Annotated in this window: 63 protein-coding genes and 1 pseudogene (1 of these 64 cut by a window edge); 35 read left to right on the top strand and 29 right to left on the bottom strand. The window is 62.5% G+C overall.

What is annotated here, in order from left to right:
• Positions 1–1,297, top strand: partial view of an ATP-binding protein gene (locus tag ACZY1I_RS25140; RefSeq protein WP_463758764.1) — the 3' portion only. 2,066 nt of this gene lie to the left of the window's left edge; only the last 1,297 of its 3,363 coding nucleotides appear in the window; its start codon lies beyond the left edge, outside the window; its stop codon occupies positions 1,295–1,297.
• 3 nt (positions 1,298–1,300) lie between these two features.
• Positions 1,301–2,005, top strand: coding sequence for an SHOCT domain-containing protein (locus ACZY1I_RS25135; protein WP_463758760.1), 705 nt, complete (start codon positions 1,301–1,303; stop codon positions 2,003–2,005).
• Between the two features lie 12 nt (positions 2,006–2,017).
• Here ACZY1I_RS25135 and gjpA read toward each other — a convergent pair whose 3' ends face one another.
• The 4 genes from gjpA to ACZY1I_RS25115 form a co-directional block, all read right to left on the bottom strand.
• Positions 2,018–2,602 carry an outer membrane porin GjpA gene (gene gjpA / locus ACZY1I_RS25130; RefSeq protein WP_463758758.1) on the bottom strand — a complete coding sequence of 195 codons (585 nt, stop codon included), beginning with the start codon at positions 2,600–2,602 and terminating at the stop codon, positions 2,018–2,020.
• Between the two features lie 119 nt (positions 2,603–2,721).
• On the bottom strand, positions 2,722–3,729 hold the full coding sequence (locus ACZY1I_RS25125; protein ID WP_463758754.1) for a glycoside hydrolase family 6 protein: 1,008 nt from the start codon (positions 3,727–3,729) through the stop codon (positions 2,722–2,724).
• A 74-nt stretch (positions 3,730–3,803) separates the two neighbouring features.
• Complete coding sequence (locus ACZY1I_RS25120; protein ID WP_463758751.1) at positions 3,804–3,962, bottom strand: hypothetical protein; 159 nt, start codon at positions 3,960–3,962, stop codon at positions 3,804–3,806.
• On the bottom strand, positions 3,959–4,384 hold the full coding sequence (locus ACZY1I_RS25115; protein ID WP_463758749.1) for a hypothetical protein: 426 nt from the start codon (positions 4,382–4,384) through the stop codon (positions 3,959–3,961). Before ACZY1I_RS25115 ends, ACZY1I_RS25120 begins: the two co-directional genes overlap by 4 nt.
• A 224-nt stretch (positions 4,385–4,608) precedes the next feature.
• On the opposite strand from ACZY1I_RS25115, the gene ACZY1I_RS25110 reads away from it, so the two are divergent.
• Together ACZY1I_RS25110 and ACZY1I_RS25105 are read left to right on the top strand one after the other, a co-directional pair.
• The gene (locus ACZY1I_RS25110) at positions 4,609–5,214 is read left to right on the top strand and encodes a hypothetical protein (RefSeq protein WP_463758746.1); all 606 of its coding nucleotides are present in this window, start codon (positions 4,609–4,611) and stop codon (positions 5,212–5,214) included.
• A 39-nt stretch (positions 5,215–5,253) separates the two neighbouring features.
• Positions 5,254–5,520 carry a hypothetical protein gene (locus ACZY1I_RS25105; RefSeq protein WP_463758744.1) on the top strand — a complete coding sequence of 89 codons (267 nt, stop codon included), beginning with the start codon at positions 5,254–5,256 and terminating at the stop codon, positions 5,518–5,520.
• 15 nt (positions 5,521–5,535) lie between these two features.
• Here ACZY1I_RS25105 and ACZY1I_RS25100 read toward each other — a convergent pair whose 3' ends face one another.
• Together ACZY1I_RS25100 and ACZY1I_RS25095 are read right to left on the bottom strand one after the other, a co-directional pair.
• Positions 5,536–6,207: a TetR/AcrR family transcriptional regulator gene (locus tag ACZY1I_RS25100; protein ID WP_463758742.1), complete on the bottom strand. Its 672-nt coding sequence runs from the start codon at positions 6,205–6,207 to the stop codon at positions 5,536–5,538.
• A gap of 64 nt (positions 6,208–6,271) precedes the next feature.
• Complete coding sequence (locus ACZY1I_RS25095) at positions 6,272–6,502, bottom strand: hypothetical protein (protein WP_463758740.1); 231 nt, start codon at positions 6,500–6,502, stop codon at positions 6,272–6,274.
• A gap of 258 nt (positions 6,503–6,760) precedes the next feature.
• On the opposite strand from ACZY1I_RS25095, the gene ACZY1I_RS25090 reads away from it, so the two are divergent.
• Positions 6,761–7,318 carry an MPT63 family protein gene (locus tag ACZY1I_RS25090; RefSeq protein WP_463758738.1) on the top strand — a complete coding sequence of 186 codons (558 nt, stop codon included), beginning with the start codon at positions 6,761–6,763 and terminating at the stop codon, positions 7,316–7,318.
• Between the two features lie 56 nt (positions 7,319–7,374).
• On the opposite strand, the gene ACZY1I_RS25085 is transcribed toward ACZY1I_RS25090, so the two are convergent.
• Positions 7,375–7,728, bottom strand: a complete 354-nt coding sequence (locus ACZY1I_RS25085; protein WP_463758736.1) for a nuclear transport factor 2 family protein — start codon at positions 7,726–7,728, stop codon at positions 7,375–7,377.
• Between the two features lie 89 nt (positions 7,729–7,817).
• Here ACZY1I_RS25085 and ACZY1I_RS25080 point away from each other — a divergent pair, with 89 nt between their 5' ends.
• From ACZY1I_RS25080 to ACZY1I_RS25070, 3 genes are all read left to right on the top strand, one after another.
• Positions 7,818–8,636, top strand: a complete 819-nt coding sequence (locus tag ACZY1I_RS25080; protein WP_463758733.1) for a MerR family transcriptional regulator — start codon at positions 7,818–7,820, stop codon at positions 8,634–8,636.
• Positions 8,591–9,394 (top strand): SDR family oxidoreductase, encoded by an 804-nt coding sequence (locus tag ACZY1I_RS25075; RefSeq protein WP_463758728.1) that lies wholly within the window; start codon positions 8,591–8,593, stop codon positions 9,392–9,394. Before ACZY1I_RS25080 ends, ACZY1I_RS25075 begins: the two co-directional genes overlap by 46 nt.
• Before the next feature lie 129 nt (positions 9,395–9,523).
• On the top strand, positions 9,524–10,804 hold the full coding sequence (locus ACZY1I_RS25070) for a GAF domain-containing protein (protein ID WP_463758725.1): 1,281 nt from the start codon (positions 9,524–9,526) through the stop codon (positions 10,802–10,804).
• 19 nt (positions 10,805–10,823) lie between these two features.
• Here ACZY1I_RS25070 and ACZY1I_RS25065 read toward each other — a convergent pair whose 3' ends face one another.
• Complete coding sequence (locus tag ACZY1I_RS25065) at positions 10,824–11,243, bottom strand: helix-turn-helix transcriptional regulator (RefSeq protein WP_463758723.1); 420 nt, start codon at positions 11,241–11,243, stop codon at positions 10,824–10,826.
• A 192-nt stretch (positions 11,244–11,435) separates the two neighbouring features.
• Between ACZY1I_RS25065 and ACZY1I_RS25060 the strand changes: the two genes are divergently transcribed.
• Positions 11,436–11,810, top strand: a complete 375-nt coding sequence (locus ACZY1I_RS25060; protein WP_463758721.1) for an NADPH-dependent F420 reductase — start codon at positions 11,436–11,438, stop codon at positions 11,808–11,810.
• 35 nt (positions 11,811–11,845) lie between these two features.
• Here the strand turns inward: ACZY1I_RS25060 and ACZY1I_RS25055 are convergent, their stop codons facing one another.
• From ACZY1I_RS25055 to ACZY1I_RS25025, 7 genes are all read right to left on the bottom strand, one after another.
• Positions 11,846–12,424, bottom strand: a complete 579-nt coding sequence (locus tag ACZY1I_RS25055; protein ID WP_463758719.1) for a TetR/AcrR family transcriptional regulator — start codon at positions 12,422–12,424, stop codon at positions 11,846–11,848.
• 70 nt (positions 12,425–12,494) lie between these two features.
• On the bottom strand, positions 12,495–13,412 hold the full coding sequence (locus ACZY1I_RS25050; protein ID WP_463759286.1) for a dihydrodipicolinate reductase: 918 nt from the start codon (positions 13,410–13,412) through the stop codon (positions 12,495–12,497).
• Positions 13,413–13,917: 505 nt separating this feature from the next.
• Positions 13,918–14,040: a hypothetical protein gene (locus ACZY1I_RS25045; protein WP_463758717.1), complete on the bottom strand. Its 123-nt coding sequence runs from the start codon at positions 14,038–14,040 to the stop codon at positions 13,918–13,920.
• A gap of 100 nt (positions 14,041–14,140) precedes the next feature.
• Positions 14,141–14,695, bottom strand: a complete 555-nt coding sequence (locus ACZY1I_RS25040) for a histidine phosphatase family protein (protein WP_463758715.1) — start codon at positions 14,693–14,695, stop codon at positions 14,141–14,143.
• Positions 14,692–15,480, bottom strand: coding sequence for a CbtA family protein (locus tag ACZY1I_RS25035; protein ID WP_463758712.1), 789 nt, complete (start codon positions 15,478–15,480; stop codon positions 14,692–14,694). Before ACZY1I_RS25035 ends, ACZY1I_RS25040 begins: the two co-directional genes overlap by 4 nt.
• Positions 15,481–15,489: 9 nt before the next feature.
• Positions 15,490–15,699 carry a CbtB domain-containing protein gene (locus ACZY1I_RS25030; protein ID WP_463758708.1) on the bottom strand — a complete coding sequence of 70 codons (210 nt, stop codon included), beginning with the start codon at positions 15,697–15,699 and terminating at the stop codon, positions 15,490–15,492.
• Between the two features lie 102 nt (positions 15,700–15,801).
• The gene (locus ACZY1I_RS25025; protein WP_463758704.1) at positions 15,802–16,656 is read right to left on the bottom strand and encodes a helix-turn-helix transcriptional regulator; all 855 of its coding nucleotides are present in this window, start codon (positions 16,654–16,656) and stop codon (positions 15,802–15,804) included.
• Positions 16,657–17,184: 528 nt separating this feature from the next.
• On the opposite strand from ACZY1I_RS25025, the gene ACZY1I_RS25020 reads away from it, so the two are divergent.
• The 5 genes from ACZY1I_RS25020 to ACZY1I_RS25000 all read left to right on the top strand — a co-directional run bounded on the left by ACZY1I_RS25020 (position 17,185) and on the right by ACZY1I_RS25000 (position 21,345).
• Positions 17,185–18,327, top strand: coding sequence for an SGNH/GDSL hydrolase family protein (locus ACZY1I_RS25020; protein WP_463758700.1), 1,143 nt, complete (start codon positions 17,185–17,187; stop codon positions 18,325–18,327).
• Positions 18,328–18,524: 197 nt separating this feature from the next.
• Positions 18,525–18,935, top strand: a complete 411-nt coding sequence (locus ACZY1I_RS25015; RefSeq protein ID WP_463758698.1) for a VOC family protein — start codon at positions 18,525–18,527, stop codon at positions 18,933–18,935.
• Positions 18,936–19,029: 94 nt separating this feature from the next.
• Positions 19,030–19,929 carry a glyoxalase III HchA gene (gene hchA / locus ACZY1I_RS25010; RefSeq protein ID WP_463758695.1) on the top strand — a complete coding sequence of 300 codons (900 nt, stop codon included), beginning with the start codon at positions 19,030–19,032 and terminating at the stop codon, positions 19,927–19,929.
• Positions 19,930–20,077: 148 nt separating this feature from the next.
• On the top strand, positions 20,078–20,911 hold the full coding sequence (locus ACZY1I_RS25005; protein WP_463758693.1) for a lysophospholipid acyltransferase family protein: 834 nt from the start codon (positions 20,078–20,080) through the stop codon (positions 20,909–20,911).
• The gene (locus tag ACZY1I_RS25000) at positions 20,911–21,345 is read left to right on the top strand and encodes an SRPBCC family protein (RefSeq protein WP_463758691.1); all 435 of its coding nucleotides are present in this window, start codon (positions 20,911–20,913) and stop codon (positions 21,343–21,345) included. The genes ACZY1I_RS25005 and ACZY1I_RS25000 overlap by 1 nt, the downstream gene beginning before the upstream one ends.
• A 23-nt stretch (positions 21,346–21,368) precedes the next feature.
• Here ACZY1I_RS25000 and ACZY1I_RS24995 read toward each other — a convergent pair whose 3' ends face one another.
• Entirely contained in the window at positions 21,369–21,905 is a 537-nt protein-coding gene (locus tag ACZY1I_RS24995; protein WP_463758689.1) for a PE family protein, read from the bottom strand.
• A gap of 685 nt (positions 21,906–22,590) precedes the next feature.
• On the opposite strand from ACZY1I_RS24995, the gene ACZY1I_RS24990 reads away from it, so the two are divergent.
• Both ACZY1I_RS24990 and ACZY1I_RS24985 read left to right on the top strand, forming a co-directional pair.
• Positions 22,591–23,946, top strand: coding sequence for a cytochrome P450 (locus tag ACZY1I_RS24990; protein ID WP_463758687.1), 1,356 nt, complete (start codon positions 22,591–22,593; stop codon positions 23,944–23,946).
• A gap of 170 nt (positions 23,947–24,116) precedes the next feature.
• On the top strand, positions 24,117–24,374 hold the full coding sequence (locus ACZY1I_RS24985; RefSeq protein ID WP_463758683.1) for a DUF3297 family protein: 258 nt from the start codon (positions 24,117–24,119) through the stop codon (positions 24,372–24,374).
• Between the two features lie 219 nt (positions 24,375–24,593).
• On the opposite strand, the gene ACZY1I_RS24980 is transcribed toward ACZY1I_RS24985, so the two are convergent.
• A complete protein-coding gene (locus ACZY1I_RS24980; protein ID WP_463759283.1) occupies positions 24,594–24,701 on the bottom strand; it encodes a hypothetical protein in 108 nt (35 codons plus the stop codon).
• On the opposite strand from ACZY1I_RS24980, the pseudogene ACZY1I_RS24975 reads away from it, so the two are divergent.
• Positions 24,652–24,978: pseudogene (locus ACZY1I_RS24975) on the top strand (response regulator transcription factor); the annotation flags it as partial. The gene ACZY1I_RS24980 and the pseudogene ACZY1I_RS24975 overlap by 50 nt on opposite strands.
• A gap of 230 nt (positions 24,979–25,208) precedes the next feature.
• On the opposite strand, the gene ACZY1I_RS24970 reads toward ACZY1I_RS24975, so the two are convergent.
• From ACZY1I_RS24970 to ACZY1I_RS24960, 3 genes are all read right to left on the bottom strand, one after another.
• Entirely contained in the window at positions 25,209–26,606 is a 1,398-nt protein-coding gene (locus ACZY1I_RS24970) for an aromatic ring-hydroxylating oxygenase subunit alpha (RefSeq protein ID WP_463758679.1), read from the bottom strand.
• A gap of 19 nt (positions 26,607–26,625) precedes the next feature.
• Positions 26,626–27,531: an SDR family NAD(P)-dependent oxidoreductase gene (locus tag ACZY1I_RS24965; RefSeq protein WP_463758676.1), complete on the bottom strand. Its 906-nt coding sequence runs from the start codon at positions 27,529–27,531 to the stop codon at positions 26,626–26,628.
• Positions 27,532–27,622: 91 nt separating this feature from the next.
• Positions 27,623–28,519, bottom strand: a complete 897-nt coding sequence (locus ACZY1I_RS24960; protein WP_463758674.1) for an enoyl-CoA hydratase/isomerase family protein — start codon at positions 28,517–28,519, stop codon at positions 27,623–27,625.
• Between the two features lie 73 nt (positions 28,520–28,592).
• On the opposite strand from ACZY1I_RS24960, the gene ACZY1I_RS24955 reads away from it, so the two are divergent.
• Genes ACZY1I_RS24955 through ACZY1I_RS24925 form a run of 7 tightly spaced genes read left to right on the top strand, consistent with a single transcriptional unit; the run spans position 28,593 to position 36,039 of the window.
• On the top strand, positions 28,593–29,030 hold the full coding sequence (locus tag ACZY1I_RS24955; protein ID WP_463758672.1) for an SRPBCC family protein: 438 nt from the start codon (positions 28,593–28,595) through the stop codon (positions 29,028–29,030).
• Between the two features lie 41 nt (positions 29,031–29,071).
• Positions 29,072–30,382: an amidohydrolase family protein gene (locus tag ACZY1I_RS24950; RefSeq protein ID WP_463758669.1), complete on the top strand. Its 1,311-nt coding sequence runs from the start codon at positions 29,072–29,074 to the stop codon at positions 30,380–30,382.
• Positions 30,379–31,572, top strand: coding sequence for an acyl-CoA dehydrogenase family protein (locus ACZY1I_RS24945; protein ID WP_463758665.1), 1,194 nt, complete (start codon positions 30,379–30,381; stop codon positions 31,570–31,572). Before ACZY1I_RS24950 ends, ACZY1I_RS24945 begins: the two co-directional genes overlap by 4 nt.
• Positions 31,562–32,611: an acyl-CoA dehydrogenase family protein gene (locus ACZY1I_RS24940; protein WP_463758662.1), complete on the top strand. Its 1,050-nt coding sequence runs from the start codon at positions 31,562–31,564 to the stop codon at positions 32,609–32,611. The genes ACZY1I_RS24945 and ACZY1I_RS24940 overlap by 11 nt, the downstream gene beginning before the upstream one ends.
• The gene (locus tag ACZY1I_RS24935; protein ID WP_463758658.1) at positions 32,596–34,692 is read left to right on the top strand and encodes a CoA transferase; all 2,097 of its coding nucleotides are present in this window, start codon (positions 32,596–32,598) and stop codon (positions 34,690–34,692) included. The genes ACZY1I_RS24940 and ACZY1I_RS24935 overlap by 16 nt, the downstream gene beginning before the upstream one ends.
• A complete protein-coding gene (locus ACZY1I_RS24930) occupies positions 34,682–34,924 on the top strand; it encodes a hypothetical protein (RefSeq protein WP_463758654.1) in 243 nt (80 codons plus the stop codon). The genes ACZY1I_RS24935 and ACZY1I_RS24930 overlap by 11 nt, the downstream gene beginning before the upstream one ends.
• Positions 34,921–36,039: a thiolase family protein gene (locus ACZY1I_RS24925; RefSeq protein WP_463758651.1), complete on the top strand. Its 1,119-nt coding sequence runs from the start codon at positions 34,921–34,923 to the stop codon at positions 36,037–36,039. The genes ACZY1I_RS24930 and ACZY1I_RS24925 overlap by 4 nt, the downstream gene beginning before the upstream one ends.
• A 12-nt stretch (positions 36,040–36,051) precedes the next feature.
• Here ACZY1I_RS24925 and ACZY1I_RS24920 read toward each other — a convergent pair whose 3' ends face one another.
• The gene (locus ACZY1I_RS24920) at positions 36,052–36,603 is read right to left on the bottom strand and encodes a TetR/AcrR family transcriptional regulator (protein ID WP_463758649.1); all 552 of its coding nucleotides are present in this window, start codon (positions 36,601–36,603) and stop codon (positions 36,052–36,054) included.
• A gap of 194 nt (positions 36,604–36,797) precedes the next feature.
• Between ACZY1I_RS24920 and ACZY1I_RS24915 the strand changes: the two genes are divergently transcribed.
• Both ACZY1I_RS24915 and ACZY1I_RS24910 read left to right on the top strand, forming a co-directional pair.
• Positions 36,798–38,015: a cytochrome P450 gene (locus ACZY1I_RS24915; RefSeq protein ID WP_463759279.1), complete on the top strand. Its 1,218-nt coding sequence runs from the start codon at positions 36,798–36,800 to the stop codon at positions 38,013–38,015.
• On the top strand, positions 38,015–39,526 hold the full coding sequence (locus tag ACZY1I_RS24910; protein ID WP_463758647.1) for a GMC oxidoreductase: 1,512 nt from the start codon (positions 38,015–38,017) through the stop codon (positions 39,524–39,526). The genes ACZY1I_RS24915 and ACZY1I_RS24910 overlap by 1 nt, the downstream gene beginning before the upstream one ends.
• A 23-nt stretch (positions 39,527–39,549) precedes the next feature.
• On the opposite strand, the gene ACZY1I_RS24905 is transcribed toward ACZY1I_RS24910, so the two are convergent.
• Entirely contained in the window at positions 39,550–40,770 is a 1,221-nt protein-coding gene (locus tag ACZY1I_RS24905; RefSeq protein ID WP_463758645.1) for a CaiB/BaiF CoA transferase family protein, read from the bottom strand.
• Positions 40,771–40,893: 123 nt separating this feature from the next.
• Positions 40,894–41,205 (bottom strand): SDR family NAD(P)-dependent oxidoreductase, encoded by a 312-nt coding sequence (locus ACZY1I_RS24900; protein ID WP_463758642.1) that lies wholly within the window; start codon positions 41,203–41,205, stop codon positions 40,894–40,896.
• Between the two features lie 79 nt (positions 41,206–41,284).
• Between ACZY1I_RS24900 and ACZY1I_RS24895 the strand changes: the two genes are divergently transcribed.
• Both ACZY1I_RS24895 and ACZY1I_RS24890 read left to right on the top strand, forming a co-directional pair.
• Positions 41,285–42,043: an SDR family oxidoreductase gene (locus ACZY1I_RS24895; protein WP_463758638.1), complete on the top strand. Its 759-nt coding sequence runs from the start codon at positions 41,285–41,287 to the stop codon at positions 42,041–42,043.
• Positions 42,044–42,070: 27 nt separating this feature from the next.
• Positions 42,071–43,354 carry a DUF427 domain-containing protein gene (locus ACZY1I_RS24890; protein ID WP_463758634.1) on the top strand — a complete coding sequence of 428 codons (1,284 nt, stop codon included), beginning with the start codon at positions 42,071–42,073 and terminating at the stop codon, positions 43,352–43,354.
• Between the two features lie 18 nt (positions 43,355–43,372).
• Here the strand turns inward: ACZY1I_RS24890 and ACZY1I_RS24885 are convergent, their stop codons facing one another.
• The gene (locus tag ACZY1I_RS24885; RefSeq protein ID WP_463758629.1) at positions 43,373–43,984 is read right to left on the bottom strand and encodes a TetR/AcrR family transcriptional regulator; all 612 of its coding nucleotides are present in this window, start codon (positions 43,982–43,984) and stop codon (positions 43,373–43,375) included.
• Between the two features lie 89 nt (positions 43,985–44,073).
• Positions 44,074–45,564: an aldehyde dehydrogenase family protein gene (locus ACZY1I_RS24880; protein ID WP_463758627.1), complete on the bottom strand. Its 1,491-nt coding sequence runs from the start codon at positions 45,562–45,564 to the stop codon at positions 44,074–44,076.
• Positions 45,565–45,619: 55 nt separating this feature from the next.
• Between ACZY1I_RS24880 and ACZY1I_RS24875 the strand changes: the two genes are divergently transcribed.
• From ACZY1I_RS24875 to ACZY1I_RS24860, 4 genes are all read left to right on the top strand, one after another.
• A complete protein-coding gene (locus tag ACZY1I_RS24875; protein ID WP_463758624.1) occupies positions 45,620–46,408 on the top strand; it encodes an SDR family NAD(P)-dependent oxidoreductase in 789 nt (262 codons plus the stop codon).
• Between the two features lie 73 nt (positions 46,409–46,481).
• Positions 46,482–47,282 (top strand): SDR family NAD(P)-dependent oxidoreductase, encoded by an 801-nt coding sequence (locus tag ACZY1I_RS24870; protein WP_463758621.1) that lies wholly within the window; start codon positions 46,482–46,484, stop codon positions 47,280–47,282.
• Positions 47,283–47,314: 32 nt separating this feature from the next.
• Positions 47,315–47,731: a Zn-ribbon domain-containing OB-fold protein gene (locus ACZY1I_RS24865; RefSeq protein ID WP_463758619.1), complete on the top strand. Its 417-nt coding sequence runs from the start codon at positions 47,315–47,317 to the stop codon at positions 47,729–47,731.
• Positions 47,731–48,906, top strand: coding sequence for a thiolase family protein (locus tag ACZY1I_RS24860; RefSeq protein ID WP_463758617.1), 1,176 nt, complete (start codon positions 47,731–47,733; stop codon positions 48,904–48,906). Before ACZY1I_RS24865 ends, ACZY1I_RS24860 begins: the two co-directional genes overlap by 1 nt.
• A 140-nt stretch (positions 48,907–49,046) precedes the next feature.
• Here the strand turns inward: ACZY1I_RS24860 and ACZY1I_RS24855 are convergent, their stop codons facing one another.
• From ACZY1I_RS24855 to ACZY1I_RS24845, 3 genes are read right to left on the bottom strand one after another with little or no spacing between them, the layout of a single operon-like run.
• Positions 49,047–50,246, bottom strand: coding sequence for a dihydrolipoamide acetyltransferase family protein (locus tag ACZY1I_RS24855; protein ID WP_463758614.1), 1,200 nt, complete (start codon positions 50,244–50,246; stop codon positions 49,047–49,049).
• A 4-nt stretch (positions 50,247–50,250) separates the two neighbouring features.
• Complete coding sequence (locus ACZY1I_RS24850) at positions 50,251–51,219, bottom strand: alpha-ketoacid dehydrogenase subunit beta (protein ID WP_463758611.1); 969 nt, start codon at positions 51,217–51,219, stop codon at positions 50,251–50,253.
• A gap of 11 nt (positions 51,220–51,230) precedes the next feature.
• Positions 51,231–52,343: a thiamine pyrophosphate-dependent enzyme gene (locus tag ACZY1I_RS24845; protein WP_463758609.1), complete on the bottom strand. Its 1,113-nt coding sequence runs from the start codon at positions 52,341–52,343 to the stop codon at positions 51,231–51,233.
• Between the two features lie 177 nt (positions 52,344–52,520).
• Here ACZY1I_RS24845 and ACZY1I_RS24840 point away from each other — a divergent pair, with 177 nt between their 5' ends.
• Positions 52,521–52,658 carry a hypothetical protein gene (locus ACZY1I_RS24840; RefSeq protein ID WP_463758607.1) on the top strand — a complete coding sequence of 46 codons (138 nt, stop codon included), beginning with the start codon at positions 52,521–52,523 and terminating at the stop codon, positions 52,656–52,658.
• Positions 52,659–52,898: 240 nt separating this feature from the next.
• Here ACZY1I_RS24840 and ACZY1I_RS24835 read toward each other — a convergent pair whose 3' ends face one another.
• A complete protein-coding gene (locus ACZY1I_RS24835) occupies positions 52,899–53,549 on the bottom strand; it encodes an ATP-binding protein (RefSeq protein WP_463758605.1) in 651 nt (216 codons plus the stop codon).
• A 570-nt stretch (positions 53,550–54,119) separates the two neighbouring features.
• Here ACZY1I_RS24835 and ACZY1I_RS24830 point away from each other — a divergent pair.
• Together ACZY1I_RS24830 and ACZY1I_RS24825 are read left to right on the top strand one after the other, a co-directional pair.
• Positions 54,120–55,106, top strand: coding sequence for a hypothetical protein (locus ACZY1I_RS24830; RefSeq protein WP_463758602.1), 987 nt, complete (start codon positions 54,120–54,122; stop codon positions 55,104–55,106).
• A gap of 312 nt (positions 55,107–55,418) precedes the next feature.
• Positions 55,419–55,825 (top strand): helix-turn-helix domain-containing protein (locus tag ACZY1I_RS24825; RefSeq protein WP_463758598.1); only part of this gene is annotated, 407 nt, incomplete at its 3' end.

Genomic DNA, 55,825 nt, shown 5'->3' with positions numbered 1-55,825 from the left:
GCTGGTCGCCGACCACCCCGACCTCGAGGCGCTCAACGCGCGCGCCGATGAATGCTGGTCGCAGATACAAAGATTGATGACGCGCCGGGGCGCGGTCCAGACCCGCCGTGACAGTCTCGACCAACGCCGTACCCGACTACTTGACCTGCAGGATCGGCTCTCACCAACGTTCGTGTCCGAGCCGCTGACCGAGCTGCTACACCGTTACGCCGCGTCGTTGCCCGTGTCGCTGGAGTTGCTGGATCCGGAACCGCACCGCGATGCGCTGTTCAGCGCCATCAGAAAGGAGCGCGACCAACTACGAGACAGCAGGCGCCGCTCCTACGATGAATTGGCCCGCATTCTCAACACTTTCGATACGTCGTTCCCGGACGCGATTCCCAACGACAGCGACAACTTCGACGAGCGGGTCTACGACTACGTCGCTCTGTGCAAACACATCGACGAACGCGAACTGCCCGAAGCCTATGAGCGAATGCTGCGATTGGTCACCGAGCAGGCTCCGGACGCCATCCTGACGTTGCATCGTGTCGCTGAACAGGAGGCGCGACGTATCAGCGAGCAGATCGACCGCGTCAATACCGGTCTGGGTGCGGTGGAGTTCAACCGCGGCACCCGATTAACGCTGCGGGCCACGCCGCGGCATCTTCAGGCGGTCGCCGAACTGACCGAGGTCGTACGGGCCATCTCGCGCCGCATCGCCGAGGTCGGACTGGGGGACAAGCAGGCGATCCTCGATCAGTATGCCGACATCCTGCGGCTCCGCAACCGGCTGGCGTCGAGCGCGCCCGAGGACAAGGCGTGGACGCGAGACGCGTTGGATGTGCGCAACCGGTTCACCTTCGATTGTGCTGAATGGGACGTCAGCAGTGAGGAACTCATCCGGACGCACAGCAACGCCGGCGACAACTCTGGCGGCGAGCAGGAGAAGCTGATGGCGTTCTGCCTGGCCGGCGCGCTGAGCTTCAACCTGGCCAGTCTCGAAAGTGCAGACAACAGGCCCGTTTTCGCGCAGCTGATGCTCGACGAGGCGTTCTCCAAGTCCGACCCGCAATTCGCTCAGCAGGCATTACAGGCGTTCCGCAAGTTCGGCTTCCAACTGGTGATCGTCGCAACAGTGCAGAACGCCACCACCATTCAGCCCTACATCGACAGCGTGGTGATGGTGTCCAAAGCCGAAGCAACAGGCCGTAATACCCGACCGGTTGCCTCTGTGTCGACCAAGACGATCTCGGAGTTCACCACGCTGCGTAACGAAATGCGTGCGGCGGCAACGAGGGTGCCGGCGGGGGTATGAGTCATGGATGAGCAGCAGAACTTTTCCTTCGATGGCGAAACCACTGGCCATGGTCCGTTCGCGAGTCACCCGACGCTAGGCGCACTCCCGCGCGAGGTACGTCAGCAGATCGCGGACCTTTTGGCACAAAAGAAGAAAGTCGCAGCGATCAATCTGATCCTCGAGGCCGTCGGCGTCGAGAACATCGGACTCAAGGAAGCCAGAGATCTCGCCGAAGGACTGAAGCAGGCGGTGCGACAGGCGCAACCTTCGGAACAGGCATGGGCAACCGGAACGATCGATAAAGCGGGGACGATCCTCACGCTGTACCAGGACGGCACCTTCACCACCAAGGGGCCGATCTTCACCAGCAGGCGAGATCGCCTCATCGACTTCTCGCACGACAGTGATTCGACGGGCCGAAAGGCGTACGTGAAAATCACCGGGCAACGGTCAGGTGTGAAGACGTACACAGCGAAGAAACCCGACGACAGAATCCTGTCGTCGATCCGATCGCTGCAGACGGCAGCGCAGACCTTGCTGGCGTCGCCGTCCGCATTGGTCAGCGCATCGAATGACGGTGTCGCTGCGTCCGACGACGACCACAGGACGCCGCCGGCGCAGGATACGGACATCGCGACACAGCTAAAAATTCTCGCCGAATTGCACTCCACCGGTGCGCTGTCGGATGACGAGTTCGCCGCCGCGAAAGCTCGGATCCTGTATTGAGAGTCGCTAGCTTCAGGGTGCCAGAAGGGTGCCGCCCAATGCATTTCCGAGGATGCTGATCAGCCCCGCCGCGGCGGCGATCGGACCCACCGGTATCGAGGGAGCGCTGAGGGTCCCACCGGCAAAGTCGTCCGGCGGATAGAAACTGAGTTCCAGCCCCAAAGCGTTCAGGATCGAACCGCCGGTGCCGTAGTACGACGGCCCGTTGGCGCCGCTTACCACCTGTCCCGGGCTGAATAGCCCGCCGAACGCGAAGCCGAGGCCGTCGAGTCGTTCTCCACCGTCGGAGCCGGCAACGACGAAAGGCTGGAACGTCGGTGCCAGCGCATCGAGGTTGAGGGTAGCGCCGTTGAAGAACGCGTCGACGACATCTGCCGGCATGTCGACGAGATGACCAAGGGCGGCAGTCGCATTCGCATTGGTGAGGTCGGCGAAAACGTTTTCCGCGCTGTTCCACAACGCCACGCCAGGGCTGACGAAAGGCCCCAACGCGCCGAGGAGTACGCCGCTTGCCGGCGACGCTGCGAAATTGGTGAGACCCGTCACGAATGTGCTTTCCAGCTGGGACGAACCGGTCTGGAACGACCGGCTCGACACCGATATCGCCAGAGCGAACTCCCGGGCTCCTGAGCCTGTTGGTGCTGTCCGGTGTGAGTAGCGCCGCGGATGTGGTCCAGGCCAACATCTGCGAGTTGCGTGTAGCCCGGGTGGGCCCCTTAACGGCCCGCGGCGCTCGCCAGGTCGATGGCGTACTGATTGACGAACGTGCCCGCCGGCGGATCGCCCTTCCCGCACGTGCCGTCTGATTCACCGGGACGCTTGATCCACAGGTAGGCATCGGCATGCGCGCCACCGGTGGCCGAAGTGGGCGGACTGCCCAGCGCCCGGCCGCTGGGGTTGCACCAGCTGTGATCAGGGTCGGCGGCGGGTCCGACTCCGTTGCGCGAGGTGTCGACAACGTAGTGCGAACCGTTCGTCAGGCCCGAAATCGCTTCGCCGTAACCGATTTCGTCCTCGGTCGTGTAGAAGTTCGCCACGTTGACGCTGAAACCCCGCGCGTGTCCGATACCGGCGCTGTTGAGCCTGCCGGCCATGTCGTCAGGGCTGTGCCAGCGCAGGTGACCCGCATCGATGTATACGGCGGCGGCCGGATTGCGGCTCAGTGCGTCGACGGCGTAGCGAATCAAGTCGTAGCGTTCCTGGCGCTGGTCACCCGACAAGCAGTCGGCCATAGCGAGAGCATCCGGTTCGACGATGATCGCCGCCGGCGCACCGCCTATGTCGGCGGCGATGCCGTCGATCCAGCCTCGGTATTCGCCGGCCGACCCGAACCCGCCTGCGGCATAGCTGCCACAGTCACGGTGCGGGATTCCGTACAGCGTGAATACCGGCACTGCGCCGGCAGCCGCCGCGTCGCCGGCGTATTTCGCGACGGTGGCTGCCGAGCCGCCCGGGACTACCCAGTACGCCTGTGGTGTATTGGCGATACCGGTCAATTGCGGACTTGGCGGATTGGCCGCCTGCGCGGCCCGCATGGCCGCTGAGTTGGGATTGACGTAGAAGTTCCCGCCCCCCAGCGGGTTGGCGTCGCTGGCCAGTCGCACCGCCGGGGCGTGCGCGGGGTGCGTCGCAGGGTGGGCGACGAGACCTATGCTGGCAACGGCCGCAACCGTGACGGCGGGGGCGATCCATCGCCCGACTGCTCTAGCAGCTGAGAACATCACCCCAGGAAGCTATCGTCCCAGAGCCCTGGCCGCCAATCGCCCTGACTTCGGTTGGATGGTGTGCCACGTCGGGGTCACCGACGACGACGTTCAACCCGTCCGCCGCCCTTGACGAGAAACGCCGCTTGATCTGCCCGCGACGGGTTGTACACCAACCAGCCGGCCTCGAATGGATCTGCAACTAAATCAGTTGTCGGGTGATCAATTCCCATTACACGCAGATACTCGGTCACCGCGACGATCGCCTTGGCGGGGCTGTCCACGGTTCTGACTGCGAACTCGCGGCGGCGTGCCTCTTGGGGTCTTCGACAAAGGGTCCAGCTATGCGGGTGTGCTGCAACCACTCGGTGAGGCCAACCAGCGTGAAGTACCACGCTGCCAGACCGCAGGGCACCGCGACGAGCGGATAGAAAAAGGTCAGTCCGCTCGCTTGGCTGGCGAGCGCGATCGCCGCAATATAGGTGGCGAAAAGCAGCAGCGGAGGAAGGACGAATGCGGCGGTGCGTTGCAGGAAGTCGAGCCGGCCAGGTTGTGGCCGTTGCTGATTCATGGCCATGGCGGCGGTGAAGATCCCAAACGGAACGCAAAAGAATACGAACAGTGCGCTGAATACGAACTCGGCGATGGTGAGGGCGGTGTCGAGATTCGGGTTCATCGGGTCAGGCCGGCTGTGCGACAGGTGCCGTCCGCGGTCGTAAAACGGTAAACCTGTTGTGCATCAATATCGTTCGACAACTGAAAATGGCGCGTTAAGGACCGGATACGTCATCAATGCATGATACGTGCGGCGGCCCATCGTCGATTTGATCGGCGTCAAAATCGGGAATTGCGCAACCGACGAACTCATCGCGCGCGATGAGTCGGGATAGGCTATTCGTCGTGCGAGTGCAAGCTGCCCATATTCGATATGGCGCCCTTTTGGCTCCGCTGATGATCATCGCCTCGGTGAGCTGTAGCGGTGCCCCCCATTCGGCGCAGACCTCTCAATCGGTGGCATCCACCACCGGCGCGACCAGCACCCAATCGACGACGTCCACGACCGCCGCGACTGACCGATTGAAAGCCGTGCTTCCCCCCGGACTTCAGTGCGAGGTGGACGGCGGTGGGCACGGTGATCAACCGACCTCGATTGCCAGGGCTGTGTGCGATCACGGTGCACCCAGTCAAGTCGTCTACTGGCTTTTTCCTGACTCGGGAACACTGTCCGGGGGCTTCAACGAACCACCGCGGGCAGATCTGAGCGAAAGTCTGGTCGCGTGCCCCGGCAGGGGCGCGTCGCCGCAGGACTGGCACGGCTCGGCAAATCCGCAGCAACACGGCAAACTGTCCTGCCTAGTCGGCAAAGGTGCGGGCGGGGTGAAATCGGGGACCTACCCGCACGTCAGGTGGACGGTCGATGCTCAGTTGATTATGGGATCCGTCGGGGGAGACAAGGTTCATACCCTGGATCAGGAGTATCAATGGTGGTCGGCACAGTATCAATAGGTACGGGCACGCTGGTACGGATAGTCGGCGCCGCAGAAGTTGGCGGCAGGAGCGCCAGCCCCTGAGACGCTGCCGTTTACCGGCCTCAAGAACCCGGGTGGTGTCGCGGCGGACGCTCACGGCGCCATCTATGTCACCGACACGGGCAACAACCGGGTGATCAAGCTGCCGAGTGGCGCTTCGGCTCAGCAAGTCCTCGCGATGACCGGCATACACAAGCCCGGCGGTATCGCAGTTGATTCGGCCGGCGACGTCTACATCACGGACTGGCAAACCAAGCAGTTGCTCAAACTGCCCGTCGCGTGAGGGCCCAACTGACGTTCATGACGCCGAACGGCGTCGAACCCGCTGCGGTGCAGTGATTTTGGTCAACGACTCCATTGCGCCGGCGAGCTGCGGGTAGATGACGGCAGGCCCGATCCAACGCGCCAGAAAGCGCCGGAGATCCGCTCCGCTTCGGACGACCTGACCGCGGTCCACCAGAAATGAGTGCAACACACGAAGGCAGAATTCCGAGAGGTCGCTGAGGGCATCCTCATCGAAACCTGCTTTTTCCCAATCTACTTCGTACCTGTGCAGCATCGAGCGGCTAAATGCCAAGGCTGTATCAGAGGTCAGGGTGGTGCCCGTGGAGTTCGAAGTTCGCTTGCTCAGCATGAAACCGATCCGGTGGTCTTCAGAGAGATGCTCGATCGCGAACGCAACTCCTTCCACGATCGCAGTCGCAGGATCCGTCTGTCCGCGTACGTGATTGGCCAGCTGCTCGAGGAAACCGTCGCCAGAGCGCATTGCGGTGGCAAGCATCAGCGCCTCGGTGCCGGGGAAGTAGCGATACACCGTCTGGCGGGTCACTCCCAAGGAGCGGGCGACGTCGGCGATGCGCATCGCGGAGCCGCGTTCGGCGATCAACGCGTCGGCGGCATCGAGGATCCGGCTGATGGCCTCCTCGTCAGAACGTGGCGTGTTGCCGGACCAGCCGTGACTGCGGACCATTACCCGCCCACCTGCGCCGCGTGCATGGAGCGATCATATCCGTGACGAGGTCTCAACGGGTTCGTCAGCCACGTGCTGCGCCGACCGAATACCAGTGCGCGGCGCATTTTGGTTCCTGGGCGTACCTGCGGAACCAGCGTCCGGCGAACGAGGGAAGATTCTCCAGAGCGGGGTCACGGCTCGGCCCCTGCGACCGGACCACGCCGGCCAGCATCGCCACCATCTCCCGTTTGGGTACGCCAGAAGCATCGAGTGGTGTCCGGGCGCAATCCGGAGGAGTGGTTGCTTGGGGCATTCGAGGTTTATCGAAAGGCCGACTTAATACTTAAGTTTCGGAAACTGTGGCAGATGGTGCCGGTGTAAACAACCAAGCCGAATTATGTTGCTCGAAAAGCACTTTCAATCGCACGTTCGTGGGTATTCCGGCGCAACAAAGCTATTGGATGAGGCTTCTTGTTTGAGCTGGTCTGCGTCTGGTTATGCAGAGCAAGTGCGGCCTTTCCCCAGACTGGTTGGCCGCTCAAACAATGTTGCATAAATAAAGGAGCCCATTGTGAGGTTCGGTAAGAATTCGGTCAAGGTGGCTATTGCTGCAGCGGGGATAGCTGCGGCAACAACTTTCGGCGCGGGAGTCTCCTCCGCCGCACCGGCGATACAGGGGTTTGGCGTGAGTCAGCAGTTGACCGCCGGGCCGCTTGTCACCTCCTACACTGTGAGCAACCTGCAGCCGAGCACCATCGCCATCCCCGGCTACACCCCGAAAGGCACCCTTTACGAGGCCAACATCACCGCAAAGTCGGATGCGGGTGTGGTGACGCCTCTAGTAAGGAACTTCAGTGCCCGCGGGCCCAATGGTCAGACTTACAAGCTGATCGACAAGGCATCGGCACCGAATGGCCTCAACCCGGCACCCATCCCACAGGGCAACGAGTCAACGGGCGCGCTGTATTTTGACGTGACGGGCGCGCCGCCAAATGGTGTGGTCTATAACGATGGATTGCAAGACATCTTGATTTGGACGTCGAACATCCCCGGAGAATCGGCGCCTGGTGTGCCAGAGAACTCGGGTCCGGCGCCTGGCGGACTTCCTGCGCCGTCGACACCCAACTAGTCGGATCTACGACTGTCTCCCCGCGCCCGTCAGCGGCGTGGGGAGACAGTTGCATATCAACGACTGCGGTTGAAGATGATGAAAAGGCCGGCTATGAGATCGTCTCGGGCGACGATGTAGTTGGTGATCACGAGTTCGTCAGGCAGACCCGTTTTGTCATAGTCACCGTCATAGCGGGCGCGTAGCACGGTCACGCCGGATCGTTCGTCGGCGTGGATCGCCTGCATTGTCACGTGGTCACCGACGATCTCGGAGGCAACCCAGGCGCGAATGGATTCCGAGTTGGCGAACTCGCGCTGGTTGTCGTTGACGACAGCGTCGGGGGCGAATGTCCGCATCACAGCATCGATATCGAAAGTGTTGACCGCGTCCACATAACGTTGGGCGACGGGGTGAAGTTGAGTAGTCATGTCACCAACGTGGACTCTCACGCTGCCGGAGAGTCAAGGGTAATGGCCGGCCTTGACTCTCCCGCAACGGGAGACTTCACAATGAGCCGGTGACCAGCATCCTGTCGATTGGCGACTTCTCCCGAATGACGCAACTGTCGGTAAAGACACTGCGCCACTACCACGATGTCGGGCTACTTGAGCCGCGTCGCGTCGATCCGGCTACTGGCTACCGGTACTACGCCAGCGATCAGGCACCGACCGCTCAGGTAATCCGTCGGCTACGTGACCTCGGCATGCCGGTGGCTGACGTGCGCGCCGTACTTGTCTCTGCGCCGGCCGATCGCAACGCATTGATCAGCGGTCACCTGGAACGGCTCGAAAACCAATTGGCGACAACGCGCAGTGCCGTGGAATCGTTGCGGGCCATTCTGCAAGCGCCGGCCGCTGATTCGCGCATCGAACACCGCACGGTTGCCGATGCCTCGGCCGCGGCGATCACGGCGACGGTCGACCGCGACGAGTTGCTGCCCTGGTGGCAGGGGGCGGTAGGCGAATTGCGAGCGACGGTGCAGGCCGACCATCTGCTCACGCCCACTGGGGTGCTCGGAGCGTTGTTCGAGTTTGATGTTTTCGCCAACGATCGCGGTGGCACTACCGTTTTCGTCCCGGTTCGCGGTGAGGTGCGACCGATTGGGCGGGTGGTGCCGATGACCATTCCGGCGGCGGAATTGGCCGTCATCTCCTACCACGGCCCGCATGACGACGTCGACCTCGACTACAGCGCGCTCGGCGAATACGCGACCGAGCACGAAATCAGTGTCGAAGGCCCGCTGCGGGAGTACTACGACCAATTCTTCTGGGACACTGAGGATTCCACGCAATGGGTCACCTCGCTGTGCTGGCCTGTCTTTCGGGCCGACGCGTGAACGCGCTGCAAGGTAGGCGGGCAGTCGTCACCGGAGGCACCAAAGGGACCGGCGCGGCCGTGGCGACCTGGCTGCGATCTCGCGGAGCTCACGTCACCACGGTCGCGCGCCATGGCGGAGCGGAGGCACACGATTTCATCGCCGCGGACCTCGCCTCGACGGCTGGCGTCGAGCAGGTGGCCGCTCAGATCCGTGACCGTGGCGGACTCGAGATCCTTGTGCATGTTGCGGGCGGCTCCAGGGCTCCGTCGGGCGGCTTCGCCACGCTCAACGATCAGGACTGGGCAGATGAGCTCAACCTGAACCTGCTTGCCGCAGTCCGTCTGGACCGGGCGCTCCTGCCCATGATGATCGACGCGGGCTCCGGGGCGGTCGTGCACGTCGGGTCCATCCAGAGCCGACAGCCGCTTTTCGACGGCACCCTGGGGTACGCCGCGGCGAAGGCGGCGCTGCGCGCCTACAGTAAGGGATTGGCTAATGAGTTGGCGCCGAAAGGTATTCGCGTCAACACGGTGTCGCCCGGGTTTATTCAGACCGAGGCCGCCGAAGACCTCATTGCGCGGATCGCCGCCGCCGGCACCGGCGACCGCGACGCAGCTCTGCAATCCGTTATGGACGCCTTGGGCGGCATTCCACTGGGTAGGCCTGCGCAACCCGCCGAGATCGCCGAGGTCGTCGGGTTCCTCGTCTCCGATGCCGCGTCGGCGATGGTCGGCGCCGATGTCGTCGTCGACGGGGGCACGGTGCCGACTGTGTGAAAAGCGAAGCCGAGTACTGCTGGCGTTCCGAAAAGCGAACGGAGTTTGCGTCATGTGGCCGGGTCGATTCCCGCTAGCTGGGCATACGGGATAATCGTTCCAGTTGTACAGACGAGAGGCGACCGCATCGTGACGATCCCAGCGCCGAATCAAGCCCACCCGGAACTCGACGGGCATGATTCCGCTACATCGCATGACTTGCGCGGATTGTTCGGGCAGTTCACCACCGTTTATGCCTCGCTCGCAGGCTCAAGGCATGTGGTCGAGAAGGCCAGCCCGGCATTCTTCGCCGCGATCGGGGAGCACCAAGCCCGCACTGGACTTCCACTTGCTGACTTGGCGCCCGAGCTCGGCGACCAAGGCGTCGTTGCCCTACTGGATCAGGTCTATCGGACCGGTGAGCCGTATGCGGGCCACGACATCGCCGGCGCCGGAGCCGATATCCGCCGGTCCACGTTCGAGGTCACCTACGAACCGCGTCGCGACGACGCGGGCCAGGTGATCGGTGTGCGGTTGATCGGTGTGGAGACAACCCAACTCAAGCACGCGCAGCGGCTGATGGTCGAACAGCGCGCACTGGTCGAACAGATCGCCCGCGAAGCACCTTTGCCCGACGTGCTGGACGGGATGGCGCGCACCATCGAGGAGCTCGCGCCTGAACAAGTGCTCGTCTCGGTGCTGCTCGCGGACCCGGATGGGCGGCACCTGCGCCACGGTGCCGCGCCGAGCCTGCCCGACTTCTACAACAACGCTATCGACGGAATCGCCACCGGTGAAGGCGTCGGCTCGTGCGGCACTGCCGCACACCGGCGTGAACCGGTGATCGTCACCGATATCGCCGTCGATGCGTTCTGGACGGACTTCCGCGATCTGGCCCAGCGTGCGGGGCTCGCTGCGTGCTGGTCGACGCCGATCCTGGCACGCGACGGAGCCTTACTGGGAACCTTCGCTATGTATCACCGCAGCCCGCGTGCCCCGCAAGTCAACGATCTTGCACTGGCTCGGATTTTCGCCGACACCGCGTCCCTGGCCATTGAACGCCACCGCAGCGAGCAGGCCAGGGCGGCGGCGGAAGCTGAGGTCGAGGCGGCGCGGGCACAGCTGGCATCAGCGTTGGACGCTGAGCACCGGTTGCGCGCCGAGGCCGAGCAGCGCGCCGAGATCGCCGCTCAACTCGCTGCTGAGATGCGCAGCGCCGCAGTCACCCAAGCGGCCATCCCGCACCCCGAGCGGTGCGAATTGGGCGGATCGCAAGGGTGTGGCGCTCCGGCAGAGATCAAGGTCGCCGATCCCTGGGGCGACTCGGCGTGGGGTTGCGACCTGCATGTCGAGCAGGCGCTTCTCAACGTACGTTCGGTGTTCATCGCCGACGAAGAACTCGGCGGCCTGGGCGCTTACCTCAACCGCTGACCCTCAGGGGCAATGCCGGTCAACTCGGTTCGGGTGCGCCGAGGGTGGCCAACCGGGTGAGTTCGACACGGGAGCGCACGCCGGTCTTGGTGAATGCGTGACGCAGGTGGGTGCTGACCGTGTGCGGGGACAAGAACAGCTGAGCTGCGACCTCCCGATTGGTGGCCCCGCGCGCGACGAGATCAACGACGGCCCGTTCGGAGGCAGTGAGGTCACGCAATCGGTCGGCGCTTGCCGTTCCAGTGGGCTGACGGCGACGTGCACCGAGTGCCCGCAGTCGTTGTCGGGTACGGGCGGCGTCGCGCAGTGCGCCGATCTTTGCGTAGGTGTTGTGAGCTTCGTCGAGTAGGTGGATGGCGGTGTCGCGGTGGGAGTTGACGCGCCCGGCGTCCTCGAGTGCACCGGCGCGGGGGAGTGGACGGTCTGTATCGGCGAACATCTTGGATTCATGTGGGCACGTCGTTCGGCAAATTCGGCCGCGCGGGCGGCCAGATCGCGACGGCCGGCCCGAACGGCGATGCGTGCGAAGGCGGGCTCGTCGGCGGGGTCGAGAGTGAAAGGGTGTCCGGTGTCGCCGTAGCTTGTCATCCTTGCCATACCTTTCGTCAAAATCCCAGAACTGACCGCAGCGGTGCCGGACTGGACGGGCCGGCTCGTCGTCGACGTCACCAACCAGTTCGCCCAATACCAGCCCACCTACGCCGGATTCGTCGACCTGGGAGACGAGACCGGCAGCGAATGGGTCGCTCGACACCTGGCCGGCGCCACCGTCATCAAGGCGTTCAATACGCTATACGGCAGCTACATCGCCGCCGATCCGCGCCACGCCGTGGGCCGGCAGATCGTGTTCTACGCCGGTGACGATACTGGGGCCCGCAACAAGTTTGAACGTTTCGCCGACAGACTCGGCTTTGCGCCGGTCGCGGTCGGCGGGTTGCGCGACGGCGGGAATGTGATGCAGCTCGGTGGATCGCTCAGCGGCGTGCATGCACTGCGCCAAGACTGACTTTGAACCCACAATGCAGAGCCGGACCGCTTGTCTCACTCGATGTTCCGGCGCCCGGCGGCGGCGATCAGGGACGTCAAGAGAAGCTCGAACGCGCGATTGTCTTGTGGAGGTGCGTCATTGACGGACCCGCTGTCATCGGCGAGTTTCTCGTCACGTGCTGCGCGCTGCTTGTGTGCCAGCCGATCGAGAAGTATTGAACCTTGGACGAGTTCGGAGAGAGCCGAATATGTTTCGCGCGCCGTCGACTGATCGAGGCCGCATTGGATCATGCAGGAGATCGCTTTCTCCGTCTCCTTTGCGCCGAGATGCTGCGCCATAGGGCTCAGTACGCCTCGAATGAGGATGAGATCGGTCAACACGGGATCAGCGAGGAACGTCTGCCGCACGCCGCGGGCGTGCGCCATCAACGACTCGCGCCAATCGTCTGACTCCACGAAGGGCGGCAACCCGCTGCGGCGCAAGGCGCGATCGGTCATGGCGTCGAGAAGCTCAGATTTGTTGCGAATGTGCCAATAGATGCTGGTTACCCCCACGTCCAGCGATCTGGCGACCAGTGGAATGCTCAGGTCCTCGACTGAAGAGTTTGCCGCTACCGCGAAGGCGGTCTCCACAATCGCGTCCGCGGTCAGCGAGCCTCGCGCTCGTCGCTGTGATTGCGGCGGCGTTGGACCACTTGCCATGTCAGCGGCGGGTTTGACGGGTGACGATCGACGGGCCTGCCAATGGTACGGAAAGTAGTCCAGGCGCAGCATCGATGACCGCCGGTATTGCGTTGATCGCCGCCATAGCGGTCGCGGCGACGCCAGGGTTGGTGGTGTCGCCTTGGGCCGGGTCGAGACGGAGGTCGAGGGTCATATTGGGGGATCCTTCGATGCGGAACACCATTCCGCCCTGGCCGGGTTGTGCCGGGCGCGGCCAAGTGTCGGGCCATGGTGTGGAGGTGACTGTCGCGAAGTATTGAACAGATACGACGGGACGGTCGGCATGGATCGCGGCGAGTTGCCAGCGGTGGGCGCAGACCGTGTTTTCGCGGATCACGCCGAGTGCGGTGTCGAGGTCGTGCGGGGCCAAAATCGTTTCCCAGTCCAGCGTCACTTTGTCGACGTCGACGGACAGCGTGTCGGCGATGTAGCGGACGACGGGCTCCCAGTCGTTGTTCACCTTGCCGACTGCGATGCGGATGGGAACATGGCCGTCAGGTTTGCCGAAGCCCATCGATTCATGCAGGACTTCCCAGATCGGATAGGCCAAGTCGAGGTCGAGGGCGTACTCATCCATCCGGTAGGAGTCGATCACGCCCGCACCGGCCAGCAAGGCGGTAGGGAGATTGAGGCTCACGAATCCCGGCTCACATCCGGTCGCGTAGAAGGTTGCACCGCCCTCGCGCGCGGCGCGTTCGATCGGATCACGCCATTTCGCTGGAGCTGCAGGCGGATACACCATCGGGATCGCGGAGATGGTGACGACGTTGATGCCGGCTTCCAAATAGCCGACGATGTCAGCGATCACCTCGTCTTCACGTCGGACGGCCGTCGCGCAGTACGCGACGCAATCCGGCTTGCTGCCCAAGATTTCCGCCAGGTCGCCTGTTGCCCCGATGCCCACGTCCGGGCGGCCGCACAATTGACCGGCGTCTGCGCCGATCTTGGTCGATGAGGACACTTTGACCCCGATCAGGTCCAGCGCCGGGTCATCGATGATTGCGCGAAGTGCCACGCTTCCGGTCATGCCGGTGCCGACATGAACTACGCGACGTTTCGTCGTTGCAGTGCCAGGAGATGAAGTCACAGGCGTTGCCTTTCAGAGGAATTGGGCCGAACCATCGCGATTCGAATCGCACTTTCGACCCATCTGTCTTGATTACTGTAGATAATACTAGTAACGGTTACTAGTCTGGCTTCCAGCCGGGAAAGGTTCAACCTCCGGTACGTTCGCGAAGCAGACATTCACCTGACCTCTCGCGGATCGGAGCAGTGGTGGTGACGCACCATCCCGGACAGCGAGTAGCCAAGGGCCGACGACGGCTATAAAGGCTCCCCTTTAGCGGGCGAGTCGTAGTTCGTCGCCAGGTTGTGCAGGATTCGGCTCCGGACAGGCCTGATTCCTACAGGTCCCGGATCAGGTGAGCCACGAGCTGACGATGCGCGTGCACGGAGGCCCGCCATGCGCGGTCTTCGTGAGCGTTCAGCCAGTTCGGTTCCATAGCCGCCTCGACTCGTCGGCTCATCAACAATCCCCACCTATGGTTGAGTAATCAACCGTTTCGACCGGTGTTACGAACGCCAGCACCTTCATTGATTGGAGTGATCGTGGGGACGGCTGGATGATCACAGTCGCAGGGTCCAGCATCGATCGCGGAAGTGCAGGACCGTGCGGCTGACGGGGGGAATGTCGATGCGCCAGAACGATTCCGGTGGAGTATCAAGGGCTGACACGATCGCGGCTCTGATCACTGCGGGATGAGTTACCGCCACGGTCGATTGCGGGCAGTCCGTCAACGATGTCAGCCAGTCGGAGACCCGTCCGATCAGCTCGGTGATCGATTCGCCGCCGTGCACCGCTGCTAACGGATCGGTGAGCCAGCACCGCAACTCCTCGTTATCAAGGCTGCTCAAAGTTCTACCCCGCCAGGCGTGACAATTCAGGTCGGCCAGGCGAGGTTCAGTTGTTGCCGCTAGGCCCGACAGCGTGGCGGTCTGACGGGTGCGTTGCTCGGGTGCCGTAAGTGCGCGAATCTGACCGCTGAAAGTGAAGGTTTTGCAGGCCGATTCGACCTGACCGCGGCCAAGGTCGTTGAGCGGTTCGTCGTCCGGAAAGCGTCCAGCCGCCATGGCTTCCGTCATTCCGTGCGACACCAACACCAGTCGCAAGACGCCGGTCACTTCGCGCTGGCAACCTGCTCGCGCTGCGTATGCGGAGCCAGCAATCGCCCGGCGAGCGTTGCGAAGACCAGGCCGATGGTCACCCACAACACCAGTTGCGTACTCAGCGACGTCAGTCTGAACTGGTAGAGGACATCGGCGGGGAATCCCGGGTAGATGATCGTGCCGGCAGCATCTCGCATCGGTTGGGGAGTCTCGGATTCACCCGGCAAGACCAGCATGGTGGCCCCGATTACCACCGTGTAAGCGCCGCAGGCGAACACGTTGGCGTTAAATGTGCCCCAGCGCGGCGAGAAATGTTGTGCTAACCAGACTGTCGCCCCGGCCAATATCACCGACACCAATAGCATCACCAGATACCACAGGGTGCGCGCTGCGATCGTGTCCGCCTGACCAACGGCGGGTGGGTTGGGCGGGTATTTCACAAACGGCACCAGGTACGCAGTGATGAAAGCCGCGGATGCGAGGCGAATCGAAAGCGTCCGTGGCGCAGCGCTTTCCGAGCGACTGTAGGCAACACAGAACGCGACGGCCAACAACGCGCCCATCGCAGCACCGAAAATCAGCAGCCCAAACCCCAATCCGGCGTTGCCCTGCACGCCGCGGGAAAACAACTCTGCCCCGTGCTCGTGGACGCCTTGAGCATGTGCGGCCTCGGTTCGACCGTCTTCATATTCGACTGCGCGTCCGATGACGGGTTCGGCGAATAACCGGGCGAAGCCATACGCGAACATGGCGCCCACCACCCCCGCCAGGACGCCGCGCGCAATCAGACGCTTCTCCACGACGTTGGCTTAGTGGCAGGGAAACCCGAGCAAATGCCTTGCGTCATGGAAGAATTCGTGTACGTGGGTGTCGCTGCCGAATAGCGATACCGCGCCCTGGTCGATGCCGACGAAGTAGATCGCCAACATCGCGAGCGCCGCTGTCGCCGCCAACCACAGCGTCGCCGCTTTCGCCGACAGGTCGACCGATTCGGCGGGGATCGTTGCAGCGTTCGCCACGATTGACTCCTTCTGGGATCTCGCGTCCCTCTGGGTGCGCTCGGGTAGCCGACGACGAACGCCGGGTCTGACTGTATACAGCGGCGCGCCCGTTCTGGAGTTTCACCAGATTCCGTAGCTCGTCGACCCGCCCAGTGTAGTCCGCTGCGCCAACCAGAGGCCGGTGCGTTGCCGATCTGAGGTGGTTGGTTCCAGACTCGTGCACCAGCTTGGACTAGTCAGGGTGGTAAGCGGGAATTCGCCGTAAGCCCGGTGGTATTGGGCGGAGAATCTGCCGAGGTGGCCGCATCTCCACTTCTGTACCACGGCCTTGACCGTGGTGCAGGACTGATCGCTGTTCATCAGATCTGCCCGTGCTCGATTGAGCCGGATGCGGCGTAGGTACTCCGTCGGCGTCATGCCGACCTGCTGGCGGAACAGATACTGCACGGCTCTGGGCGTGAGATTCACGGTTGCCGCGATGTCATTGATGCCGATGTCATGACCGGCGTGGTCCTGCATGAATGTGACGGCGTCCTTCAGCGCGCTTGAGAGGGCGGCGGCCTCCGGCGGATCCGGCACGTCGATCATCGTGAACGGGAAGCATTCAACTGTGACGGCTGTCAGCAGGCGAGTCGCCGCGTAAACCGTCAGCGGCCACGACCCGGCGTCTGGATCGTTGAAGGCACCGACCACATAGTCCAGTGCGCGATGCCACGCGCCGGGGACCGTGGCCAAAAGAGGTGTTGAGCCAGGGAATGTAATTCGTTGCGGCAGTGCCGGGTTACTTTCGTTTGCAACCTCTTGCAAGAGGTTCACGTCAATACTGACGACCTGGAATCGGGCGAGACCGGCTTCCAGCGTGCACGGCAATACCTCGTCGGCGAGCAGGACGGGTTCTGTACCCGAAAGAGATTGCCCGGCGACCTTGAGCGCACCCGTCCGAGGCTGAATGACGTTGACGAAACGAGTGCCCACGACTTCACAGCGAAGGGTGCCCTCGACCACAAACTCATCGATAGAGACCCCTCCGGCTGCTTGTCGCAGAACGGTCGCGCAGCAGTCCTTTGACAGACTTTGCAGCTGCCAGCCAGAACTGTATGCGGCGGCGAAGAAACGTCGGACCTGTTCTGAGTGATTCAAGTGGAATCGCTCGACGCGCGGTACTGCTGAGCCGCGGACCGTCTCTGTTTGGTCGTTCGGGGTTTCACGCTCAGTGGTCATCTCCGCGGACTCTGAAACACGAGGGTGGTTGCCCATGCTGAATATTGGGCCGCGCAGTGGAATTCTGCGTCACGGGCGCACTCTGGCATTCCGTTACTTTCCCGCAATCAGGGAGCGCTTGTTACAACACCGAGCATGTGATTGTGGTGGGAGTATTCTGTGAATTTACTGTTGCGTCAGCGAAGCGAGTTTGCAGTGCCGGTGGCACGGGCGGCAAGGGCGGGCCAGCCTAGGGCATGCTCGGTTTGTGGTGGTCTGATCCGCAATGCGATCGTGTGGTCCATGCCGACCACTGCGACGACGATCTCCATGGATCTGCTGCGCGGAGCTCATGAACTCGAGCAGACGAGGCACGGCCTGCTGCCACATCGCCTGCCCGCATGGGCTCGGGCGCAGTGCTCCGACCCCCAGCTGGCGATGGCCGAATCTCAACCCGCCGGTTGCCGGTTGGCGTTCGTAACCCGGTCCACGGAGATTGAACTGGAAGCGCTGCGCACCCAGCTCGCCTATGCGGGCATGCCGATGCGCGCCGATGGGGTTTACGACCTGCTGATCGATGGTGAGTTGACGGCGCAGGCCAGTCTGGCTGGGGGCAACGTGCTGATGAAGGACGCTGCTACGGGCACAGAGGAACTCCTACCCGGCGCGCCCGGCACCATTCGCTTCGCCGACCTGCCTGGTCGACTCAAGTTGGTCGAAATCTGGTTGCCCCACAACGAAATAACCGAACTGATCGCGCTTCGCAGTGATCACCCGGTAGAACCCTGCCCGATCACTCGGCCCATCTGGCTCCATCACGGCAGTTCCATCAGTCACGGTTCCAATGCTCTGCACCCCACTGGCACCTGGCCTGTGGTGGCTGCCGCCGACGCCGACGTCGAGTTGATCAACCTCGGGATGGGCGGCGCGGCCCTGCTGGATCCGTTCACCGCCCGCACGATGCGCGATATTCCTGCAGATCTGATCAGCATCAAGATCGGTATCAATGTCGTCAACGCCGACCTGATGCGCCGTCGCGCATTCGGCCCTGCCGTACATGGCTTCCTCGACACCATCCGCGATGGGCACCCCGCCACGCCGATCATCGTCGTGTCCGCATTGCACTGTCCAATCCACGAAAACACGCCTGGGCCGCTGGCTGTTGACTTCAGCGGGGGAGCAATGGCATTTGTTGCCACCGGCGACCCAGCTGACGTTTCAGCCGGCAAGCTCACGCTGAGTGTCATCCGCGACGAGCTCGCTGGCATCGTCAACCAGCGTGCAACCACGGACCCAAACCTGCGCTATGTCCACGGACCGGAGCTCTACGGGCCCCAGGACTTTGGCGATTTCCCGCTTGCCGACAAGCTGCACCCCGGCCCGCACGCCCATGAACGCATAGGCCGACGGTTCGCCACCGTCATCCGCTCAGCACTATTCAGATGACGAAAAACGGAGCTGCGCAATGATTTTCATGACGTCTTCGCGATTCTTGGCGGATTTGATTTACGCGGGTAGGGATCTGCGCGATGAGTTTTCCTCGACGAGGTAGTCGTAGTTGACACGCCGTCACTACGACTTCTCACCGCCAGGTGTGAGCGACGGCGGTGTGCTGGTCGGTGTGCCTAGAACGGAGTGCTGAGATGGTGGGACCGCTGGACGCGGCAAGAGTGGTGACCAAACTGCCGGTCGGAGACCTGAATACTGCGCGAGTGTTCTATCGCGACCGACTTGGACTCGAGCCGGTCGAGGAACGCGACGGCGGTTTACGTTATCTGTGTGGGACCACCGAATTTCATCTGTTCGCGTCCTCGGGTACTGCCTCCGGAACTTCGATGCAGATCGGCTTCGAGGTCGACAACATCGAACAAGCGGTCGGTGAGTTGCGTTCGCGCGGAGTCCAATTCGAATACTTCGAACTCGCCGGCTTGGAGACCACAGACGATATCGTCACCGTTACGAACAACTACCCCAGCAAGGGCCGCGGTGAGCGTGGTGCCTTTTTTCGCGACAGCGAAGGAAATTTGCTGGCGATCGGACAAGCACTCGCGTAGGCGTTTAGTGTTGAGGTCAAATGTGATCTTGACTCCACCGACACGGCAATGCTGTTGCTTTGGAAGTTGAGCGCGAAGAGAGGTAGGTCACGAAATGTCGCACAGTGCAGATGATCTCAGCAAGGACCCAGCACCGGATCAGGCCGAGGACAACGCGTTTTTCCCCTCGCCGTATTCGTTGACCCAGTACACCCGGCCGAAAACCGACTTCGCGGGAGTCAAACACGAAGGCGCCTACACCGAGGGTCGGTGGAAGGTGCTCATGATCGCATCCGAGGAACGCTACTTGCTGTGTAAGAACGGCAAAATGTTCTCTACCGGCAATCATCCGGTCGAGATGCTGCTTCCTCTACACCACCTGATGGCGGCGGGCTTCGATGTCGACGTGGCCACGATCGCCGGCTATCCGGCCAAGCTGGAACTGTGGGCGATGCCTGGCGAGGACGCGGCCGTGCTGGCGACCTACGAAGCGCTCAAACCCAAGCTCAAGGAACCCAAGAAGCTCGCCGAGGTCGTCGAGAACGGCCTGGGTTCGCATTCGGACTACATTGCTGTATTCATCCCCGGAGGTCACGGGGCCATCGTCGGACTGCCCGACGCCGAGGCGGTGGCGCAGACCCTCGAATGGGCCTTGGCCAACGACAAATTCATCATCACCTTATGTCACGGACCGGCCGCGCTGCTTTCCGTCGGCCATGGCGATAAAGAGTCGCCATTTAACGGGTATTCGATCTGCGTGTTTCCCGATGCGCTCGATGAGGGTCTGAACGTCGACATCGGTTATCTCCCAGGGCATATGCAGTGGCTGCTAGCCGACAAACTCGACAAGCAAGGGTTGACGGTCCTCAACGACGACATGACCGGCAAAGTCCATCGAGACCGCAAGCTGCTCACCGGTGACAGCCCACTGGCGGCGAACAACCTCGGGCTGTTGGCCGCCGACACCCTGGTCGAGGCCGTCCAGTCGAACGCTGCGAGCGAGCCGACAACTTAAGCGAACAGGTGCTTTGCCCGTCGTCCAGTTAGTGCGGTGCCTCTCGCGGTGTGAAAGCGACGTATCGGGGTAGTCGAGGTTGCGCATGCCGATTTCAAACATGTGCAGCAACCAAGACGCATGGATCGCTAGGGGCAGGAACGAAAAGATGGGGCCATTGGGCGGCGTTGTGGACTGGGCCAAGCGGCAGGTCGTGTCGCGGATTCCCAAAGCCGATCTCGACCAGCGCGATCCCGACTACATCCGTGACCAACTGCCGGCGACCTGGCTGTTGGCGTCGCTGTACTTCAGAGCGGATGTACGGAATTTGGATCGAATCCCGGACCAGGGGCCGGTGCTTCTGGTCGGCAATCACAGTGGCGGCAATGTGCCGCCCGACACTGTCGTATTCACGCTGGCGTTCTGCTCGTACTTCGGTGTCGAGCGGCCCTTCTATCAGCTGGCGCACAACCTGGTGGTCTCGGCGCCGCCACTGGGCTGGCTGCGCAAGTTCGGCACCGTCGCCGCCAATCATGAAAACGCTCAACTGGCACTGGAATCCGGTGCGGCGCTGCTGGTGTATCCGGGCGGCGACTACGAAGTCTTCCGACCATCATGGGAACGACATAAAGTCGACTTCGGCGGACGGATGGGATACGTGCGGCTGGCCCGCGAGGCCGGCGTGCCTATCGTTCCCGTCGCGAGCATCGGTGGCCAAGAAAGCGCGTTGTTCCTCAACCGTGGGCAATGGCTGGCCAAGCTGCTCATGACCGACAAGTTGCTACGCCTGAAGAGCATTCCGATATCGCTGGCCCTGCCATGGGGTCTGAATATCAGTGACCTGGCGGGTCATATCCCGCTGCCCAGCAAGATTGTGATCGAAGTGCAGAATCCAATCGAGGTCGATGGTGATGATCAGGCGGTGCACGACAAGGTGACGGAAAGTTTGCAGGGCGGCGTCGATCGTCTCGCCGCCGAACGTCGATTCCCGGTTCTCGGCTGATGCGCGTCGAACGCTGTTCTGTGATCAAGGCCGACCGCGACGCAGTGTGGAAGATTGTCGGAGATCCCGACAGCTACCCGTCATTCATGAGCAACCTCGAGCGTTGGGAGTCGGCCAACGACCAAGCTGCCGGCGTGGGTGCCCGTTACCGCGTGCACTGGAAGATCGGTTCGGTGCCTGTCGGCGGCCTGATCGAGGTGGTGGAATTCGACGACAACCGCGATCTGGCGTGGGTGGGTATCACCGGGGTCACTATGCGCGGCCGGATCCGGCTGCGCGATAGCGGCGAGGGCAAAACCAAAGTTACGTTCCGGATGTCGTATCAGGCGCCGGGCGGAATCTTCGGGTACATCGCTGATCGGATCGCCGTCCGTCAAGTGGGACGCACGCTCGCCGAGACCCTGAAACGTTTGAGGGTCGCCGCCGAGGCCTAGCGGCCAGAGGTTAATAGCGGAAGCTAGATGAACGGGAAGAAGAGTATCTTCCACAAATCCGTCGTCGGGAAAACGCTAGGGAAGAATCGCGCCAGCGTTATATAGAACGGCAAATAATACAGGGCGATGGGGATCAGGAAGGGCCAAAGAAGGACGAGAATAAGCCGATCCAGCGCGGCACCGATGAAATTGTTCAAAGCAACGCCGATTGCGTCCCACGACGGGATGCCGGCGGCGGTTGGGGTCCGACTCACAGGCGCTAGATGAAGTAGTGCCGCGTTGGCGGAATCGGCGCTGGTGTAGGCGCTCGCACTTGCCGTCAATTGCTCCATGAAGCGACTGTGAAAGGCCGCCGCCCGCGCGGCCACTTTCTGATAGTCATCGGCGTGCCGGGTAAACAATTGTGCGATGCCCGCCGAAACCTCATCGCCGGCTGCGGGCAGCAGGGACAGAGTCGAGGGCGCGGCTGCTGCGCGAGCCCCGTCAATCGCAGCCTCGATCGCTGCCAAATCCGTTGCGGCCATTTCTATCAGCTGCGGCGCCGCCAACAAGTACGACATGTCGGTTCTCCCCCCGAAAGTCGACACCGGCCCCAACATCCCCCCGGGTGCCGGGGATCATCTTGTCACGTCGAGCGGTGTCGGGAAGCCAGTTCCACCCATGGCTTCCATTCTCGGTTCATCACGATCTCCCAGGATTGCGGTGCGGAAAGGTTTGGCGGCGCCGCTTGGAATCAAGCCTGGCACGACGGCCCTCAGTCGCCTGAGTCCGCAGTCATCAATTTTCCGCCGTGAATAGCGTGCCCAGATATTCGCGAGGTATACGTCACCGTGACGAATTGGGGGCATTCTGGTCGCCGCCAACATGCCGGGCGTGAATGGTTGCATGCCCGGGTTGCTTTGGATTCGGCATCGAATAGGGGCAGTGCGCAGATAATACGTGCCGGGGTGGGCGTTGAGGAGTCGTCGCACGCCGTCCGGACGCAAACCTGGGATTGTTGCCGACTCAAAGACGACGATCCCTGACCGTCACAACCTGGCCGTGCTGATTGACCTGGTCAAGCCAAGGTCGCCCGCCCGGGCAGCTGTGTGTTTGTGGCTGTCGGTGGGGTACTGACTGTTGCTGGTGCGCCTGTTTTTGTGGTGGTTCATGCCGGCGCGGTGGCAGCCGTTATTTTGCGCGACCCGAAACGGTGACATATCTTGATGCGTCCCATTCACATGACATGGGTCAGTAGGGGGAAGTGTGGAAGCGACGACCGATCCGGTGCGTCTGCCGCCGACCGTGCCGATTCCAAAATGGGTCGTCGCCGGGGGATTCTTGCTAGCCCGCAATGCTGGGGTACGAGCATTGGGCCAGCGCTACGGTGGTGCATTTACGTTGAAGGCGCCGGGGCTCGGGAACCTCGTAGTAATCAGCGACCCACAGCTGATTAAGGACCTCAATGCCACGCGCAGCGATCTGATGATGCGCCCGGCGACTCTGGGTTCGGTGGCGGGTCCGGGCTCGACGTTCAGCCTCCACGGGGTCGAACATCGCCAGCGCCGCAAGCTGCTCATGCCGGCCATTAACGGCAGAGGGGTGAGCCGTTACGAATCCATCGTCGAAGAAGAGGTGCTGCGCGAGACCGCGACCTGGCCCGAGGGTCGCGAATTCGCCACTCTTGAGTCGATGCGGCACATCATGCTCAACGTGATCCTGCGTGCGTTCTTCGGCGCCGAGGGGCACGAATTCCAGGAGCTACGTGAGGTGTTGCCGCCCTTGGTGGTCCACGCGTCACGTCTGGCGGTGCTGCCACCGCGGTGGCGCCGTGATGTCGGGGCGTGGAGCCCCGGTGGACGACACAACCGCTATCGCCGACGCTATGACGCAGCGATTGAGACTTTGATCGCAAAGGCCCGACACGACCCGGACCTCGCCAACCGTCCCGACGTGCTGTCGTTGCTGCTGCGCGCCCGCTATGACGACGGTCAACCGATCGCCGATTCGCATATCGGCGACGAGCTGGGTACGTTCCTGGCCGCCGGGCACGAAACCACAGCGACCACCCTGGCGTGGGCGGTGGAGAGGTTGTGCCGCCACCCCGAGTTGCTCAAGCGGCTCGTCGCTGAAGTCGACGCCGGAGAATCTGAATTGCTGCAGGCCACAGTGTGGGAGGTGCAGCGGACCCGACCGGTTATTGAAGGCTTCGAGCGGTTTACCCTTGAGCGAGTCCGGCTGGGCCCGTGGGTGATTCCGGATAATCACCTCATCGCTGTCAGCGCCGTGCTGGCACATAGCGGTGACACGAGCTACCCGCGCGCGGCGCGGTTCGACCCAGATCGGTTCGTGGGCAGCCCTCCGGATTCCACGCTTTGGGTTCCCTTCGGTGGCGGTATCCACCGTTGTATCGGCGCGGCATTCGCCAATATGGAGATGCTGGTTACTTTGCGAACATTGCTGCGCCACTTCACTATTACGCCCACCAATGCCAAGGATGAGCGCAATCACTCGCGCAGCGTGACAACGGCACCAGGTCGCGGCGGCCGAGTGGTGCTCTGCCGCCGATCCGCTCATAGCACCCGCGGGGGCCCAGCAATCGCAGCGACGGCGTCCCTCTAGTCAGTAGGTCGTGCTCCAGACTTGGCTAGCAAGTCGAGATTCTTGCCGACTCGACCACGGTTAGCACTAGGTGGACCGCAAGACCTACGCGCACCCCGCTACTGCTGAGTCGCGTAGATTCGTTGAGAACCAAACCCAAACACCTGACGCAGCATTCAACGAAAGCCATCATGCCCGAGGACCAAGACACAGACGTTCCACCCAATCACCTCTCCATCGATCCGCGCAGCACCTTCTATAACGCAGAGGTGCTCAGCCGCGACGTGGGTATTCGCTTCAATGGCGTCGAGAAAACCAATATTCACGAATACAACGTGGCCGAGGGTTGGGTGCGTGTCGAAGTCCCTACCGCGAAGGATCGCCGCGGAAATCCTATGGTCGTCAAGCTCAGCGGCACGGTTGAACCCTACTTCCGCCCAACGAAATAGCGGACTTCCCTGGGTTGCTGGCCCGGATGTCGACCTGCTCTGGTAGCTGGCCTGCGGCTCGAATGGCCGTCCGGTTCGCCGGGCCTGCGAATGCAGTGCCCGCCGGTGGCGGGGGATCGTCGCGCCGATTCTGCCTTTCATCGCTCAGTGATCCTCGTCCTCAGCATCTCGACGGTGCCCGCGGTATCGACTGCGGACTGTCGCAGAACGTCGTCGCGGCTACTGCGAATGCAACGCGCGGGCGAGGCGGTGGCCGCTGGCGATGACGCCGATGTGACTGAAGGCTTGCGGGAAGTTTCCTAGGAATGAACCGTCGCGGGGGTCGATCTGTTCGCTCAGCAGTCCCAGGTGGTCGCTGATCCGCGAGTACTTGAGCCGCGCCGAGCAGGGCGAGGCGTTGCCCGATTCGGTGCTGACGGCGCGTGAGGAGGAGGTGCTCAAGCTGATCGCGGAAGGCCTATCAGCTCGAGAGATTGCGGCGACCCTGAGCATCAGCGCCAAGACCGTTGATCGGCACCGCACGAATACGCCACGGAAGCTGGGACTTTCGGACCGGCTGGCGCTCACTCGCTACGCAATCCGAGTCGGCCTGATCGAGCCCTAAGTTCGGCTGCCTCCCGAACACGTGACTGTTGGGCTTTAGCATCCGCTTTCGCGATCGAATAGGAGAGAGTGAGGAGGCCAGCCGCCTACCTTGTTCGAAGTTCCGTCGTGTGCGGGCCCGGCCTGAAAGCGCGTCCAGATCGATGGCCAGACCGCCTTGGAAATCGACACGCGTTAATGCTTTCGGATTGGCTCCTGCAATGACGATGCCGAACCGTCCCGCGCCAATCGCTATGGTGTTGAGCTCTTCTGCTCGTTGGTTCCGAACAGATACCGGTCAGCAATCGCGTGCTCGTTACGGATCGACATCTCCTGAGCCGTGTTGAGCCACAGCCCATCGAACCCCGCCGAGTGCATGCCGGCGTGGATCGCACCGATGTTCCTCAAGTCCTGAGTAGGCAACTCGCCCCAACCGTCGTGATCCTGCCAGCGCTCGAAAACCTGCCATGAGGTCTCAGGAACGTCCCCGGGAGCGAAGTGCTCCAGCGAGAACATCTCGAAGGTGCAGCGATTCGGATCCTCGGCATCAGGCAACATCCGGTAACCCAGTAGGCAGGACTTCTCCGCCAGGATGACCATGGTGGGAAATACGTGCCAATCACCGTTGCCGCCAAAGTACTGCTCCATCGACATACGTGGAAAGGCAACACCTTCTGCGAGCGCGAGTTCTTCACACATCTGGTGGTAGCGCATGAATGGCGGAATCTCGTTAGGCTCCAGGGTGGCCAAATGCTGAGCGGCGCGATAGTCCCTCTCAGTCACCAGGGAGCCGACCTCAAGGTACTGGTACTGCATCGAGTTGGCGAACACCTCTGGCCGTGCTGCCATCTCCTGACGCCCCTTGTCGCGGTCCGCGTGCTCGGGGCGCTGCGTGTACACGAACCGCGAATGATTCTGGTAGGTGATGGTCGGGGTGTATGGGGCGTAGACATATTCCTGCGGTGATGCCGGATCCGCTGACGGCCGTGGCCCTTCCGCCGATCGCATGGTTTGGGGATGCGTTCCCGGTGTGTGGTAGCCCTCAATGAACGCGTCGATCACTGTCTTCCAGTTGGCCGGCAGGTAGGTGCGCTTGCGCCAGCGAAACCGCATGTCCTGCAGGCGAAAAGGGGCCAGCGCCTTAGGCAACGGATCCAGCCACTCGAGCAGATCGGGCGGGTCCGTCGCCATGCTGATGAACACCCAGCCGCCCCACGTGCTGACAGCAACAGATCGCAGCCCCCACTGTTCGCGCGGCCGTGAGGCGAATTCCTCGCGGCACGGAACGAAAGACGACCGACCGTCTAGCCCGTACCGCCAGCCGTGGAACTCACACCGGAACTCCTTATCCGGCAACGGTCCCGACCCCCGAACGAGCTTCATTCCGCGGTGGGCACAGGCGTTGTGGAACGCTTTGATCGTGCCGTCCTTCTGGCGCACCACCACGATGGATTGTCGACCAATGGTGTACTCGTAGTAGCTGCCGGCTGCGGGGACTTCCTCCTCTCGGCACGCGGGCTGCCACACCTGGGTGAATAGTCGATCCAGCTCGAGCTGCAAGAAGTCTGGGTCGATATAGCGGCTCTTGGGCACGAACGTCTCGCCGCAGGCGAAACGCGCTGGAATTCGTTCTGTGTCAAGTTCGGTCATGGTCACCCTTCGCCTTTGGTCAGTTGGCGGGTGGTTTGTCGAAGATATTGGGATACAGGACCGCTTCCTTGAATGAGGTCTCGATCTCTGCGAACGCGGTCGGGATGTCCCATACACCGGTAGCCGAAACGATCTCGCGTTCAACTACGGGGTTGGACATCAGGCTGATGCGGCCGTTGCCTGCGAAGATGACGTGCCGGTTCAGCCACTCGGAGGACGTGCTGGCCAGATATACCACCGGGGGCACGCAATTCTTCGGCGACAGACGGACATTGCTCTCGGAGTAGTCCATGCTCCCGCCGCCCTTGATGCCTTGTGTCATCCGGGTGCCGGCAATCGGCGCGATGGCGTTGGACCGCACCCCGTAGTTGCGTAACGCGTTGGCGCACGAAAAGGTCAGGCCGACAATCCCCATCTTTGCGGCCGCGTAATTGGGTTGACTGGGCGCGCCCTGCAAGCCCGACATTGAAGAAAAGTTGATCAGGCGATACTGTCCACCGCGATTCTCGCGCCACCACGCCGCGGCATGGCGGGTGATATTGAACGTACCCTTGAGATGTACTGAAATCACTGCATCCCAGTCGGATTCACTCATCTTGAACACCATGCCGTCGCGCAAGATTCCAGCGGCGTTCACTACTACGTCCAAGCCCCCGAGAGTCTCGGAGGCCCGGTTGATCAGTTCGCCGCACGCGGCGAAATCGGTGATATCGGTGGCGTCGGCGAATGCCTTGCCGCCGCCGGCCGTGATAGCAGCCGCGACACTTTCAGCAGGGCTGCTGTCGTGCCCGGTCCCATCGACGCCCACACCGGCGTCGGACACCAGGACGGTCGCACCCTCTGCTGCTAAGCCTTCGGCGACTGCGGCCCCGATTCCGCGCCCGGCACCTGTCACCAGGGCGGTACGTCCGTCAAGCACACCCATCTTTGTCCAGCTCCTCGAGGCCAGGAATGTCTTTAGTCAGCATACAGAACAACCAAACATAACTTGTATATATGTTCACGCGGACAGTCGGCTAGTCGAATCCCCACTCCTGATAGCGTCGCTCCAGCTCGACGAGGGCCTCGCGGCCGCCACGCTCTCCGCGCTCCTTCATGAAGTTGAATTCGTCGTCGCGCCAGGACAGATTGCTGAATACGGTGTGTCCCATCGGGACCCAGTCGCCGAACTGCGCCATTCCGACGGCGTGCCAGAAGGTGATCAGCGCATGCTTGCCTACCATCAAGCCGTCGGCCGAGTGGTGAGCGATGGCGCGGGCATACCGCATAGCCTCTTCTCGCAATGAGTCGGCAGACACGACTGAGGCTGCGACTCCCCAGGAGTGAAGTTCGGCGGCAGTGACTTTGCGTCCGGTGATCATTGCCTCGTAACCACGATTCGGGCCAAGTTTGAGCAGTGCCAACGGCATTGCCGTGGAGAATCCGGCGAAGCCGATCCTTGCCTGCGGCCGGGCGAGGTACATGTCGTCGGCGACAAGCAGGATGTCGGCGGCCAACGCGAGATTCATACCTGCGCCAAGTGTGGCGCCTTGGCATGCGGCGATCACCGTCTTCGGAAATTCGAGCCAGTTCGTCAGATGTCGGTGCAGGCGCCGCGCGTTGCCCATCCGTGCGGTCTGCGGCAAGCGTTTTCCCTTCTGCAACCCGGCCTTCTCCACCGGCAGGCGGCGCACGTCATCGCCACTGCTGAAGTCCTTTCCCTCGGCCAGCAGGAGCACCACTTTGACGTCGTCGTCCTCTTCGGCACGGGCCAGGCGGTCCTCGAACAACACATGCATGTCCGGAGACAGGATGGCGTTGCGCTTATCCGGCCGGTTGATGACGATCTGCGCGATGTGCGGTTCGACAACTTCGTAACGGACCCAATCCGGGTCGACCGCGAACTCGTCGCCGGCGGGGTCATCGGTGCTCATCAAACCCTCCTTCGGCGTATGACAGTACATGCGAACACTAGTCGATCAACTGTCTCACTGATACCGTCGGCGCATGCCAGCATTCAACGTCAGCAAGCGACTCGTGGCTTCCGTGGACGCCGTTTGGGCGGTTCTGGCCGACTTCGGCAACGTGGATTGGATTCCGGGTTCGGGAGAGGTTGAGGTAGACGGCCAAGGGCCGGGCATGCGCAGGCGCATCAAAGGCAGCGGCGATACTCCCATCGTCGAGACGCTGCGCTGGATTAAGCCCGAGACGAGGTCACTGGCCTACGAGATCGCAGACAATCCGCTACCGGTCAGTCGTTTTGCCGCGGTCGCGTCGGTGTCGCCGGCGGGCGCGGTTGACCCTTCAGGCGGATCCACCGTCCTTTGGGAAATCGATTACGAACCCGACGGCGACGATGCTGCCGCGCGAGAAGCAATTGAGGCGGTGTACGGCATGATGGCAGGTTGGATCGACGATTACGCGGCGTCCCGCGGTCATCAATAGAACACTTAGACAAGATTTGTTAAGTGGTTTAAAATGTGGGAGTGATTGACCCTCTCGATCTTGTGCTGATCAGCGTCGACGATCACACCGTTGAGCCTCCCGACATGTTCGCGGGGCGGGTGCCCAGCCGGTTCGCTGAGCAGGCGCCGCGCATCGTGGAAGACACCAATGGTGTGTGCTTCTGGGTGTACGACGGTGTGCAATTGCCCAACATCGGCCTCAACGCCGTGGCCGGCAGGCCCAACGACGAGTGGGGCTTCGAGCCCTCGAGTTTTAACGATATGCGAACCGGATGCTACGACGTCGATGCCCGAGTGGATGACATGAATGCGTCGGGAGTGCTTGCTTCACTGTGTTTTCCGTCATTTCCGACGATCTCGGGCGCACTGTTCACCTATCGCGGTGATCCAGAAATCTCCGCGGTGATGGTCCGTGCTTACAACGACTGGCATGTCGAGGACTGGTGTGGCCGCCACCCCGATCGGTTCATCCCGATGGGCATTCTGCCCCTGTGGGATCCGGCACTCGCCGCCGCTGAGGTGCGCCGGCTGGCCGGGCTGGGTTGCCATGCAGTGACGGCACCGCAGCACATCGGCAACTACGGGCAGCCGCCCTGGCAAGACCCGCATTGGGATCCGTTGTGGGAGGCCATTTGCGCGGAGAACACCGTGGTGAACATCCACATCGGCACTGGCGGCGGGCTGCCCGTGCCATCCGACCAGACGACTTACCTCGCCTACAACTCGATGCTGCCGCTGGATACGCAGCGGTTCGTCGCCGACTTGTTGTTCTCGCCAATCCTGCGGAAATTCCCGACCATCAAGTTCTCTCTGTCCGAGGGCGGCATCGGGTGGATCCCATTCCTGCTAGAGCGATTCGAGGACATCTACTCCCGCCAGCGAGCCTGGACCGGCGATGACTTGGGGGAAGGCTTGAGTCCCACCGACGTCTACCGGCGCAACTTCATGTCTTGCTTTATCCGCGACCGGGTCGGCATCGAGATGCGCGAACGCATCGGCGTGGAGACCATCTGCTGGGAAATGGACTATCCGCACTCTGACAGCAGTTGGCCCGACGCGCCTGAGCAGTTGGCCGCCCAACTGGAAGGCTGCACACCGATCGAGGTCGAGGCCATCACCTGGCGGAACGCCGCGAGGGCATTCGGCTACACCGGCGTCGACCGCCTCGGCAGGTCGAACTGCACGGTATCGGCGCTGCGGAACAAGATCGCCGACCTGGACCTGTCTGCCCCGAAGGTCGACGCGGGACGCGCGCCGAAAGCCGGCGCTAGTGCCATCACCTACGGAGACATGAGGGTGCGGATGGCCTCGATACTGCAAGGCGGAGCGTGACCGAGCCGCACCACGACTTCGAGCTCAGTGAGGTCGATCGCGGCTTCCGCGATGAGGTTCGCACTTTCCTCTCGGCCGCGTTGACTCTAGAGATCCGTGGCTCGGGGCGCGACGAGACCGACCGGCCCAACCGAATGCGGTTGTGGCAACGCCGCCTTAACGACGCGGGTCTGGCCGCCATTTCCTGGCCGGTGGCCTACGGTGGCCGTGCGGCAACGCCATTGCAGCAGTTGCTGTTCAGTGCGGAGATGGCCGCGGCCCGCGCGCCTGAACCGATAAATCGCAGCGCCATTAACCAGTTGGGACCCACCATCATCCAGTGGGGCACCGATGAGCAGCGCAGCCGGTACCTACCGCAAATCCTTTCCGGAGAGCAGGTTTGGTGCCAGGGTTTCAGTGAGCCCGATGCCGGCAGCGATCTTGCCGCGCTGAGAACTCGGGCCGAACGTGACGGCGACGAGCTGGTCGTCACCGGACAGAAGATTTGGACCTCCAAAGCCCACTACGCGGATTGGATTTACATTCTGGCGCGTACTGACCCCAGCGCCGACAAACATGCCGGAATCAGTTACCTTCTGGTGCCGTTGAATTCCACCGGCATCGAGGTGCGTCCGATTCGGCAGATCACGGGCGCCGCCGAGTTCAACGAGGTGTTCTTCGATGGGGTACGCATTCCGCTGGGGAATGTTCTCGGCCCGTTGCACGGCGGCTGGAAAGTCGCCAAATCTACCCTGGGCTACGAGCGGGTCGGGCAGAGTCGCACCCATCGTATCGAGCGCCGACTTGCGATTCTGGTGAAGATGGCGCAAGAGGAAAACGCTCTGTGCGACAACGGATTGGCCGATAGTTATGTTGCGGACCGGATGGTGGGGTTCGCGGCGCGGGTAGAAGCGTTGCGACAGATCTCCGCACAAGCCACTGCCGCAGGGATTCGGGGTGTCAGCCCCGGACCCGAGGCGTCAGTGGCCAAGTTACTCACCTCTGAGGTGGATCAGGAGATGGCCGATTTCGGGCTCGAGTTGGCCGGCGCCGCCGGAACATTGGAGCGGGGCTCGGTAGGCGCGGCGAAGAGCGGCAATGTAGCGCAGAGCTATCTACTCATGCGAGCCGCGACCTTTGGCGCCGGCACATCGGAGATCCAACGCAACGTGATCGGCGAGAAGTTGCTGGGATTGCCTCGTGACCCCTGATTCCCTGTCATCACTCGACGAGATTGCCGACGTTGCAGCTGAATTGACGCAGCTGCGAGAGTTCGCCGACGATATCTTGCGGGGCGCCTGGTCGGTGGAGAACCTTCGGGCTCTGCTGGATGGCCCCAGTCCGGCGTTCGACCCTCAGCTTTGGCTCAACGTCGTGCAGCTCGGTTGGGTCGACGTACTGGTCAGGGAAGCCGTGGGTGGGGGAGGAGCCGGCATACGCGAGCTGTGTGTGCTGGCCGAGGCGGCCGGCCGCGCCGCCACACCGATCCCACTGGCGGTTGCCGCGGCCGCCGGATGGTGTACGGACCGGGGTGCTCATGGCGTAACGCTCTTGCTGCCGGGCCGTGCCCAGCTGGCGAGCGCCGGGGTATCGGGGGTCTGGCCCGTCGTCCCGTACGGCGCAGTCGCCACCGAATTGATCGTGTGCGCGGGAACCGGCGATGAAACGGTTCTCGGCGGCGTAGACGCGACCGGCACCGGCGTGCTGCGCGAGCCGGTGAGCCCGCTCGACCGCAACCCGGCGGCGCGAATCTCGTTGCAAAATTGTCCGATTGAGGTGTTTCAGAGCGGTGAGCAGGCCGAATCCCGCCACCAACGTGCGATGTTGCGTGCCCACGTCGCCCAGGTGGCCGAGTTGGTCGGCATCGCGTCAGCGGCCAACGAGTCAGCTTCCGACTATGCCAAGTTGCGTGTCGCCTTCGGGCGGCCGATCGGCGCATTCCAGGCCGTCAAGCACAGGCTCGTCGACCAGCGTTGCGCTATAGAAGTCGGACGGGCACTGGTGAATCGCGCCGCCGACGCGGTCCAACAGGACCACGCCGACGCCGCGGCGCTATCTGCACTCGCCGCTTTCTGGGCAGTGGATGCGTTGAGCTCGGTACCTGAAGGCGCCATGCAAGTATTCGGTGGGATCGCCTACTCCTGGGAGCACCACGCCCACGTACACCTGCGCCGTGCAGCCACCGTCGCCGCCGCACTGGGGACGCGCGCGCAACACCGTGAGGTGGTGGCTCGATGGCTCAGTGCATGAATGCAGAGCATCCAGCGGCCTTCCTCGATGGAATCCGGGTTCTGCAACTTGGCGACGGGATCGCCGGATCAGCGGCGGCTGCGCTACTTGCCGGATTGGGCGCCCAAATCACAAAGGTGCCTGGCAAAAAGAACCCTGCCCGGATTGGACCGATGATCAGTTCCGGCCTGGGATCCTTTGCTGCCGTTGATATTGTCCTCGATAAAGACAAGCGAATCATGCCGGCCGACGCAGCCCCGGCGGTCCTCGTCGACGGACACGATATCGTCATTGTCGATTACGAGGTCGCGGTCACTCCGCCGCAAGCCGAAGGTGCCGTCGTAGTGAGTGTCAGCCCATTCGGGTTGGACGGCCCGCGGTCGGCGCAACCCGGCGGAGAAGTCGTCGCGCAGGCATCCGGTGGCCTTCTGTCGACCATCGAGGGCGCGGACGGCACACCGGTACCCGCCCCCGGATACGTCGCACTGAAGGCGGCAGGCGCCTTCACCGCACTGGCCGCCCTGCACGGCCTGGATCGACGCAACAACATGAATCAAACTGTCTACATAGACGTTTCGGTGCAGGAGGCGGTTGCGGCCACGGCGGTACTGCCCGAGTGCGCTCACCTGCTCTACGCGTGCCCCGGCAGAGCGGGCAGCGGGCGCTATCTTGCGCCTTCTGGCTTGTTCGGTTGCCGCGACGGGTTGGTCCGGATTACCGCTGTGGAAAACCATCAGTGGCGAGGTCTGCTGGTAGCGCTGGACAAACCCGCATGGGCGGTGGGCTTGGACGAGCGATCCGCACGCATCGAGCATGCGGAGCAGATCAACCGGCGCGTCAGCGACTGGGCGGCAACCCGCGACAAAGCAAGCTGTGCAGCACTCCTTCAGGCCAACGGGGTGCCGTCGACACCGGTCAATACGCCCGATGAAATCCTCACCTCACCCCAGTTCGCGTTCCGCGGCGCGGTGTCGGTGGCGCAACTGGCGGCCGCCGATATAGCAGTGCTCGGCCCGCCGTGGCTAACACAGACGGGAGGGCAATCCGCACGGCGGCGGACCGGCCGCATCGGCGACATACGGGTCGTCGAACTCACCCATGTGCTGGCCGGACCAATCATCGGGGCCCTGCTGGGTGCAATGGGAGCCCAGGTGCTGCGGCTAGAGGATCCGGATCGGCTGGACATCTACCGGCGGACCGGGCCATTCGCCGGGGGTAAATCGGGTGTCGAACGCGGCGCCTACTTCACGGTGGCCAACCACTCCAAAGCCAGCTTGCTGATCCAGCCCAGCCAGGCGGCTCAGGACGTAGCTGAGGCGGTGAACGGGTGCGACGTTCTTATCGAGAATGTCGGCACCTCACGCCTACGCCGCCTGGGCGTGGCACCCGACGACGTCGCCGCTTCTGGCCGGCTGGCGGTGCGGGTTTCGGGCTTCGGCTCGGCAGGCCCGCTGGCCGGATACCGCGTGTACGCAAACAATGTGCAGTCCTATGGCGGGCTGGCCGGCCTCACCGTCGACTCGACCGGTACACCAGCCAGGCTCAGCACGGTCATCGCTGACCCGCTGTCGTCGGTGGTGGCAGCGGTGGTCATAGCCGCCTGGGCACTCGGGCCCGCCCGTCACAGCGGCGCAGTGATCGATCTGTCCATGGCCGAGGTAGTCGCCTCAACGGTGGCCGAATATGTAGCAGCCGCGTCGGTCGACATAGCGCCGGAGGTCGCGATCGCTGTGCGCCGAGCGATCTACCTTGCCGCTGATCAACGTTGGGTAGCAGTCGAATTCCCGCAGCCCGAGCATCTGCAAGCGGGTGATCTCACAGATCTGCTGGCAGCCGCGACGGCGCAGGAGGCGGCTGACAGATTGAATGCGCTGGGTGCACGTGCCGCCGTAGTGCAAAGTGCTGAGGACCTTATTGCCGACCCGCATCTGGCGGCACGCGGATTCTTCCCCGAAATCGCCCACCCCGACCCGGAGATCGAAGCCGCGCGCTTGGTCGGGCTGCCATGGCAATTTGTTGGCGAGGGTCCCGTGCCTCTAGCACCGCCGCCAGCGCTGGGCAGCACCAGCAGTTCCCGAGAAAGGATGATCAGTGCCCGCTGAATCACGCGCGGAAATTCCGGCGACGGTTTGGGCGTCGACCTTCGTCCCGTCGAAGTCGCCGATTGCCGGATACGGTCAGGACGGCTACAGCGTCGCCTGGGTGGACACACTCGAAGGGCGGTTGCAAGTCTTGGTGTCTGGGCCGCGGCCGGTGTCCGGTACCGTCGGCCGCTTGCGTGCGCAAATCTACGGCGACACCAATGTTGACCTATTCGAGGCGGATTCGGAATGACCGGGGTCTCCGTCGCTGGAATCGGAATCACACCCTTCGGCAGACATACTGGAACTGCGCTGGCCGACCTCGGTGTAGCCGCCGCGCAGCGCGCGCTCGAAGACGCCGGTGTGGACTACGACGCGATCGGTGAGGTGTTCGCGTCGTCATCGATGGCTCCGCCGCAAACCGCTCTCAAGGTGGCGTATTGCCTGGGACGCAACGCCATTCCGGTGACGGCCGTCGAGAGCGCCTCCGCAGGCGGAATGGTTGCGTTGCGGCACGCCGTCTGGGCGGTCGCGTCCGGGCGCTGTCGCACCGCGCTCGCTATTGGCTATGAAAAGACCACCGCACTCGAGCCAGGCGGGGTGGTGCCGGCAGCGGTAGGATTCTGGGACAGCTTTCCCCCACAGCTGCATTACGCCATCGAGGCCAGCCGATGGCTTTACGAAGTCCAGTGTGGCCCTGAGGCCATCGCCGCAGTCGCCGCCAAGTCCTACAACCAGGCACGGTTGAATCCCCTTGCGGCCCGACGCAATGACGACGACGTGTCGATCGAGCAAGTCATGTCGGCCAGGATGGTTGCCGAGCCGCTCACAAAGATGATGTGTCATGCATCCGTCGACGGTGCGGCGGCGATCGTAGTGACCGCCGACCGGCCCGCGCGGTCTGTTTCGGTCAAGTCCATCGAACAGACGAGTTGGCCGATGGATCCGGATTGGCCGCTTATCGGCCCGTGCGTCGGACCGCCTTCGCAGATCACTATGACCGCCCAACGCGCTTATGATGCGGCGCAGACGAATCCGGACGAAATTGGAATCGTTTCATTGCACGATATGTGCGCCAGCGAAGAGATCACCGCGTTGATCGCTTTGGGTCTTGCCGATGTCAAGGAGGTGGCAGAGCTGGCGATCTCGGGGGGCTTGGCAACGAACGGCAGTTTGCCCACTAACACTGACGGTGGTTGCTTGGCGCGTGGACATGCGTTCGGCGCCACTGGTCTGGCGCAGGTGGCCGAAGTGGTCAGTCAACTTCGCGGAGAGGCGGATTCGCGCCAGGTGTCCGATCCGAGAGTTGGACTTGCGCAGGCCATGGGCGGCGGCGGCTCGTGCGTCGTCGCCCTGCTAGGCCGCTGATTACATCCCTCTTCAGCCACCGGCGAAGGACGCTGCCAAAAATCGGCGCAACATGTCCAGTTGGGCTTCAGAATCTTTCAGTGGCCAACACCAAAGCGACAGGAACACTCGGATAAGCCACTGTGCGGCAAGTGGGTCGCGATTGTCAGGGCCGAGCATCTCGGCGGCAAAAGCTTTGACCGCCGGCGAGTCAGTGAGCCAAGCGCTGCCGGAGTCCATGTTCATTGACTGAAATAGTTGACTCATGGGATGCGACTGCACGCGCTGAAGCGCGACGATGGTCGCAGCCACAACCCGGTCCGGGCCGGAAAGATCCTTAATATCCTCGCGGATCGAGTCGACGATAGCCGTTCCTTGGATAGCGACGACCGCATCACGGATAGCTGCCTTGCCGCCCGCATGCCGATAGATCGTTGCCTGCGAGCAATGTGCTTTCGCGGCCAACGCCTCGATCGTGAACGCCTCGTACCCAACGTCGGCAATGAGATCGGCCGCCGCTGCGTAGATCCGCTCGGCGGCTTCACTGTGACGATCCCGCCCTACCAGCCAGTCTGTCTGGGGCATACGACCATGGTCCGTCGGAGCTGACTGCATTGCAAGTTCATTCGCAAGCTGAGAATTTGTGCAAGCAAGTTCTCAGTTGAAATTGCTGGTGGAGAGATTGTCTTGAGAGGGCCCGTAGCCGATGCGAGCCGTTGCAGTTATCAACTTTGCCGGAAAGTGTTGATCCAATTGCTGATTGCAACCAGCCTAGGTTTGTGCCAGTCATCAATGATGCGGTCAATTTTTTCGGTGCCGAAGCTTTGCAGGATCCCTATCCGTTGTATGCGCGCATGCGTGCTGAGGCCCCGGTGCACCGTATCGGCGACTCAACGTTCTACGCGGTGTGCGGATGGGATGCCGTCGCCGACGCTGTGCATCGTGTCGAGGACTTCTCTTCCAACCTCACCGCAACCATGGTTTATCGCGACGGCGGAACTGTCACTCCGTTCGAGATGATGGAGGCCGGAAGCCCCAGTCACGCGTTGGCGACAGCGGACGATCCAATCCACGCAGTACATCGAAAGATCCTGCTGCCACACTTATCCGCCAAACGCGTCCGGATCATTGAGGAATTCGCCGAGCGCGTCGCGGAGCGCCTGTGGAACGAGAACGTGCGCGGCGAGCGCATCGAGTGGATGAGCGCCTTGGCCAACCGCCTACCGATGATGGTGGTCGCAAAATTGCTAGGCCTGCCCGAAGCCGACGTCGACAAGCTTATCCAATGGGGATTTGCCACCACCACGCTGCTTGACGGCGTAGTCACTCAGACGCAGATCGAGAAAGCCGGTCTTGCCGCCTTCGAACTGTCCGGCTACGTCATGCAGCACTTCGAAAAGGCCACCTCGACAGACGAATTCGGGTTGATTGCCGATTTGGCGTCTCGATACTCATCAGGCGAAGTCGATCAGGCTGTCGCACTCAGCATCATGCTCACGCTCTTCAGTGCCGCCGGCGAATCCACCGCATCGTTGTTAGGTAGCGCCGCTTGGATACTCGCTGAAAATCCCGAGATACAAACACAGTTGCGGCGAAATCCCGAAATGCTCAACGCTTTCATCGAAGAGGCCCTTCGCTACGAGTCGCCGTTCCGCGGCCACTACCGTCATGTATGGCGCGACACGACCCTTGGCGGAGTAGAGCTGACAGCCAATTCGCACCTGATACTGCTGTGGGGAGCCGCCAATCGCGATCCGGCGCACTTCGAGGCCGCCGACGAATTTCGCCTCGATCGCACCGGCGTTAGGGGCCACATGGCCTTCGGAAAAGGAGTTCACTTCTGCATCGGAGCCGCACTGGCACGGTTGGAGGCGCAAGTTGTGTTCCGCATGCTGCTGCAGCGCACTACCTGGATCTCGACCGCCGACCTCGGAAAGTGGTTGCCTAGCATCCTCGTTCGCCGGCTGGACCGCCTCGAACTGGAAATCCGACAATAGTGAGACACCGCGCCGCCACTGCACCCATCCCGGTAACGCGAGAAAACCATCGCGTTGTAGTCGTCGGTACGGGATTCGGCGGGGCAGTCACCGCATTGCGCCTGGCCAACGCTGGAGTACCGGTCACTGTCCTCGAACAGGGCGTGGAGTGGAAATTGAACGGCGGCGAAACCTTTCCGCGTCCCACCCAAAACCCTTTCGACAAGCGGATCTTCTGGTTCGACTCGGCCCCGCGGTTTTGCGGTCGCCCCTTGCTGGGCAGTGCATATCCCGGCGTGCTCAGCGCTTTCTCCGGGGACAACGTGATGTCGGTAGCGGGCGTGGGTGTAGGTGGCGGGTCGCTGCTCTACCAGGGAATGAGCATGCAGCCGTCGAGAGAACTTTTCGAGACGCACCTCCCGTCGGCACTCGATTACGACGAGATGGATCGGGTTTACTACCCGCGGGTGGCCAGCATGTTGCGCCTGAAGACGGCACCCGATGAACTGATCAATAGCCCAAATTACCGAGTGAGTCGTGTCTTTGCCGGGCGCGTCCGCCGGGCGGGTTATTCGGTCGAGAAAGTGCCCATGCCCATCGATTGGGAATGCGCGCTGTCCGAGCTGCGGGGTCAGGTCCAACCGTCACTGACCAACGGCGACTGCGTCTTCGGCGTCAACAGCCCCGGGAAGCATTCGGTCGACAAGACCTACCTGGCCGCTGCGCACGCCACTGGACGAGTCAGCCTGCACACGCTGCACAAAGTAACTGGCATTGCGAAGGCGCCCGATGGTCGCTGGCGGATAGAGGTGGACCGGCTAGACATGAAAGGCCGAAGGCGGGAGAAGAAGATCCTGTTCTCATCTGCGCTGGTGCTAGCCGCCGGCAGCGTGAACACAACCCGATTGCTGGTGCGCGGACGTGCCTTGGGCGAGATTCCCGACCTGCCCGAACGGGTGGGCGATGACTGGGGAACCAACGGCGATCGAATCTACGTATGGACCGACCTGGCCGAAGGCTTCGGTCGGGTGCAAGGAGGTCCCGTCGTGTATTGCAGCAAAGACTGGGCCGAACCTGATCGCGCAAACACGCTGATTCAGGCCTCGATCCCGCCGGTGGCTGGGCTGGACATTCGCACCACGATGCTGGTCGGTTTTGGCGTCAGCCGAGCCCGGGGTCGTTTCACGTATGACGGCGCCACCGACACAGTAAAACTCACGTTTCCACGGAGAGGAGACGCCGCCATCTGGGCTGACATCCACTCTCGGGCGAAGCGGATCGTTGGCCGAGCGGGCCTTCTCAGCGACACCAATAGGCTCAACAACACAACGTGGCACCCATTGGGTGGAGCCCCGATGGGCACAGTCTGCGACGCCGAGGGCAGAGTGCAGGGGCAGCGTGGCCTTTACGTGCTTGACGGCGCATTGATTCCGGGAACCACCGCGGCGTGCAACCCGTCTCTGACCATCGCTGCCGTTGTGGAGCGGGCACTCGACAGCATCGTGCGCAACGACGTTGGATCCGTGATCTGAAGGCTGCGGCCAAGACGCGTGCCTCAGCCGATTGCTCCGCACTCTTTGAGCGCGGCGATACGGTCCCAGTCGCCACCCAGTTCGAGGATCAATGCTTCGGTGTGTTCAGCGAATTCCGGTGCGGGATTGAGGCTCAAATGGGTCTCGTCGAACAACACTGGACTGGCCACGAGTTCGTACGCCTCGCCGTCCTGCACAACCGGCACGATGCCACCATTAGCCCGCACCTGCGGATCGCTCGCCACTTCTGCGGTATTCAGCACGGGTGCCCACTGGCCGTCGAAGTCGGCAAGTATCGCGCGCCAGTGCTCGAGCGGCCGCGACGCGATCGCTTGGCGCAGCGTGTCGGCGGCCGCCCCGGCATTCTCGGCGAGCAACACATGGCTCGCGAACCGTTCGTCATCGGCCAGATGAGGGACACCGACGAGGGTGCAGAAGTCGGCAAAGTACCGAAATGCTTGCAGCATCGACAGTCCCAGGAATCTGTCGTCGCTGGTGCGGTAGAAGCCAGTCAGCGGATTGTGTGGTGCTACATTGGCGCCCGACGGATTGGCCACCCAGGGGTCACCAGTGTCGAGCGCTGCGTTGACGGCAACACCCATCGCCCACACTCCGACGCCGAGCAATGAGATGTCTACTGTGCGAGCAACTCCGGTTCGTTCACGCTCGAAAAGTGCGGCTGCGATGCCACCTGCGATCGTCATGCCCCCAATCGAATCACCATAGGCCGGACCCGGCTGAGCGACAACACCATTCATGTCGGACGGGGTGGTACTGGCCGCGCCCGCAGCACGACTCCAGAACCCGGTCATGTCATATCCGCCTTTGGCGCCGTCGTCTCCGAGCGGACCGTAGGCACTTCCTCGGGCGTACACAATGTTCGGGTTCACTGCACGCAAGTCGTCGACGTCGATCCTGAGTTTCTTGCGGGCGTCGGGCAGGAAATTGGTGAGGAAAACATCGCTGGTCCGCGCTATCTCCATCAGCAGATCGTGTCCGTCGGGCACCGAGATATCCAGCGCAATAGACCTTTTGCCGCGATTGGCATGTTCCATGACCGGGTTTCGCGCGCCCCGTATCGCGATGTTGCCCAACTGCTTGAGGCCGCGCTGTGAATCCCCGGTCCGCGGGTGCTCGACTTTCAGCACGTCTGCACCCCAGTCGGCCAACACCGCGCCCGCTGCCGGAACGAAGGTCCATTGGGCAACTTCCAAGACGCGCACGCCGCTCATCGGTCCGCTCACCGGGGTGTCCTCAGCGATATTCCAGAGTGACCGGCAAGCGGTCGTGGGTGTGCACCAGCGCTGAGGGTCGCGGCGCACGCTTGCCGCTAACCCGAATTCCTTTGGCGCGACGGGCAATCTCATCTACCAGCAAGCGTGCCTCCCGGCGGGCCAGGGCGGCTCCCATGCAGAAGTGTTCACCCACGCCGATTCGCCGGGTGCGGCAGCATCGACGCTGATGCCGACCGCACGGACTCCATGGAGGTCAGCCAGTTGCGACGCGCGGTCGCGAGCGCGCTTCTCGTCTCGCGCCAGTAGTGCGAGGTTGGCCCCGTTGGCGGCAAGCGTCTCGGCGGCGGCGAACCCGATGCCGGTGGTGCCACCCACCAGGACGAAGTTAGCTCCTGCGATGCCCAGGTCCATGCCGTCCCTCTTGCCCTCGGTTGCAAAACTCAACTAAACATACTGTGTACTATTGTTCTGCAATCCTTCGGATAGGAATGGCGCGGCGGCGGGGATCGTGAGAAAGGGCCTCATGGGTGAACGGACGTTGGCCGGCAAGCGCCTCGTCGTCGTGGGTGCATCGGCAGGAATCGGCCGGGCTTTTGCGGTACGAGCAGGAAAGGAAGGCGCCAATTTGGTTGCTGCGGCTCGTCGTTCGGACCGACTGGCGGAGGCGGTGGCTGCGGCGGGTTCTGCGACGGCTGTGACCGCCGACGCCCGGAATGCCGAAGATTGTGTGCGAATTGCCGACGTCGCCCGGGAACGACTCGGTGCCATCGATCTGTTGTTCGTCTCGATCGGTTACGCTCCGCTACGCATGTTCGCCGACACCTCTTCCGACGAATGGTTTGACGTGATGCAGACCAACGTTGTCGGTGTGCACCGCGCGATCACGGCTTGCCTGCCGGTGCTTGCGCCGGCCGCGATGGTGGCCACCATGACGTCGGAGACCGTAGGGCAGCCGCGCACCGCGCTCGGTGCCTACTCGAGCAGCAAGGCAGCACTGGCAGAAAGCATGAACGCCTGGCGCACCGAGCATCCCGAGTTCCGATTCTGCAGCGTCACTGTGGGAGGTACGGTGCCCACCGAATTTACTGCGTCATTCGATGCCGAACTGCTGGGCGTCGCAGTCCAACACTGGATTGCTCGCGGGCTACTACAGCAGACGATGATGACTCCTGACGATGTCGCTGACGTGCTGGCAGGGATGTTCGCGAGTGTGCTCGACTTTCCCGGCGTAGGGCCTGAGAATCTTGTCCTACGACCGGCCTCACCGCTGGTGGCGCCATGACGGCCCCGACGGCCTGAGCGAGAGACGATGTCCACGAACGAGATCGACTCCGCATGGCCGGATCACCCCGATTACCGCGTTGACGCCACACCCTGCGCCCACACCGGTCGAGTTTGGTTTGGCGATGTTCTGCTCGCCGAAAGCGACCGATGCTTGATCGTCACTGAAACCGATCACGAAGACCGGCTCTACTTTCCGGAGTCCGCAGTGCGTTGGCATCTGTTCAAACCGTCGAATCACACCACCGTCTGCCCCTTCAAAGGCCGCGCAAGTTATTGGACTCTGACGGGCGCGACTCCGGCCATCGAGGACGCCGTTTGGACGTATCGGGACCCACTGGCCGAAGTAACGGCGATCGCCGGTTACGTCTCCTTCTACCAAGACTCCTTAAGCGTTGTGTTGGTCGAGCATTGGCCTGACGGTTCGTCGGTGGAGATCACATTTCCGTTGTGGGGTGACGCGGCCGAATTGCGCAGACTCGTGGATGTCGAACCGGTAGGCGTCGGCAGCTTCCTCGGACCGGCGCACGGACCCACCCGCCGCAACGTCGTCGAGGGGGGCCAACTCTTGGCGGAAGCCATCGTCGCCGTCTCCAAAACATTCCCAGCCCAGCGCGTTACGTCAGCTTCGATGATCTTCGCGAAGGCTGCGTCTTTTGATGCGCCGGTCGAAGTGGACGTCGCGACGCTACGCGAGGGCAAGACGTTTTCGTCGGCCGAAGTCCGCATCAGCCAGCACGGCGTGTTGCGCAGCGCGGGGATAGTCCTGGCAGACGCTGGTGCCCCCGACTCCATGCGTGACGTCGAGCCGATGCCCAACCTCCCAGGACCACATGCGGCGCAACCGTTCGCAGGCTTCGGCATGACCGGCCGCGAGATCAGGGTTGTCGACGGCGCCTACGATCCCGATCCCGACCGATTGGGGCCGCCGGCGATCAATGCATGGGTGCGCTTCCGGGACGATCCCGGTGCACCTCAGTTGCGGGCGGCTTTGCTTGCACAGTCAACCACCCACTGGACCATCGCGGCCGCTATGCGTCCCCACCGCGGATTCGGCGAAGCGCGTGCGCACGCGACGCTGTCGACCGGAATCATGAAGGCTGACATCGCCTTTCACGACGACGTCGACATCACCGGCTGGCTGCTCTACGTCAATAGGGCTATCTGGTCAGGACGTGGGCTGGCCCAAGGCGACGGCCGGGTGTTCACCGAGGACGGAAGGCTGGCAGCGTCGTACACGATTCAGGCGATGGTCCGTGATTTCGCGGTCGACCCGGGCGCCATGGGTCACGACACCCGCACGGCAATGTGATCGCCAGAGGTGCGAGTACTAGCGCAGCCCGTTGATGGCGAACTTCTCGACGTATTTACGGACTGTCTCCGGCTTGGTCATATCGAAGCTGAGGCCTTGGTTGACGGTCGAGAACGAATACACGATTCGAGCCAACCACTCACTGGCGGCGGTGACGTCGATTGTGCCACCGACCTCGCCGCGTTTCTGGGCGTCGCGCACATACGGTTCGAGGAACTTCGTGGTGCGCCGGACAGCACTGTCACCGTCAGCGATCATGTGGCGCATCAGCTCAGCGTCATCGGCCATCAGGCGATTGCGAGTGCGGTGATCCAGCAGGATGGTCGCGTGCGTTTGGGCCATCGCTCCGAGTTGTTCAGCGAGGGTGGACTTGTCGGCCATTGCCGCCGCGACTTCGCGATAAAAACGTTGGGCGCCATGCTCGATCGCGGCCTGGATTAGCACATCGCGATCGACGAAGTACCGGTAGACAGTGCCGCGGGATACCTTGGCCATCCGCGCCACGTCTTGCACGCTGGTGCGCTGGATACCCAGTTGACTGAAACATTCGTTGGCGGCATCCAAGATCTGCTCGCGACGATCAAACTCGTCTGCGACTTCGACCTCGACAGCAGCGCGATCTGCCGACATGTCGCTCCCCTCACGCCCGAACCAACAGGTAATTTCGTCTCTTATGCTACTTGACAGGTGTTGTCATAGTGTTAAGGCGCACCTTTCGCTCAACCAATGAACGTCGTCTTGGTTTCCAGGTACGCCAGAAGGCCGGCCTGCCCGTTCTCGCGGCCCAGTCCCGACTGCTTCATACCGCCGAACGGCGCATGTGGTTGCAGCGTCCATGAATTCACACCCACATTACCGGCCCGCAGCGAACGACTCACCCGCAACGCGCGGCTGACGTCGCGGGTGTAAACCGCCGCTCCCAACCCGTACCTCGAATCATTGGCCAGCCGAATCCCTTCCTCCTCGTCGGAAAACGGGATGACGCACAACACCGGTCCGAAGATTTCGTCTTGCGCCACGGCCATCGAGTTGTCGACGTCCACCAGAATGGTTGGGGCAACAAAGTATCCGGTGGAAGGTGCGCGTTCGGCGCGGCAACCTCCCGTCGCAAGTTGTGCGCCAGCCTCTACGGCTCTATCGATGTGGTGCAGCACCTTCTCCATATGGTGCGGGCTGATCATCGGAGCAGCCGAAACAGCTGGGTCGAAGGGGTCGCCGAAGGAGGCGGCCGCAGCGAATCCTATTAGGGCGTTCAGCACGTCGTCGTAGACATCGCGATGAACCAGAATTCGGGACTGACACACGCAAACCTGACCCGACATGCCCAGAAACACATTGCCGGCAGCCATTCCGACAGCCATGCCGAGGTCGGCATCGGGAAAAATCAGGGCCGGGCTCTTGCCGCCCAGTTCCAACGAGACGCGGCCGATGCGGGCACTGACGGCGGCCGCGATTGCGCCACCGGCGTCCCGGCTGCCAGTGAACGACACCTTGTCCACGCGAGGATCCGCGACAAGCGCGGTGCCCACCGGATCCCCGGGGCCGGTCACCATATTGAAGACCCCCGGCGGAAGATCTGCCTGTGCAATGAGTTCCGCGATCCGAAGACTCACCATCGGGGACAGTTCGGAAGGTTTTGCGACCACCGTGCATCCTGCGGCAAGCGCCGGCGCCAGCTTTTGGGCGAACAGGCTCATCGGGGCATTCCACGGCGTGATGACGGCGGCGACACCGACCGGTTCGTGGGTGGTGAAGGTGAACGGCTGCGTGGGTTCCCACTGTGGGTAGGTTTCGCCGGTGATCTTGTCTACCCAACCGGCATAGGTGTCGAAGAGGTCAGCCGGGTAGTCGGCGCCCATCTGGTAGAAGCCGACGAATGAGCTTGGCGTTGCATTGTCCAGGGACAGCAGCGTATTGAGGTTCGTGGCATCAGCTCGGATGAGATCCGCGATGGTGTGCAGGTAACGTGCCCGATCGCGAGCCATCATCCTGGGCCAGGGGCCGCTGTCGAAAGCATTACGTGCCGCGGTGACCGCCGCGTCGACATGGGCCCGGCTTGCGCTGGGCGCGTCGAAGACGATTTCGCCGGTGGCCGGGTGGATGTGAGTGATCGGATCGCTCGACCCGTCGACCCACGTGCCGTTGATGAACAGCCGTGGTGGGGGCAACGTCGCTCGCGCTAGGTGCGGCGATACCGAAATTGCTGACACCTAGTAAACAATAATACAATATCTGTAATTGTGTAGAGCTTGTCAGGGGGCTCCTATGTCAACTTCGTCGCTGAGCGGGCAGGTTGTGCTGATTACCGGCGCGAGTGGCGGCATCGGCCGGGTGCTGGCGCTGAGGTATGCGCAAGCCGGTGCGGCAGTGGCACTGGTTGCGCGCCGGGAGTCGGAGTTGGACATGACGGCACGATTGGTGGCAGATGAGGGAGGTGCAGCCCTGCGGCTGGTGGCTGACATCTGCGACGAAGATCGTTGCCGGCAGGTGGTCGCCCAGGTGTTGGAGCGATTCGGCCGCCTCGACGTGCTCGTGAACAACGCGGCAATCCCGGGAACGGACCAGCCGATTAGCCAAGCCACAGCAGCGAATTGGCAACAAGTAATTACCACCAACCTGGTGGCGCCGATGGTGCTGTCGCGAGAAGTGCTACGACAAAACATGATTGCTAACAGACGCGGCAACATCCAGTTCCTCTCATCCGCCGCCGCGAGATCGGTGCGGCCGGCCAAAGCGCATTACGCTGCCGCCAAGTTGGCGTTGAGCGCGTTGGGTCAAACGCTGGCCATCGAGGTGGGCGATCTCGGAATCCGGGTGAACACCATCGTGATCGGTGCCGTGGCGGGCGAACTGCTAGACAGTTACGTCGGCAAGCTGGCCGCCGAACAGAGGGTCGGACCGGGCGAGGTGCGTCGGAGAGTCGTAGCGTCGAATGCCTTGGCTCGACTTGTCGAACCTGAAGAAGTCGCTGACGTGTCAATGTGGCTTGCTTCGGATGCAGCCTCGGCTGTGACAGGGCAAGACATCTTCGTTACCGGAGGCCAACGCTACTGATCAGCAGCATTGAATAAATAGACGAGATATGTTCAATTGTTATATCCGAGTGTTTCGTTCCTGAGGAGTGGTGTTGACCCGTTTGGAAGACAGACAGGCTTTGGTGACCGGCGGGGCCCAGGGATTAGGTCGGGCCATCGCACACCGACTGGCCGAGTTGGGTGCCAACGTCACCATCGTTGACCTGAACGAGGACAAAGCCCGCGAATGCGTCGAGCAGATCCATGGGAAGAACGGTCAGGCGTCATTCGTACGAGCGAATGTCGCGCGCCGCGAAGACATCGAAGCGGCAGTGCGCCAAGCCGCGGACAACGGCGACGGACGAATCGACATCATGGTCAATGCCGCCCAATTCTTCGCTATGCCAAAGGCACTGGAGCTGGTCACTGATAAGGATTGGGAGTTGTCGGAGGCGACCGGGCCGAGGGCAACCTTCCGCTTCATGCAGATCGGCTTTCCCTTCCTGCAGGCATCCCGGCGGGCGTCGGTGATCAACTTCGTCTCGGGCTCTGCGCTGGCGGGCATCGCCTACACCGCGCCGTACTCGGCTGCGAAAGGCGCGGTGGCCGCCTTGACCAAGGTCGCCGCCAACGAGTGGGCCCGTCATCGCATCCGGGTCAACGCAGTCTGCCCCTTCGCACTGACGGACGTGCAGCAGAAGATGATCGGGACCGAATGGGACAACTACACCCGAACGGCGAATGCATCGCCGATGAAGCGGGGAGCGGATCCTGACGCCGAAATCGCCCCCGCCGTTGCCTTTTTAGCCGGTGACGATGCGGCATTCGTGACGGGAACAGTGCTGCACATCGACGGCGGTATGACCGAGTTGTCCACGGTCGACTATTCGCAATCACCAGGCGTATTCGGCTAGGCCGACGACGCCTGCCAGATGCGAGGGAGTACATGTCAGATATTCAGCGACCGTTACCCGCAGTAACAGAGCTGACCCGGCCCTTCTGGACCGGCGGGGCCCAGGGGGTACTGCGCATGCAACAGTGCACACTCTGTAACCGACTGTGCCACCCGCCGGCATTGCGATGCCCACACGATCACGCAACACTCGAATTCACCGAACTCAGCGGTCGCGGTCGGCTCGAATCGTGGACTATCAACCGGCACCAGTGGTTTCCCGGCTTCACGCCGCCTTACGTCATCGCATTCGTCAACCCCGTCGAGGACCCGGGTGCCCGCTTGCTGACCAACTTGGTCAACGTCCACCACGACGAGATTGTCGACAACATGGCCCTGCGGGTGGTCTTCGATCGCGTGGTCGACAGCGACGAAGAGGTCTATGTGCCTCTATTCGAGCCGGACCGCTGATGGGAAGCCCACTCACTGATCGGGTCATCATCAGCGGCATCGGCCAGTCCGCGATTGGCCGCCGGCTAGGCCGCGACGGCCTGGATCTGACCGTTGAAGCCTGCGAAGCTGCTGTAGCCGATGCGGGCCTACGCCTCGCCGACATCGACGGCCTGACAACCTATCCTGGCTCATCGCAGCCCGGCTTAGGATTCTCTGGCGCATCGCTGCGAGACATCCACGACGCCTTAGGAATCAAACCGAATTGGGTGGCCGGGGGAGTCGAGTCGCCCGGCCAACTCGGTGCGGTCGTCGACGCGATGATGGCCGTCGCCACCGGATTGGCCACTCACGTGCTGTGTTGGCGCAGCATCTGGGAGGGCACCGCGCAAGGTGCCGGCCGGCGCAAAGGGTACGGCGCTGGCGGAGGTCGGCCCGCAGGACTTTTGGCCTGGCAGTTGCCCTTTGGTGCCACTGCGGCCAACCTGGCCGGGCTGCAAATCCAGGCGCGGATGCAACGATTCGGACTGACTCGCGAACAGTTGGCGTCGATCGCCATCACGCAGCGAACGCACGCCGGACGCAACCCGAACGCGATCTACTCCGATCCGCTGGATCTCGAGACCTATCTGAACGCACGGATGGTGTCAGACCCGCTGTGCATGTTCGATTGTGACATCGCGTGCGACGGCGCAACAGCTTTCGTGGTGTCACGCGCCGAACATGCCGCAGCCCTAGACCATTCCGCGGTAGTTGTCGAAGCCCTCGATTGTGCCCACCATGACCGTTTCACTTGGGAAGCCGGGCAGGACATCACCCGAATAAGTTCTCGATCTTCAACGATCTGGGAAAGAACGGATTTCACTGTCGCCGACGTCGATGTGGCGTCACTATATGACGGGTTCAGTGTGTTCGTGCTGTGCTGGCTCGAGGACTTCGGCTTTTGCAAGGTGGGGGAGTCCGGCGAGTGGGTCGCCGACCCGACCCGCATCTCGTTGGACAGCGAGTTGCCGATCAACACCGCGGGCGGCCAACTATCAGGCGGCCGTCTGCACGGCTTTGGACACCTACACGAAGCGTGCTTACAGGTCCGGGGCGAAGCCGATGCGCGCCAAGTGGACGGCGCCTCGCTGGCGGCGGTCGGCGTCGGAGCGGCAAACAGCGGAACCACCGCCATGCTGCTGAGGCGCGCATGAGCGGGGGGCACTCAGAAGGAGTTCGAGCCGGCTTCATGGGGTTAGGCGACCCGGGCTCAAGAACGAGACGATCAGCGCCGACAACAAGCAGCAACCTCGGCGAAGCGCGGACTCTCGTCTCTGCAAGGTTCGGCGCGTGATCACTTGCTCGGTGCGTACAGCAGCGCCTGAACCGGTTCGGTGAGGACCGCAGCGACCGTAGTCAGCACCATGGATCCGAGTTGTCCATCGACGAGGCGGTGATCGAACGTCAACGCCAAATGGGCGACCTGGCGGATCGCAATCTGGTCGTCCACTACCCAGGGAGTTGGTCGCACCGCGCCGAAGGCCAAGATCGCTGCTTCCCCTGGGTTGAGGATTGGCGTGCCGGTGTCAACCCCGAGAGCTCCGATATTCGTAATGGTGATGGTGCCCCCGGAGAGGTCGGTCGGTGTCGCCTTACCTGCGCGTGCCGTTTCGACTAATCGTGCTAAGGCGCCTGCCAATTCAGGCAAAGTCAGGTTATCGGCGTTCTTGATATTGGGTACCACGAGACCCCGTGGCGTGGCTGCGGCGATACCAAGGTTGACGTAGTTGTAGTAGACGACCTCTTGGTTGGCGTCGTCCCACCGTGCGTTCACGCCCGGGTGCCGGCTGACCGCAGTCAACAGCGCTTTCGCGACGAACAGCATGGGATTCACCCGGACCCCCGACCACCGTGGATCGGCCCGCAGTAAGCGGACAAGGCCGATGGTTTCAGTGACATCGACGGCCAGCCACTCCGTGACGTGCGGTGCGGTGAACGCTGACCGAACCATTGCTGCCGCAATGGATTTGCGAACGCCTTTGACCGGCAGGCGCGTCTCCCTCGCGGCAGTGACGAGATTGGGCATTTCACTGCGTGGACGCAGGTGTCTGCGTCGGGCGGCGAGCTTAGTGGGGCCGGCACCGACGAGGGTTTTCACCTCGGGTGCGGCCGTAGCTTCTGGCTGTGGCAATGGTTCGGCGTCGAGGGTCTTCGCCGGTTGCGATGGCGCGGGCTGCAATGTGGGGACTGCTCGTAGCGGCTCAATTGTGGGTACTTGAGGATCTGGGGTCTTAACCGTCGCAGCTGAGGTGTCGACTCGGAAGGTGACGATCACGGCACCTACTTCGACCACCGCGCCCTCTTCGACATGCAGGGCCTCGATCACACCGGCGACTGGTGACGGCAATTCGACTGCCGCTTTTGCGGTTTCGATCTCGCATAGCACCTGATTTACCGTCACGGTGTCGCCGACCCCGACAGCCCAGTGCAGCAACTCGGCCTCTATGAGGCCCTCTCCGACGTCCGGCAGTTTGAAACGGGCGATGGTGGCCATTGGGTTACCGTTCGAAGAAAAGGGAACGGTCGATTGCTTCCAGGACGCGGTCGATGTCCGGCAAAAACTGCGCTTCGACACGCGCTGGCGGATATGGCGTGTTGAAGGCGCCGACCCGCAATACCGGTGCGCGCAGGTCGCTGAAGCAGGCCTCGGAGATCGAGGCAGCGATCTCTGCACCCAATCCCATGAATGTCGACGCCTCGTGCACCACCACTACACGCCCCGTGCGCCTGGCTTGTTCGGCAAGGACCGGCATGTCCACCGGCGACAAACTCCGCAGGTCGACGACGCCCACGGAGTATCCGTCCTCGTCGGCGGCGTCAGCCGTCGCCATCGCGGTGGCGACCGTGGGGCCGTACGCGACCAAGGTGCAGTCGGTTCCGTGGCGACGGACACGCGCGCGGTCGATCCCTTCCGTTGTGGTCTCGTCGACCTCCGACTTGTGCCAGTACTGACGCTTCGGCTCGTAAAAGATGACTGGGTCGTTGCTCCGGATTGATTGCTGGATCATGTGATAGGCGTCGTTCGCATCCGCGCAGGCCACCACCCGCAGGCCCGGGGTGTGTGCGAAGTAGGCCTCGTTTGATTCGCTGTGATGCTCGACCGCGCCGATCCCGCCACCCACCGGAATCCGGATGACTACCGGCATTGCGATCCGACCATTCGAGCGCGCCCGCATCTTGGCCAGTTGGCTGACGATCTGATCGAACGCCGGGTAGACGAATCCGTCGAACTGGATTTCACAGACCGGCCGATAACCTCGCAGGGCCAACCCGATAGCCGTTCCCACGATCCCGGACTCAGCCAGCGGGGTGTCGACAACGCGGCGCTTCCCGAACCGCTTTTGCAATCCGTCGGTGACCCGGAAGACGCCACCCAAGGTGCCGATATCCTCGCCCATCAACAAGACCCTGTCATCCGCCTCCATCGCAGCCCGCAAGCCTGCGTTGAGCGCCGCGCTCAAGCTCATCGTCGACACGATCAAGCCCCGTAATCGAGGAGCGAACATGCGCTGGCGAAGCTGGCGTGCTCTGCGTCGACGAGCGCGTGTGGCTCTGCGTAGGTGTTCTCGAATGTGTCGTCGAGTCGCGGATCGCTGATGGCGCGACAATCCGACCGCACTTGTTCACCGAATGCGTCACACTCGCGCTCGAGCGCTTCGAAGAATTCACCGTCGGCGCCTCGGCTCTCCAAGAGCGCGCGCACACGCAAGAGCGGATCACGCGACTCGTAGAGCTTGAGCTCATTGGCATCGCGATACCGGTCCGGATCGTCGGAACTGCTGTGTCCACCCCGGCGGTACGTCTGCGCCTCGATCAGCACGGGCCCGCCGCCGGCGCGGACGTGTTGGGCGGCTTCACTTGTCACGGCGTGCACGGCGAGCACGTCGTTGCCGTCGACGTGGTACGCCTGCAACCCGAAACCTTCGGCACGGCGATGTAACGGTGCCCCCATCTGCGTGGACGTTGGCGTCGAGATCGCCCACTGGTTGTTCTGGCAGAAGAACAGCACTGGTAACGAGCCCGCGGCGGCCCAGTTGAACGCCTCGTTGACATCCCCCTGACTGGTCGCGCCGTCTCCGACGTAGACCGCGACGACTTCGTCCGTGCCCTCCATCGCTGCGCCAGTGGCGAACCCGGTCGCATGCAGTGTTTGCGTTCCCAGAACTAGGGAGTAGATGTGGAACCGATATTTCATCGGATCCCAGCCAGAGTGCGAACACCCACGCCATTGGGCCAATAACTGAGTCGGCGACAACCCGCGGCATAGGGCTGCGGCGTGTTCGCGATAACTCGGAAAGACCATGTCAGAGTCACGAAGCGCTCGGATCGATCCGACCTGTGCAGCCTCCTGGCCCCAACTCATCAGCCATAGGTTCAGTTCACCCTGCCGCTGCAGCGCCAGGGCCTCGGCATCGAACCGCCGGGCCAGCGCCATGTCCCGGTACAAGTGGCGCGCCAACGGCACGTCGATGCCGTGTGCCTCCCCCTGCAACGTTGGTGAGCCGTGCGGTGTGACAAATTGGATCAACGGGTCGGCGGCGGTTGTCGGCCCAGCGGTTGCCGGATCAGAAGCCCGGTGAGCAATGCTCACCACGTTTGCTCTATCGACCGGTGTGGCGGTCCGACGGTGTAGCGCGCGCCGAAACAGGACAGAATCTTCAGCCATGTGCGGTGCTCCCCCTACGATCCGCGGCAATGTTCGGCTGAGTACCCCGTTTGCGCAGGCTCGACGCGTGATCGTCCCACTTTGTCGGCCACCATCAGTCCGGTGAGCACCTTCGGGCCGCAGCTGGGCACCTTTCGCAGCGGTGGGCCGCGCGGGCGCCGACTTTCGAGGCACAGCGGCGTCATCGTGGGTGGTGCGGATATCTCCGACATTGGTCTGGCGGCGTTCCTCGGCACGTAGACCGGCCAGCAGCGCGCCAAAGATGATCGCGAGATCACGCAGTCGCGGGCCATCGAATTGCGCAAATCCGAGCCGACGAGTCTCTCAGCATGTCGTTGGATAGCCAAGCATTTGCACTCGAACATACGGCTCGCAAGGCGCACCCGCTAGCTAGAGATTCGAGCATCTAGAGATTCGAGTTCGATCTGATGTCATCGTCAGATGAAGGGGTTGAAGGATCGCTGGTCAGGATCCTTTTGGTCAGGCGGGGGCGGCGTCGCCGATGGCTGGCTGCTCAAAATTAGCCGGCGGGGCGGGCAGCCCATCTGTGACGGTGTTGGGGGTGCTGGCTGCGGTTGTGTCGGAGTGGAGGTCGACTTCGGCGCCGATTGCGGGAGCGACCTGTCCTGATAGCTGATCGTTAAAGTCGCTCAGCCCGGTTTCGGTTTCGGTGGCATCGTCCTCAAGTGGCGGCTTGATCTGTTCTGCCAGGTCAAATCGTAGGGTGATTTGGGTGCCGTGAGCGGAGCCTGCGATGTCGACGTTGGTGGCGATTTCGTTGATCAGGTGCAGGCCGCGTCCGCGGTGCTGGCTGCGGCTAGGGGGGTGGTCTGAAGGTTCGAGCCAGCGGCCGTGGTCGTTGACCGTCACGGTGACGGACTCGCCGTGCAGGGTTGCTTGAAGCGATACGAACTGGGTGGTGTCGAAGCGGCTGCCGTGTTCCATCGCATTGGTGACTGCTTCGCTGACTGCCAGCAGGAGGTCGAGCGCGTGGTCAGGTTTCAGAGCGATGTCTTTGAGCCACTGAGCGAATTGGTGTCGCGAGGTGACGACATTTTCTGGCGTGGCGCCCCATTCGCGAGCAAAGAAACTGGTCTCAGTTTCGTGAGCCGGTGGAAGTTCGTTTGTCATCGAAACATCAGTAGCCCCGTAAGCCCGGCTGTATTGGTCGGAGCAGCTGGAGGCTGCGATTGTGCTGCGGGCTGGGCCGGGTCACCAAGCGCCGTAGCCGAGGTGCTGTGTTGGAGTCGCGCCGTGGTGTGGAAGGGGCTGTATTAGTACCAGCGTTGCGACCTGAAGAACCAGGAAGTAGCTGCTGCATCAACGTGACCTCATAACTCCAGCGGGTCGGAGGCGCCGGGGGCAGTTGTGCCCCGTTGTGTCGTCAGTTAAACCTCGGTTAGGCCACCATAGTTCGCTCTTGCGGGCAAATTGTGTCGATGATTGGTTTTAGTGAATTCCACTGCCGTGGTGCATTCTCGGGGGGGCTGGAATGGGGCCTCGGCCCAGGCCAAAAAATGAACCAGAATGTGATGCCCAGAACGCCGGGTCAGAAGTGGTCAATACCACTGTGTTGTAACGGGATTCAGCGTTAAGTGGAGGGGCGGTCGGATTGGAGACGGTGCGGCGTGAGATCGACAAACTCGCCGCGATCCGGAGCCTGGGGTTACCGCGGGACTTGTTTGGCGGCGGTCGGAGAAGTTGGTCGAGGCGGGGCGGGCGCGGGCCGCTCGCACCTACCCATCGGATCTGCGGGCCGCCTCGCAGACCGTCAGGCTGACGCTGCTGGCAGCGCTGTGTTGGGTCCGATCCGCTGAGATCACCGATGCTTTGGTGGATTTGTTGATCGGGCTGGTGCACAAGATCAATGCTCGCGCCGACCGGCGGGTGGAACGAGAACTGATCGACGACCTGCGTACAGTACGCGGCAAGGCGACGATCCTGTTCCGCCTCGCCGAAGCTGCCATCGAGCACCCCGACGACACCGTCCGCGACGCCGTCTGCCCCGTGGTCAGGGAGAAGACGCTACGCGAACTGGTGCGGGAGGCGGAGGCGAACCAACAGGCCTTCCAGGCACGGGTCCGCACGGTGTTGCGCGGCTCGTATTCCAACCATTACCGAAGGATGCTGCCACCGTTGTTGGCGGCGTTGGGTTTTCGCTGCAACAACACCGCCTATCGGCCGGTGATGGCCGCGTTGGAACTGCTGCAACGCTACGCAGACGTGGACGGCAAGGTCCGGTTCTACACCTCCTCCGACGTGGTGCCGTTGGATTGTGTGGTCCCGAAGGGATGGCGGGAAGCGGTACTCGACGACCGATCTCGCGTCGAGCGCGTCCCGTACGAACTGTGCGTGCTCATCGCGCTGGCGCGCGTGTGCAATCTACGCGGGGACCTCGGCCACCAGGCGCAGCATCCCAAAGTTACCCGCTGGACTGGTGCGGCAATCGTTTCTTTTGGGGGCGCCACGTATGTTCGCGGCTTGTTAGATGGCGGTGATTCGGTGGCAGCGCGGGGTGGCTGCCTGTATGGCAGGTCGGCACGGCTGCGGTCGGGCGGATCTACATGTTTCTGGCTGGGGCGCAGGTTGGCGTCTGGGTTAGCGGGGCACCGAAACGATGCACTAGTGCCTCGGCGATGCAGCGGGTGTTGGCCTGCATCTCGGCCTGCAGCGCTGGTGTGCCGTTGACGACTTGGGGTCCGTGGTTGGACCCGATCAGCGTGAGTATGAAGCTGAGTTCGTCGATTCGGAGGTAGAGGCGTCGGCCGGCGTACTGGAACGGCCCATGCTCGTATCCTGATGGGCAACTGAAGGCCTCGTCGGCAAGCCCAAGTTCATTGGTTTGGCATTCCTCACGCGCGGACGAGCCTGTCAGCGGCGGCTGAAAATTGACCCCCTGGCGGCACGTGAAGATTGACCCCCTGGTGGTGTGGTGGTGATGTTTAGCCCGGACACATGGCTGACAGCTCGTCCCGGGGACATCGCTGACACTCTCTGAAAGTGAGAGTGCTGAGCGTGAACGAACGCTGGTTGGAGATCTTGCTAACCCCGATGCGTGACCAGATCACTGTGGCCGAGACGTGCCGCCGCTACGGCGTATCTCGGCAGACGTTCTACGTCTACCAACGCCGGCTCTACGCCGACGGCGTGGCCGCCTTGGCGCCGTTGTCGAGACGCCCGAAGACCTCACCGGCCCGTACCGCCGCCGAGCTCGAGGCGGAGATCGTGCGGCTACGCAAAGCCAACCCCCGCTGGGGTGCACGCACGATCCACTCCCGCCTTCGCCGTGCCGGCGCGCCTCACGTGCCGGCAATATCGACGATTCATCGCATACTGCAACGCAATTCACTCATCACACCCCGCGATCGGCGGCGAGCGGCGCCAACCTGGCGGCGCTTCGAACGCTA

The organism is Mycobacterium sp. IDUB_37, assembly GCF_055419245.1.
Note: the sequence above shows the minus strand (reverse complement) of the source record. Positions and strands in the feature narration are given on the sequence as shown.

Excerpts from the sequence above, each read along its gene's own strand:
- ACZY1I_RS25075 (WP_463758728.1), top strand. The coding sequence starts at position 8,591 with ATGGGTCACCTCGCTGTGCTGGCCTGTCTTTCGGGCCGACGCGTGAAC.
- ACZY1I_RS24935 (WP_463758658.1), top strand. The coding sequence starts at position 32,596 with ATGGCTCAGTGCATGAATGCAGAGCATCCAGCGGCCTTCCTCGATGGA.
- ACZY1I_RS25045 (WP_463758717.1), bottom strand. The coding sequence starts at position 14,040 with ATGAGCCGACGAGTCGAGGCGGCTATGGAACCGAACTGGCTGAACGCT.
- ACZY1I_RS25065 (WP_463758723.1), bottom strand. The coding sequence starts at position 11,243 with ATGTTCGCCGATACAGACCGTCCACTCCCCCGCGCCGGTGCACTCGAG.
- ACZY1I_RS24865 (WP_463758619.1), top strand. The coding sequence starts at position 47,315 with ATGTCAGATATTCAGCGACCGTTACCCGCAGTAACAGAGCTGACCCGG.
- ACZY1I_RS24995 (WP_463758689.1), bottom strand. The coding sequence starts at position 21,905 with ATGTCGTACTTGTTGGCGGCGCCGCAGCTGATAGAAATGGCCGCAACG.
- ACZY1I_RS25085 (WP_463758736.1), bottom strand. The coding sequence starts at position 7,728 with ATGACTACTCAACTTCACCCCGTCGCCCAACGTTATGTGGACGCGGTC.
- ACZY1I_RS25115 (WP_463758749.1), bottom strand. The coding sequence starts at position 4,384 with ATGAACCCGAATCTCGACACCGCCCTCACCATCGCCGAGTTCGTATTC.
- ACZY1I_RS24895 (WP_463758638.1), top strand. The coding sequence starts at position 41,285 with ATGGGTGAACGGACGTTGGCCGGCAAGCGCCTCGTCGTCGTGGGTGCA.
- ACZY1I_RS25005 (WP_463758693.1), top strand. The coding sequence starts at position 20,078 with ATGGGGCCATTGGGCGGCGTTGTGGACTGGGCCAAGCGGCAGGTCGTG.
- ACZY1I_RS24925 (WP_463758651.1), top strand. The coding sequence starts at position 34,921 with ATGACCGGGGTCTCCGTCGCTGGAATCGGAATCACACCCTTCGGCAGA.
- hchA (WP_463758695.1), top strand. The coding sequence starts at position 19,030 with ATGTCGCACAGTGCAGATGATCTCAGCAAGGACCCAGCACCGGATCAG.
- ACZY1I_RS25100 (WP_463758742.1), bottom strand. The coding sequence starts at position 6,207 with ATGGTCCGCAGTCACGGCTGGTCCGGCAACACGCCACGTTCTGACGAG.
- ACZY1I_RS25000 (WP_463758691.1), top strand. The coding sequence starts at position 20,911 with ATGCGCGTCGAACGCTGTTCTGTGATCAAGGCCGACCGCGACGCAGTG.
- ACZY1I_RS24920 (WP_463758649.1), bottom strand. The coding sequence starts at position 36,603 with ATGCCCCAGACAGACTGGCTGGTAGGGCGGGATCGTCACAGTGAAGCC.
- ACZY1I_RS24855 (WP_463758614.1), bottom strand. The coding sequence starts at position 50,246 with ATGGCCACCATCGCCCGTTTCAAACTGCCGGACGTCGGAGAGGGCCTC.
- ACZY1I_RS24965 (WP_463758676.1), bottom strand. The coding sequence starts at position 27,531 with ATGGGTGTGCTTGACGGACGTACCGCCCTGGTGACAGGTGCCGGGCGC.
- ACZY1I_RS25020 (WP_463758700.1), top strand. The coding sequence starts at position 17,185 with ATGCCGACCACTGCGACGACGATCTCCATGGATCTGCTGCGCGGAGCT.
- ACZY1I_RS24860 (WP_463758617.1), top strand. The coding sequence starts at position 47,731 with ATGGGAAGCCCACTCACTGATCGGGTCATCATCAGCGGCATCGGCCAG.
- ACZY1I_RS24970 (WP_463758679.1), bottom strand. The coding sequence starts at position 26,606 with ATGACCGAACTTGACACAGAACGAATTCCAGCGCGTTTCGCCTGCGGC.
- ACZY1I_RS24835 (WP_463758605.1), bottom strand. The coding sequence starts at position 53,549 with ATGACAAACGAACTTCCACCGGCTCACGAAACTGAGACCAGTTTCTTT.
- ACZY1I_RS25095 (WP_463758740.1), bottom strand. The coding sequence starts at position 6,502 with ATGCCCCAAGCAACCACTCCTCCGGATTGCGCCCGGACACCACTCGAT.
- ACZY1I_RS25135 (WP_463758760.1), top strand. The coding sequence starts at position 1,301 with ATGGATGAGCAGCAGAACTTTTCCTTCGATGGCGAAACCACTGGCCAT.
- ACZY1I_RS24955 (WP_463758672.1), top strand. The coding sequence starts at position 28,593 with ATGCCAGCATTCAACGTCAGCAAGCGACTCGTGGCTTCCGTGGACGCC.
- ACZY1I_RS24890 (WP_463758634.1), top strand. The coding sequence starts at position 42,071 with ATGTCCACGAACGAGATCGACTCCGCATGGCCGGATCACCCCGATTAC.
- ACZY1I_RS24850 (WP_463758611.1), bottom strand. The coding sequence starts at position 51,219 with ATGAGCTTGAGCGCGGCGCTCAACGCAGGCTTGCGGGCTGCGATGGAG.
- ACZY1I_RS24885 (WP_463758629.1), bottom strand. The coding sequence starts at position 43,984 with ATGTCGGCAGATCGCGCTGCTGTCGAGGTCGAAGTCGCAGACGAGTTT.
- ACZY1I_RS25015 (WP_463758698.1), top strand. The coding sequence starts at position 18,525 with ATGGTGGGACCGCTGGACGCGGCAAGAGTGGTGACCAAACTGCCGGTC.
- ACZY1I_RS24960 (WP_463758674.1), bottom strand. The coding sequence starts at position 28,519 with ATGAGCACCGATGACCCCGCCGGCGACGAGTTCGCGGTCGACCCGGAT.
- ACZY1I_RS24985 (WP_463758683.1), top strand. The coding sequence starts at position 24,117 with ATGCCCGAGGACCAAGACACAGACGTTCCACCCAATCACCTCTCCATC.
- ACZY1I_RS24875 (WP_463758624.1), top strand. The coding sequence starts at position 45,620 with ATGTCAACTTCGTCGCTGAGCGGGCAGGTTGTGCTGATTACCGGCGCG.